Annotated in this window: 25 protein-coding genes and 1 pseudogene; 12 read left to right on the forward strand and 14 right to left on the reverse strand. The window is 41.4% G+C overall.

Going from position 1 to position 51,574, the window contains the following annotated elements; genetic code table 11:
* Nucleotides 1–212: pseudogene (locus F8R90_RS06940) on the forward strand (NF041680 family putative transposase); the annotation flags it as partial.
* A gap of 311 nt (nucleotides 213–523) precedes the next feature.
* Here the strand turns inward: F8R90_RS06940 and F8R90_RS06945 are convergent.
* Complete coding sequence (locus F8R90_RS06945) at nucleotides 524–1,750, reverse strand: macrolide family glycosyltransferase (protein WP_196510144.1); 1,227 nt, start codon at nucleotides 1,748–1,750, stop codon at nucleotides 524–526.
* A 27-nt stretch (nucleotides 1,751–1,777) separates the two neighbouring features.
* A complete protein-coding gene (locus F8R90_RS06950; protein ID WP_196510145.1) occupies nucleotides 1,778–3,430 on the reverse strand; it encodes an ABC transporter ATP-binding protein/permease in 1,653 nt (550 codons plus the stop codon).
* 280 nt (nucleotides 3,431–3,710) lie between these two features.
* Between F8R90_RS06950 and F8R90_RS06955 the strand changes: the two genes are divergently transcribed.
* A complete protein-coding gene (locus tag F8R90_RS06955) occupies nucleotides 3,711–5,030 on the forward strand; it encodes an MFS transporter (protein WP_196510146.1) in 1,320 nt (439 codons plus the stop codon).
* 154 nt (nucleotides 5,031–5,184) lie between these two features.
* Here F8R90_RS06955 and F8R90_RS06960 read toward each other — a convergent pair whose 3' ends face one another.
* The 10 genes from F8R90_RS06960 to F8R90_RS07005 form a co-directional block, all read right to left on the reverse strand.
* On the reverse strand, nucleotides 5,185–7,227 hold the full coding sequence (locus F8R90_RS06960) for an alpha-amylase family glycosyl hydrolase (RefSeq protein ID WP_196510147.1): 2,043 nt from the start codon (nucleotides 7,225–7,227) through the stop codon (nucleotides 5,185–5,187).
* A gap of 47 nt (nucleotides 7,228–7,274) precedes the next feature.
* Nucleotides 7,275–7,703, reverse strand: coding sequence for a GtrA family protein (locus F8R90_RS06965; protein ID WP_331000617.1), 429 nt, complete (start codon nucleotides 7,701–7,703; stop codon nucleotides 7,275–7,277).
* 120 nt (nucleotides 7,704–7,823) lie between these two features.
* Nucleotides 7,824–9,461, reverse strand: a complete 1,638-nt coding sequence (locus tag F8R90_RS06970; protein WP_196510149.1) for a glycosyltransferase family 39 protein — start codon at nucleotides 9,459–9,461, stop codon at nucleotides 7,824–7,826.
* A 137-nt stretch (nucleotides 9,462–9,598) separates the two neighbouring features.
* Nucleotides 9,599–10,648 (reverse strand): class I SAM-dependent methyltransferase, encoded by a 1,050-nt coding sequence (locus F8R90_RS06975; protein WP_196510150.1) that lies wholly within the window; start codon nucleotides 10,646–10,648, stop codon nucleotides 9,599–9,601.
* Nucleotides 10,649–11,056: 408 nt separating this feature from the next.
* Nucleotides 11,057–12,424 (reverse strand): MFS transporter, encoded by a 1,368-nt coding sequence (locus F8R90_RS06980; RefSeq protein ID WP_196510151.1) that lies wholly within the window; start codon nucleotides 12,422–12,424, stop codon nucleotides 11,057–11,059.
* Between the two features lie 108 nt (nucleotides 12,425–12,532).
* On the reverse strand, nucleotides 12,533–13,381 hold the full coding sequence (locus F8R90_RS06985; protein ID WP_196510152.1) for a cupin-like domain-containing protein: 849 nt from the start codon (nucleotides 13,379–13,381) through the stop codon (nucleotides 12,533–12,535).
* A gap of 31 nt (nucleotides 13,382–13,412) precedes the next feature.
* Complete coding sequence (locus F8R90_RS06990; RefSeq protein ID WP_196510153.1) at nucleotides 13,413–13,556, reverse strand: hypothetical protein; 144 nt, start codon at nucleotides 13,554–13,556, stop codon at nucleotides 13,413–13,415.
* Nucleotides 13,557–13,605: 49 nt separating this feature from the next.
* On the reverse strand, nucleotides 13,606–24,723 hold the full coding sequence (locus F8R90_RS06995; RefSeq protein ID WP_230966170.1) for a non-ribosomal peptide synthetase: 11,118 nt from the start codon (nucleotides 24,721–24,723) through the stop codon (nucleotides 13,606–13,608).
* Nucleotides 24,724–24,798: 75 nt separating this feature from the next.
* Nucleotides 24,799–33,909: a non-ribosomal peptide synthetase gene (locus tag F8R90_RS07000; protein ID WP_196510154.1), complete on the reverse strand. Its 9,111-nt coding sequence runs from the start codon at nucleotides 33,907–33,909 to the stop codon at nucleotides 24,799–24,801.
* Nucleotides 33,910–33,943: 34 nt separating this feature from the next.
* The gene (locus F8R90_RS07005) at nucleotides 33,944–34,522 is read right to left on the reverse strand and encodes an aspartyl/asparaginyl beta-hydroxylase domain-containing protein (RefSeq protein WP_196510155.1); all 579 of its coding nucleotides are present in this window, start codon (nucleotides 34,520–34,522) and stop codon (nucleotides 33,944–33,946) included.
* Between the two features lie 248 nt (nucleotides 34,523–34,770).
* Here F8R90_RS07005 and F8R90_RS07010 point away from each other — a divergent pair, with 248 nt between their 5' ends.
* Together F8R90_RS07010 and F8R90_RS07015 are read left to right on the forward strand one after the other, a co-directional pair.
* Nucleotides 34,771–35,535 (forward strand): SDR family oxidoreductase, encoded by a 765-nt coding sequence (locus F8R90_RS07010; RefSeq protein ID WP_196510156.1) that lies wholly within the window; start codon nucleotides 34,771–34,773, stop codon nucleotides 35,533–35,535.
* 136 nt (nucleotides 35,536–35,671) lie between these two features.
* Nucleotides 35,672–37,489 (forward strand): tetratricopeptide repeat protein, encoded by a 1,818-nt coding sequence (locus tag F8R90_RS07015; protein ID WP_196510157.1) that lies wholly within the window; start codon nucleotides 35,672–35,674, stop codon nucleotides 37,487–37,489.
* 134 nt (nucleotides 37,490–37,623) lie between these two features.
* Here the strand turns inward: F8R90_RS07015 and F8R90_RS07020 are convergent, their stop codons facing one another.
* The gene (locus tag F8R90_RS07020; RefSeq protein WP_196510158.1) at nucleotides 37,624–38,826 is read right to left on the reverse strand and encodes an FAD-dependent oxidoreductase; all 1,203 of its coding nucleotides are present in this window, start codon (nucleotides 38,824–38,826) and stop codon (nucleotides 37,624–37,626) included.
* 455 nt (nucleotides 38,827–39,281) lie between these two features.
* Between F8R90_RS07020 and F8R90_RS07025 the strand changes: the two genes are divergently transcribed.
* The 8 genes from F8R90_RS07025 to F8R90_RS07060 all read left to right on the forward strand — a co-directional run bounded on the left by F8R90_RS07025 (nucleotide 39,282) and on the right by F8R90_RS07060 (nucleotide 51,061).
* Entirely contained in the window at nucleotides 39,282–40,025 is a 744-nt protein-coding gene (locus tag F8R90_RS07025; protein ID WP_196510159.1) for a pentapeptide repeat-containing protein, read from the forward strand.
* 204 nt (nucleotides 40,026–40,229) lie between these two features.
* A complete protein-coding gene (locus tag F8R90_RS07030; protein ID WP_196510160.1) occupies nucleotides 40,230–41,705 on the forward strand; it encodes a pentapeptide repeat-containing protein in 1,476 nt (491 codons plus the stop codon).
* Between the two features lie 654 nt (nucleotides 41,706–42,359).
* Nucleotides 42,360–42,599 carry a helix-turn-helix domain-containing protein gene (locus tag F8R90_RS07035; RefSeq protein ID WP_196510161.1) on the forward strand — a complete coding sequence of 80 codons (240 nt, stop codon included), beginning with the start codon at nucleotides 42,360–42,362 and terminating at the stop codon, nucleotides 42,597–42,599.
* Nucleotides 42,600–42,603: 4 nt separating this feature from the next.
* Nucleotides 42,604–45,759 (forward strand): PAS domain S-box protein, encoded by a 3,156-nt coding sequence (locus F8R90_RS07040; RefSeq protein WP_196510162.1) that lies wholly within the window; start codon nucleotides 42,604–42,606, stop codon nucleotides 45,757–45,759.
* The gene (locus F8R90_RS07045) at nucleotides 45,756–46,232 is read left to right on the forward strand and encodes a response regulator (protein WP_196510163.1); all 477 of its coding nucleotides are present in this window, start codon (nucleotides 45,756–45,758) and stop codon (nucleotides 46,230–46,232) included. Before F8R90_RS07040 ends, F8R90_RS07045 begins: the two co-directional genes overlap by 4 nt.
* Entirely contained in the window at nucleotides 46,232–48,196 is a 1,965-nt protein-coding gene (locus F8R90_RS07050; protein WP_196510164.1) for a hybrid sensor histidine kinase/response regulator, read from the forward strand. The genes F8R90_RS07045 and F8R90_RS07050 overlap by 1 nt, the downstream gene beginning before the upstream one ends.
* 309 nt (nucleotides 48,197–48,505) lie before the next feature.
* Complete coding sequence (locus F8R90_RS07055; RefSeq protein ID WP_230966171.1) at nucleotides 48,506–49,750, forward strand: pentapeptide repeat-containing protein; 1,245 nt, start codon at nucleotides 48,506–48,508, stop codon at nucleotides 49,748–49,750.
* Between the two features lie 204 nt (nucleotides 49,751–49,954).
* On the forward strand, nucleotides 49,955–51,061 hold the full coding sequence (locus F8R90_RS07060; protein ID WP_190889916.1) for a TRAP transporter substrate-binding protein: 1,107 nt from the start codon (nucleotides 49,955–49,957) through the stop codon (nucleotides 51,059–51,061).
* A gap of 159 nt (nucleotides 51,062–51,220) precedes the next feature.
* Here the strand turns inward: F8R90_RS07060 and F8R90_RS07065 are convergent.
* A partial coding sequence (locus tag F8R90_RS07065) for a hypothetical protein (RefSeq protein WP_196510165.1) occupies nucleotides 51,221–51,574 on the reverse strand: 354 nt, incomplete at its 5' end.

The following is a 51,574-nucleotide window of genomic DNA, read 5'->3' on the forward strand; positions in this document are numbered from 1 at the left end:
GGCAGAAGCCTCTCGAAAAATTAACCCCTGGAAGAGTTGCTCAAGCTATGGGTGGAGTTTTTGCGGTGATTGGTACTCCAGCCCAACCACCCAAATCTCGCGGAAAGTCTCCAGGCTGGAAGACGGATCAACCACGTAAACGTAGAATTCGCTACCCCATAGTTAAAAAAACTACAACCAAGCCCCGCAAAGAGCAATCAGAATCTGCTTAGTAGTGTAGATTTTCATCTCTGAAGTCTGTTTCTTTTCAACTCAGCGTTGCTGAGTCTTTTCTTGTTGCCTAGTCTAAACTCCAGTAAAATAAGCTTACTTCAAAAAGAGGCAAATACAATTAAACAATTCAAAACAGTGCTTATTATGTAATACCAATTCTCTTTAAACTGGCACTGAATAATTACTTAATATCTCTCTTACTTTGCGTACTTTGCGCCCTTTGCGGTTCGTTTAATAAAACTTACGTGCATCTTCATGGAGAATTAGTATCACTCTATTTACAAACTTTTTTCAACTTCCCTAGCAGCAGTTAAGATATAGATTCTAATGTCTGTGAATCTTTCTGTTCAGAAACGTATCGCAGAATTTCATCTACGGCTCGCTTTACTCCGCCAGCCGCACGACAAGCATCACCCAAACGACCACTATTTACTTGGAAAGAGCTATTATCAAAAATTTGCTGCGCCGTTTGCCGCAAACCTTCTGAAGTTATATCTTCTAACATCATCATAATTCCTGCACCCTGCTCCTGAATGCGGCGGGAAATGATTTCTTGCTCATAAGTTTGTGGTACTGCAATCATTGGCACCGAATACCAGACAGCTTCCCGTGTTCCACCACCTGCACCGTGCATAATGAATAGACTGGCACGCTCTAATATTTCTAATTGGGGAACAGTACCCGTAGGTCGAATGATAAAGTTTTCTGGGATATCTCCTAAAAGTGTGACATCTAAAGCTGGACTCAACACCATTACCACCTGAGCATCTGTGTTAGCAAAAGCCTCAATGCATTTATGGTAAAATCCCAAACCTGGGTCGTGAATATTCCCAAATGAAATCAGGATGAGCTTGGATGAATTCAATTTCTCCATTGGGAAATCATATTCTACTGCCCGCACGGGATTACAAGGGCCAACAAAATGAAAGCGTTCATCAAATTTATCGCTATAAGGTTGGAGTTCTAGGGGTAAATAACAAATGTTGAGAGGTTCAATATTAGTAAAAGTGTCAACAAATTTAATTGGAGGTACACCATAAGTTGTTCGTAATTCACGTTGATGTTGACGATAGTGCTTCATCCCACCAGCCGCCTCTTTTAACAATCGTGGTAGTTTCTTCCTCAGCCAAGGACATTCATAGAAACTTTCGGGAGTAAAAGCGGCTGTAGCAATGGAATTAACGGCAGGAATATTGAGCAACTGTGCCACTAGCCTTCCCCAGAGACAGAGAGAGTCGTGAATAATATAATCTGGCTTTTCTGCACGCACTGATTCTAAGAGTGCTGGTAGCATCTCACGAGTACACCAAGTTAGAGAAGGCACTAGAGACATTTCATTTTCAGATGGTGGTGCTGTCTCAGGATTGAGTTGAGGATAGCAACGAAAAGCAGCTCCAAAAGACTCGATTTCTTGTTGAAAATGGGGAACCTCGTAATAAATTACCTCTTCACCTCTCTTTATCAACTCCGTCATTAATCCAAAGGTTGGAATAACGTGCCCGGCGGCGGAAACGTTCATAAATATTACACGACTCATAGAAAATACCCTGCTAGTTAGACAAATTTAAAGATTAACAATAACCTGATGATATTTTTTGAGAGTAGGGCGATGACCAACACTAATAAAGGTTGTTTCCGTCTCTACTAAAAGACTATAAAGATGTTCTTCGTTGTTAATATCTAAAGCACTGGTCGCTTCATCTAAAATTGCATATTTTGGTTTCGTAACTAAAAGCCGAGCAAAAGCTAATCTTTGTTGTTCCCCCAAAGAAAGAACATCACTCCAATCTTGCTCGACCTCAAAACCACCAAACCGTTCTGCTAAGTCTGACAGATTGACTCTGTGGAGAACTTGATGAAGTTCTTCATCACTCAGATTAACCTTGGCGTTAGGATAGATTAACTGCTCCCGAAGAGTCCCTAAAATCATGTAAGGACGCTGCGGTAAAAATAGCATTTCTTCTAATTCTGGACGAACAATCACACCTGTTCCCGAATTCCATAAACCCGCTAAGGCACGCAACAAAGAACTTTTGCCACAACCGCTATCTCCCATAATTAGTAATCCCTGTCCTGTTGGCAGTGCTACAGAAAGGTTGCTAAATAAAGTTTTTTGATAATTGGGTGTTTCGACAGTCAGATTTTCCAAGGCTAAACGGCTGTCTATGACTATATCAATAGTCCTAGAATTAGCTATTGCTTTACTTGGCTGTTTGAGATATTCATAAAATACGTATAAGCGATTAATTGAAGCAGCAAATTTAGTAAATTTTTCAAACTGATACATAATCAAATTCACAGAAAAAGCAACCTGCCCAAAGGCACCACCAGCTTCTGTGACTTTTCCTACCTCCGTCTCACCTGACAGAATTTGGTTTCCTAAAATCAATGCTGGTATGATCCAGGGGAGATAACCAAACTGATATTTAAATATGTTTAAATACACCTCTGACCATAATATCAATCGCTTAAAGTTATTAAAAACTGCATTAAATATAAGTTTGATTTTATTAGCTTCCTGAAGGATGCCGTTATAGAAAGCAATAGACTCAGCATTCTCTCTGATGCGGACTAAACCAAAGCGAAAATCAGCTTCTTTTTTTAGTTGCTCAAAATTCAGTTGCGTTAATTTTCTGCCATAGAACCCAATAGTTATGGCGTAGGCTAAAATAGAGTAAACTACCAGAGCAATAACTAGATTTTTGGAAATAGACCAGAGAATGACACTAAAAGCAATTACGACAAAAACAGATTCCAGACAATTCACCAGCAACTGAATAGATTGCTGGCAGAAATTGGCAACATCTTCAGAAATACGTTGGTCTGGGTTATCAATCTCTTTATGAGAGTTACTCAGATCATAAAAAGCGCGATTTTGGAAATATTGATTGAGTAAATGATGGGTTAACCATCGTCGCCAATAAATGCCGATTGTCTCTCGCAGAAAACCATAGCCAGAATTTAGGAAACCAAAGACGATTATTCCCCCGAAGGCAACTAGTATACCTTGCCAGAATTTAGTACTATTATGGGCGGAAAGGGCAGAAATTAAATCTCCCTGTATAGTATTTAAGAAAACCTTGACTTGAGTGGTAGCTAACAATAAAACTCCGAGAAGCACAAGTAAACCTATAGCACCTCGTTTTTCATTGCCTAACCAATAGAGTTGAGCGATCGCCCAAAACCGTTTAACCGCTTTCAAGCTGAATCGATTCATTTGTAGACTATATAAATTTTTCTAGTTTTGAGGATTTTCATAACTACGCCCTCTATTCATTGCGGTAGGGATTAATCAGAGACAAGTTCAAAAGAAAGTCTTATTGACGATCGCAATTTACCCCCTACTAGCGATCGCTAACTTTATCTATGTATATCTACTCCGTGATCTAGAGTTTACGCACTTCGTCTTAGTTAAAATAAGTAGTACTTTCATTTCAACTTGACCAAGTATACATATAATACAGAACGACAACTAAATCATAATTTTATACATAAAAATGCGTATTTTCACATTTATTTGGTTAGGACAACTAATTTCTCTGATTGGCGTGTCTATGACCGGGTTTGCTCTGGATATCTCGGTATTTCAGCAAACTGGCTCTGCCACCCAATTTGCTTTCCTTACCCTGACTTGTACGATACCGCTCATCGTCATTTCGCCAATAGCAGGCACATTAGTCGATCGTTGGGATCGTCGCTGGATCATGATTATTAGTCATGTCTGTAAAGGACTGTGTACCCTAATTCTGATACTACTAATCAGTATTGGTCAATTAGAGATTTGGCACATCTATCTCAGAAATATCATAACTTCTATCATCGGTGCTTTCCATACGCCTGCTTATAAAGCTTCCATTACCTCTTTAGTGCCTCAAGAGGATTTAGCACGGGTGAGCGGTATGATTCAATTGGGCATGGGCATTCAGCAAATCATTTCGCCTTTACTAGCAGGGATTTTACTAGCTATTGTTAAGCAAAAAGGCATTCTGATTATCGACTTCGCAACTTTACTGGTTGCCCTTGTTCCGCTTCTGTTGGTGCGATTCCCTGAGATCAGCCCGGTTACTGAAGCGAATGAGTCCACTCCGCCTGCCTCATTTTTGCGAGAAACACTCTACGGCTGGACTTATTTAACAGAGCGTCCTGGACTACTCAGCTTTGTGCTTCTGTTCACCATTTACCAATTCTTGGTTGGCTTCGTGAGTGTACTAAGCTTTCCCCTAATTCTTTCATTAACTACGCCAACTAGCTTAGGACAGATTGCATTTCTTAGCGGTCTTGGTATGTTCGTGGGGGCTATAGTGATGAGCACATGGAAGAATAGTTGGCAGAACTTAATCAGCCCTGTTCTAATCACTATGTCGGTAAGTGGGGTATGCATTGCCCTTGCGGGTTTACGCCCTTCTATTATCCAAATTGCGATCGCTACTTTACTTTTCTTCCTGACTGCGCCTTTCATCAATGGCTCAGTACAAGTTATTTTACAAACAAAAGTTGCCGAGTCGGTACAGGGAAGAGTATTTGCATTAACCGGAGCAATGTGGGGGGCGGCTATACCGCTCGCTGCGATCGTTGCAGGCCCCCTAGCTGACTATGTTTTCGAGCCACTGATGGCTTTTGATGGAGTTTGGTCTCAAGTACTAGTTGGCCAAATAATTGGTTCTGGGCCTGGTCGTGGGATTGGACTATTGTTTGTAATTATCGGGTGTTTTATATTAATGACAGCATTTATTGGCTCCCAATACCCTGCCATCCGAGACTTGGAAGTTAATGTAGCTGATTTTGAATCTTCAGCAGGCAATGTTACCCCCATGTAGGGATTAAAAAGGTAATAAAACTTGCTTCTAAGTAAGTCGGTGCAATAAAACCAAACTATGTAAAAAAGTAAATAAAGCTCAAACTCTTTCTCTCCCTGCTCCCTGCTCCCTGCCCCCTGCCTTATTGCAACAATAATTATTTACGCCGACTTACTTATTCTTGAGCTTTACTTGTCACCTGTAATAGTCGTCCTAAGACAAATGTGAATGGTGGAAGTTTAATTCGCATACCACCTTCCACAAGATGGAATACTCCCCCCGATGTAGCAATCAACATATCGACTCCGCAGAACTTGCCGTACCAATTAGGAATCTTTAAAGCCTCCTCAACTACTGGTGTAGACCCCAGGTTCATCGCCACAAAAAGCGGCTGTTCATCCTCTGCACCATGAATGAGTACACACCAGAGACCATTATTCCTAGAGCATAAGAGAGTACGGTTTCCACTATGAATTAGTCTATTTTGAAACCTAATTTCGGCAAGCTGTCGAATTAGTAAAAAACTTGGGTGGTTTTTATTATATGGTTCAAAAATTTTGCGGTTAATCGGCCCAAATTCCCACACACAAGCAGGGTTATCAAACATATCTTCCCGCACATAGCAATCATGACCAATGCACTCACCTGTATCCTGGTGTTGATGCATCCCTAAAGCGCCAGAAAATTCTTGCTCGGTTCCTTGATAGATAGAAGGTATTTGCGGCCCTAATATCAAGCAAGCAAGTGCAAAATATAACCGGACTCGCGCTTCATCCTGATTTCCTAGACAACTCAAGAAGTGATGGAAAATTCTACTTGTGTCTTGGTTATCGAGGAACATAATATTATTCCGCCAACCAGCATGATATGGGTGCGATGGCTCTAGAAAACCGCAAAAATAATCTGCCAAACCCCCTAGCCAATTACCATCAGCCAAAGAACGCTTGACAGCATAATAAGTCGGATAGTCGATCAGATTTGAAAATTTCGCTCCATTGTAGGCAATTACTTCTTCGTGAGTACTACCAGCGTGTTCAGCTATTTGCAGAAACTGCTTTTTTCCAAGATAGGCAGCATACCTTGATATCTCTTCAACGCAAGGCTCCCAGAAATCAAGACCAACGTGACGTGCTGAATCGTATCGGAAGCCATCAATATCTGTTTCTGCAATCCAGTATTTTAGGTGTTGAATCAGTAATTCTCGGACGTAGCTTGTCTCTGTTCGCCAATCTTCCAAGAAGCCAAAGAGCCTTTGATTTACCATATCAGTGTATTCAGGCCCGTGGAAGAGTAATGTGTTACGGGCTTCTATAGGAAAAGGCATAACCGCAGAGCCATCACCTTGCACATACTTGAACTCTCCCCCTGGTGGCCCCCCATACTCTTCCCAGTTAATACTATCTGCAATATGGTTGTTAACAACGTCTAAAATGACAGCAATATTAGCTTCATGAGCAGTTTTCACCAGTTCACGCAGACACATAAGTGTACCCAAACGTGGATCAACCATCAATAGGTGAATGGGATGATAGCCATGATAGCCATCAGCAGCATTGACATAGACAGGGCTGAGGATAATGGCTCGAATTCCTAATGACTTCAAGTATGTTATCTGCTCAATTACGCCCCGAATCGTCCCACCATGACTTGTATAGGGTGAAGTCGGATCATATTTGACTGCACTCAGACCAGTGTAGTTGCTGTCTGCACTGCGAGCAAATCGATCAATCATGATTGAGTAAAATAGACGTGCTTCCCAATCATCGGGACTAGATGTCATTGCAACCTTTGGTTTTAGTCCATATAAAGGCTGATTATCTACATAGCCCAGAAATACAGATGGGATTTCAGCCATTGAGCGGGGTGCTTCATCACAGACTAACAAGAAATGCGATCGCGTGCTTGTATGTTCATTACCAAATGTATCGACATAACCTAAACTGTAACGATATCCTCCCCCGCTATTCATAGGCGGTAGGATGGCTGAGAACATTTGGAAGCCATTTTCTATAACGATTTCAGCTTGTGCCGTAATTCGATCTGAATCGGAATATCCTTGTCCATCATTCAATTCATAAACTATCTGACCATAATCTGGATTTTTAAATAAGTGAACACCAAATCTGATGGAGATTTTTTCATCGCTCCTAAACACCCAAGTATATGGTGCTGTGCTAGGGTCTAAATGTACTTCACAGTATTCGTCAAAATAACGCATAGAGCATTCCTACGAATTAAAAATGGTGAGTTAGCAAACAAGTTAGCTCAGGTGATGGACTTATCTCTCAAAACATCTACTTCTGTCTCGCTTATTTGCCAATTCACCTTCCAGTTGAGCGAAAAATTCCAAAAAGTTACACCAACGATTGCTACTAATTTTGCAATGTATTCATTCATCTCGAATTTATAAAAGAGCCAATTTACAATTAAACTATTAAAAATCAGTCCAAAAAAACAAATTAGGTTGAACTGGAAAAAACGTCGCAACCGCGTGTCTAATTGTTTCTGAACAGATACATCTCCAAAAGTCCATAGCTCATTCCAGATAAAATTATTAATGATTGCTATCTCTGTTGAAATTATTGCACTTGGAGTTAACATCCAACCCAATAGAGTATGTAAAATATAGAATCCTCCTAAGTCTACAAAGACACCACTTAAACCCACTATGGCGAAACGAATCAGCCTATTCACAACCAGCCAAGGAAGCCTTAAACACAGTCGATTTATTAGAATATTAATCTCAAGACATTGATTCATTCGGCTTATAGGGTTTTAGTTTTCACAACTTATTACAGTTTCAAGTTCTACTGTTTACGATTGCTCAATTTTATCGAATTGCCATAAACCTCCAGGTGGTAGATTAAGCACTTTAATAACTTTCAAAGAATAGGTTTTATCTTGCTCCAGTTGATGAAATAAACTACTATTATTTTGCATAAATAAAATGTGACTATATTTCGGAGGAATCAGTAGCAGACTATCATCTGCTACTGGTAGTAGGCTAACTTTTGGTGAATAACGGCTTAAGGTTAGGATTCCTCCCAAATTAATAGGAGAATCATTAATTACCAGTAAAGGTCTCTCTGATTCCTTAAGAAATTGACCTGTTTCTCTGATAAATTGTCCATCCGATTGCGTCCACCAATTTCCAGCTTGAAAAAATCTGACATCAGAAATCAACCCAGCTATCAGCAATCCGACTAGTAGGGATTGAGAGATGTTTTTCTGCCACGTCTTTTCTTGGAAAATATGAAAAGCTAAAACATAGGCTACAATAATTTCTAGGCTGAGATATAAAGGCAATTGGTAGCGAACTTGGATGGAGCGAATTCCACCAGAGATTAGATCATATATTACTAACAATAGGCTGGTAAATCCTCCCATTAAAAAAATTAATAGGCTGGTTTTATATTTTGATATTTTTATGGTGAAAAAAATCAAATAAACAATCAAACTTAAGCTGAATATTAATGCAGTAATGCTATAAAATAGAGAACCTTCAAGAGTAAAACTATTAAAGGCAAAAATATCTGAGGTTAAATTAAGATCAAAAAATATTCGGGTAACTCGAATCAGAAAAATAGCGATTAGCTCAAAGGGATTATTTATCCATTTTACTGCCGACCCTGAAGTTAGCTCTAGTGCTGTCCTCGTGTGGGGAATGATAAAAATTAACCAGGGCAAAAGCATTAAAAAAGCAACAATACTAACAAGCAGATAATTGAGTAAGGTTTTCGTAAAGCGAAATTGTTGTTGAATAGCTACATAAATACCATGAGTTATCATTACTAAAACTGTGAATAAATGGGTGTATAATCCCAAGGCTAAGGTGAGGGTATACACAACCCAATTTACTTTATTGTCTTGTCTAATAGTTCGCAATAATGCAGCACTAGATAGTAAAATTTCTACCATCCACAAACTGTATTGACGGGCTTCTTGAGCAAAAAATAACTGCAAAGGAGAAACGGCAACCAATGCCATTGCCACCCATCCCACAACGGTCGACTCAAACAACTCTAAACACAGCCAATACACGCTGGGAAATATCAACATACTGATGAGTGCTGAGAAACTCCTCACCCCAGTAGGCGAATCTCCAAATACTTGCGCCCACAATCTCACCATTACGTAATATAAGGGGGGATGCTGTGGGTCTGAGGTGATTAAGTAATTCACTGTATCAGCCACACCATGATCTGGATTAATATACTGATATTTGTCGAAGATGGTAATAGGAATTGTGCCTTGATAATTAGAAACTTCCTGTTTTAACTCGGCTACCGTGTGACCAGAAATTGCTACAGATGTCCAAGATTCATCACAGCAGTATATTTTGTGTCCTAGATGGGCAAAGCGAAAGAAAATACCTAACCCGATGAGGATTATTACTAAGATTTTTAACCAATTTGGGGGATTTACTTTTGCTAGTATTTGTGAATTGTCCATTTATTGCACATGTATCATTACCGAGAAAGTTGTTGTTGTTAGCACCGATTGGAGGGTCTTTTAGTAGACTGTAAGGCATCATTTATGGTTTGGAGTCGTACTCTTTGCGCTAACAGCACCTTACGAAATCCTCAGACTCAAATAGGATTGCTATAATCATCATCCATTTTCTTAGCAACCACGACCATATCAATCAAATGCATTTTTTTTAAAGTTTCATTTTGATTAACTTGGTGTTCAAGGTCTAATATTTCTGCAACACTTTCTATCGGTTTGATTGGTCGATAGAGGCGGGCTTGAATTTGCGGGTATTCAATATATGTGCCCACCTGCATAGTTTTATGAGTATAAAACTCAGAATGGTAAGCTTCCCATTGCTTGATGGTAAATAGCGGTGTAGCAGGAAGTTGATAAAATTCTGATTCAGATTTGAACTCATCCCCAAATGTTTCTTGCAATGTGGGATTAAAAGGGTTGGTAAGGAGGGTTTGGAAAAGGTCAAAAGGCATGTATCGAATCCCTAACCCTGCCGAATGTCCATTTTTACAAATATCAAAAAATTCTTCTCGTGTAATTAGAATATGTTGATGATTAAACTCTTTGTTGTCACGAAAATGATACAGAATTGGAGACTTGCAAGCAAATATAACTAAAGAACCGTTCGGCTTAAGAAATTTATAAAAAGCAGCAATACTTTCTTGAATAACATCCAAAGAAATATGTTCAAAAATGTGTGAGCAAACGATCAAATCGAAATTACCATATTGTGATATTGCTTTACTTTGCATCACATCATTCAGGAGATGGACTTTCTCACTTTTTAGTGGTGATGAATAGATTTCTTTTAGCAATCGCTCATATTCATTAGTTTGTACAAAGTCATCATTCTGTAATTTTTTTAATAGTTCTTGGTCTTGGTTAATTAGACATTTGGCTACTAGTGAAGCGTGTAAGAATCTCCTGAGGTCTGGTTCGACCATAACAATCTTTTTAGCTAACCATAGACGAGGAAGTAATCTTCCTAGTCCACATCCAGCATCAAGAATGACTGCATCAGGCGTGATCAAATCCTGAATGTTATTAGTCCAAACTTCTTTATCTCTAGCTTTCCAAGCTTCATGAGCCACATCTGTAACCCATTGGTATGGGTCAACTGTATCGTAGGTAGTAGCAGTGATTTTTTCCATTAAAGATACCTCAATGATGCTAAAGCAGAATTTGGTTATCATGTATTAGCAACAGATGTTAAGAGACAGATGTTGCGGTTATGAAAACTTTAAAATAATGGATAGCTGGCTTTAATTCAATACAGTTCAGTTAAGCATTTCTTTCTTCCCTTTTTTCTCTTTCTTCTCTTCCTTCGCGCCCTTTGCGTCCTTTGCGGTTCGTTAAAAAACTGACTTTGTTTGACAAAGAGTTAAGCCTTAACTGAACCGTATTGGGATTTAATTATCTTTTTGTATACTTAAATATATATAATTAGTTAATAAATTATCACCTGTTTTCCTTAATACAAAAAACTCTATAGACTAATTTAAAGTGGATGTAAACAAAAGCAATAAACCTATGTTTATCCACCTACCTTAGATATTTTCTCAATGTTCTTGATCAAACGTATTTATTATCATCTTATTGTTTATTATTTCTCCATCACTAATTAATAATTCTTCATCCATTTCTTTCAATACAAAATAATTGTATAAGCTGACTGAGATGATTAAAACAAGTAGCCCTTCAAGAACCATCAAAAAACCGATTCCACGCCCTGAACCAGTTTCAATTACCCGCCCTACAGTACTAGCAAGTAGCCCATCATTAGATAGCATAGGTTCCAGAAATCCATCGGTTAGGGGACTGGCACTAAGATTACCAAAAGCCCCACCCAAGCCTGCCAAAGTGTAGAACAATGAAAGAACACGTCCCTGGACATTTTGGGGGATGCTAGTTTGCAAAATTGTACTATTAGTACTTAGAATAATGGGCAAGGTAAAAAATGAAATAAAAATGCCCAAGGCGATGGTAGGAATAAAGGGTTTAATGCCAGTGATTAGTAGACCTATCCCATTTAATGCCGAAAATATAAATAGAGCAGAGATAGATTTTTTGCCTCCTCCCCAGATACTCATAAGGATGCTGCCAGCAACCATTCCACAGCCGGCAATTGACATTACACTTCCAAATGTTGTAGCTGAAGAGAAAGATAATATTAAGGGATTAATCAAGACAGAAGTCATGCCGTTCACAAAAAAATAAATTGTCATGAATGACAGTAGAATCAGCAAGAAAAAGCGAGAAGAAATATTTTCCCAGCCATAAACAATATCATTCATGATGGTAGATATTCCCATTGTTGACAGAATACTAGATTCCGGCTGAGGAATATGAATAAATAGTAGGGTTAACAATGCAATTAAATAGGTAGACAAATCAATCAGCAGCAAGCCCTGAAGTTGTACATTAGCAATGAGTAGACCTGCCAAGATTGGTGCAACCAGTTGTCCTAATGCTGTGCTGAACTGAATCAAGCCATTAGCTCTCCCCATCTGATTGCTAGGAACCATCAAAGGTAAAGCAGCACCTTTGGCAGTCATTTGAAAAGAACCGCAGACTGAGGTAAAAAACGCAGAAACATAAGTATGCCAAAGTTGCAGATTGCCAGTCAGTAACAGTACAGCAAGTGTGAGTGTGATTAAAGCCGCAGCTATTTCACTAAAAATAATTGTCCATTTTCGATTCCATCTATCTATTAATGCACCGGCAAAGGGAGTGATTAATACACCGGGTAATGTTGTAAAAAAGATAACTAGACTAAGTTGTGTAACAGCATGAGTATTCTGATAAACCCAGATACCTAAACCAAATCCTGTTAGGCGATTTCCAATTTCAGACAGAGACTGCCCCAGCCAAAAGAGGGTAAAATTACGCAGTTCCCGAATTAGTTCAATTAGTTTAGTTACATACATATTTTATAAATTAGATGTATATTTTTTGGCTTGTAAGGTTTCAGGAGGTAAATTAACAAATGTTCTGAGGTTGAAAAAAATTACTTATTATACCATTCTAATATAGAATCATCGACTAAAAGCTCTCTTTAAAATAGTAGGTATTTGTGCTGCCAATCTCCGCCCAGGAGGAGTTAAAAATTGACTAATAGGTGGCTTAGACCAGAAATTTACAGAGATATTTAGCTCGTGATTTAAATTTTCTAGTGAGTATACTTGATGCCACCAAAAAGCAGGGATAAATAAAATTTCACCGAGTTCAACAATACACTCAAAATATTTGGCTTTTTGGAAATTGGGAAATTTATCCAAATCTGGCTTTTCAATATTTATTTGGCTCATGTGGGGGATTTTTGAACCAGCCGGAAAAGGATATAATGAAGATGTTTGTTGGGGGTCAAACAACAGAAAATGCTTGCGATCGCTAACTTGAATAAATAAGTTATCCATTGCGTCATAATGCAATGGAGATGTGTTACCGCCAGAACCAATCCAAATAGTTGGATCGACAAATAACTTTTTATCAAAATATTCTGGAAATTTAATATCTTGCAGGAGTTCGGGAAATTCTGTAGGGATTGACTGTTGTTGGAGATAGTAGAATTTATCAAATTTATTTTTTGAAATCAGGATGTTGATAAAGTCACTAAATTGCATTCTCTGTCTCAAATTAGCAAATCCATTTTCCAGATTGCCTGTAAAAATACTATTTTGAGAAACACTTATCTCAACCTCTTTATCACTGAATAAGCTAGTTAGATAATTCGCAGTCCATAAAGAGAGAGCATTCCAATCATTAATAGCACCAGTAATGATGACGGGTCTTCTAGGAGAGAGAAAATTACTTTGGAATTCCTCTCTTGTCGGTTGTTTAACCCGTTCAATGTGCCTCACTGTGGTTAAATCATGTTTACTCATCAAAAAATTCCTATTTGTAGATTTTTTCAGATCATCCCACACCTAAAAGGGGATGGGATAACACGAAAGACAGTTGACGGTTAACAGTCATCAGCCAACAGTTAACGGCGGCGGGGCGGCTATCCCGAACACCCCAAAAAGCAAGTGGGCTTCCCGCCGCCTTGGTGAATAACATGAAATTTACTGTTGTCCTTGATTTAAAAACATGACAATTCAGCCTTTTTTCAATCCTTTTTACGTTTTTCTTGGAGAAGTTTAGCCTTTTCTTCTGGTGTCATTTGCTTGAGGCGTAAAAACGCTTTCGCTATTTTTTCAGTGCGTCCTACTTGAGGTTCTCGCGCTAATAAAAGTTGTGCCATTTTTTCAATTCTTCGCGTATCAAAAAGTTCTCGTAATTCTAAATCAATCAAAAATACTTTTCTAATACGAGCATGAACTTGGGCGGCTAATAAAGAATGTCCGCCCAGTCGGAAAAAGTCATCCATAATTCCCACCCTATCGACTTGCAGAATTTCTTGCCAAATATAGGTTAATGCTTCTTCGATCGCATTTGTCGGCGCTGTATAATCAACTTGATGATCAAACTGATTTGGTAACGGTAGAGCAAGGCGATCAACTTTATTATTAGGTGTTAGAGGCATCGCATCTAGAAACACCCAAGAGTCAGGCAGCATATAATCGGGTAGTTTTGCCAACATATATGATTGCAAAGTTTCGAGAGGTGGTTTTTCAGCTTCAGATTTGACAACTAGATATGCAACAAGCTTTTTACCTGCTACAGTATCGTCAATAGCTTGGACAATAGCTTGTGCGATCGCAGGATGAGTTTCTAAAACGGTTTCAATTTCCCCTAGTTCGATGCGGAAACCACGGATTTTAACCTGGTAATCGATGCGTCCCAAAAATTCAATTTCACCATTGGGTAGCCAACGCGCCAAATCACCAGTCCGATATAATCGCTCACCGGGATTTGTGGCTAAGGGATTGGGAACAAATCTTTCCGCCGTCAAATCTGGTCTTTGGCGATAACCTCGTGCTAATCCTGCTCCCCCAATCAACAACTCACCTACAATCCCTTCTGGAACGGGATTACCAGCATTATCCCAAATATAAATTGATGTGTTGGCAATTCCTCTACCTATGGAATGTGCATCCTGTTGCAGCTTAATTTCTTTGATGGTAGACCAAATTGTGGTTTCTGTCGGGCCGTAAACATTCCACAGATTCACCTGAGAGTTGAGAAGAGACGTGGCTAAATCAACTGGCAAAGCTTCTCCACCGCAGAGGATGCGAAAACTATCATTTGGTTGCCAACCAGCAGCCAAGAGCAATCTCCAGGTAGTTGGAGTGGCTTGCATCACCGTGGCTTGGGATGTTTGCATTAGTTGAGCTAACTTAAATCCATCTCTGGTAGTTTCCTTGTCAGCTAGGACTAATTTTGCACCGCTAATTAATGGTAAGAAAAGTTCTAGTCCAGCAATATCAAAAGAAATTGTAGTTACTGCAACCAGGGTATCAGCAGCAGTCAGTCGCAGTTTTTCTTGGAAACTGAGGAGGAAATTCACTAAAGATTCATGCTGAATTTGTACTCCCTTGGGTCGTCCAGTGGAACCGGATGTATAGATAACGTAAGCTAAGTGATTGTTACCAGCAACCGCAGGTGGTGCGGTATCTGGTTGGGTCGAAACCGAATCTAGTAACAGAACTTTTGCTGATGATGCTGGAAGTGCTGACACAAGTTCATCTTCGGTGATGATTACAGCCGCCGCGCTGTCTGCAAGCATCCACTCCAGGCGATCGCGCGGGAAGGTAGGATCTAGTGGTACATAGGCCGCGCCTGCTTTCATAATTCCTAACAGTGCTATTAGCAAACCTGCATGACGCTCTAAACAAACCGCCACTAAGGTTTCTCGCGTCACACCAAGTTGCAGTAGTGCGTGACCAACTTGGTTAGATTTGCGTTCTAAAGCTGCGTAGGTTAGGGAGGGGAAAATAGCGATCGCATCGGGAGTTTGAGCGGCTTGCTGACTGAATAATTCATGTATTGGAGTATTGGAGTAATGGGTAATGGGTAATGGGTAATTTACCTTACCTAATTCCGCTTTCGATAACAAACCAATTTCACCAATGAATTGCGGTTTTTCTGTAACAAAACTGGTCAATATCTGGGTTAAATGATGTAATATATCTCCTCGTGTTTTTGCACTCCCAATCTGCTGCCCAAAAGCGATTTTCAGCGTCAAATGATCTCCTGGCAAGGCATATAGACTGATGGGGTAATGGTTTTTCTCCAAAGATTCAACAGAATGGATCGCCAGTTCTCCGGGATTTTGACGCAGGCTTTCTTCCACTGGGTAATTTTCGTAAACCACAATGGATTCAAACAACGGTTCTCCTCTGGGAATGTCACTCCATCCTTGAATATCTACTAAACGAGTGAAGGAATATTGATTAATTGCCGAGATGCGATCGCGCAATTCTATTAACCACGGTTTCAAGGGTGTGGCTGCATCTAATTTCAGACGCAAGGGTAAGGTGTTAATAAATAGACCCACCATCTCTGCAAAACCTGATAATTCGGTAGTACGTCCCGACACGGTGACACCAAAAATCACATCTTCAGAACCACTATATCGGCTCAAAAGAATGCCCCAAGCCGCTTGCACTAAAGTATTTAATGTTATTTGATTCTTTTGAGCAAAGGCTTTGAGTTGGGTGTAAATTTCTTTGGAGATAGTAGTTTGTAAGGTTTGGTAATCATCAGAAGGGTGTTTTTTAATACCAAAAGTAGTTGCTTCCCGGAAACCGCTTAATTCTTTGCGCCAGAAAGATTCTGCCAAACCAGATTCTTGTTTGTGCAACCAAGCAATAAAGTCTCGGTAGATGGGTGGTTGTGGTAAATTTGGGCGTTCTGTTTTAGCTTGGTAAAATGCGATCGCATCCCGGAAAACTAGCGGTAATGACCAACCATCCAAAAGGAGATGATGGTGAGTCCAGAGAAATTGCCATTTCTGTTCTTGGGTTCTCACTAACGTCATCCGCATCAGTGGGGCCCTTTCTGTTGAAAAGCTTTGGTGGCGGTCTGTTGTTAACAGAATTGACCATTTCATTGCTACTTCATTAATATCGCATCCGCGCCAGTCTTCGTAGACAAAGGGCAAATTGACTCGGCGGTGAATGCGTTGCAACGGTCGGGGTAAATCGCGCCAGACAAAGGAAGCGCGTAAACTAGGATGGCGGTTAATACAAGATTCCCAAGCTTTTTTAAAAGTTTCTACGTCTAGAAAACCCTCAATTTCACCACTCACCTGTTGTAGATAAATATCTTTTTCTGATTCATAATTTGCATGAAAAAGTATTCCTTCCTGAACCGGGGATAGAGGATAAATATCTTCCACATCGGTAGTTCGCGCCAAAGCAATAACCAGTTGTTCTGAATTAAGGTTAGCGAGGGGAAAATCAGCAGATGTTAAACTGTATTCTTGATGGCGGCTAGTTGCTAACAAAGTTTGTAAATGTTTAGAGAAACTATCTGCTAAACGGCGAATCGTTTCTTCTCGATGTAAAGCTTTGCTAAAACCAAACCGCATTTGGAGTTTGCCATTAGCAATTAAACTAGTAATTTCTAGTTGAAAAGCCCGCCTATTTTGTGGGTGTCGAGATAGCCCGACATCTTCGTTAGCTGGAGTAAAGGATGCTGCTTGGGAAAGGTTTTCATCAAATTGCCCCAAATAGTTAAACAGGATGCCTTGGGGGATTGGCGGTAAGATAGATGCGAATTCTGATTTTTGAGAGAGGATACCGTAAGCAAAGCCATTATTTGGCAAGTTCCGCAACTGTTCTTTGACGCTTTCTAAATTGCTGAATTGGCTCTTTTGAGATTTCTCTAATTTGCAAGGAAAAAGAGATGTAAACCATCCCACAGCATCAGAGACATCAATGGCAGTAAAATCGCTTTGTCGTCCGTGACTTTCTAGGGCAATTAATATTTTTGATTTACCCGTCCATTCTGTCACCACTTCTAAAAGAACTGCCAGCAAAACTTCCTGAATCCTAACTTTGTGAGTGCGTGGTAGCTCATAAAGGAGACTATCAGTTTCATCTTCGCTGAAATTGCATTCTATTTGAGTGGCAGAAATTTCTGTGTTCTCTGCTATGCCATCAGGAAAATCAAGGGGTAATTCAGAATTAGCTACTTGTTGGGTTTTCCAGAAAGCTACTTCTTCTTGCCAATCAGAATTTTCAGTTAGGGTGTGTAAATGTTGAGTCCACTGTGGAAAACCAACACTATGAGCAGATAAGGAAATTTCCTGTTCCTTTTGTAAAGCATCACAAGCGATCGCTAAATCTTGCAAAATGACGCGCCACGAAATACCATCAACGATGAGGTGATGGATAATTAGCAGTAATTTATCGGATTTATTCTCATCAGTATGGAAGTAGACGGCGCGAAAGAGAGGCCCAGTGGCTAAATTAAGTTGTGCTTGAAATTGACTGGCAATTTTTTGTAATTCTGTTTGAGAAATAGCAGCCAGGTTAACAATATCAAAATTTAAAACATTACTATCATCATCTAACCATTGTATCCATCCAGCTTCGGTTTGGCGGAATCGCAGGCGAAAAGCTGGGTGACTTGCGGCAATATAACTTAATGCAGTTTGAAAATGCGACGCATTAAATCCCGGTTTGACATCCAATAAAACCGTCTGATTCCAGTATTCAGGATGTTCTAAGGATTGCTGAAAAAACCATTGCTGAATAGGAGTTAGCGCTATTTCACTTCCTACAGAAATTGATAAAGCATTGGGTAATTTTGTTGTTGTTTTAATATGAGGTACAAGTGCTGCAACTTGGGGATTTTTAAACAACTCTTGTGGCGTGAAATAAAGTCCAACATCCCGTGCTTTAGCAATAATTTGCAAGGCAAGAATCGAATCTCCTCCCAGTTCAAAGAAGTCATCTTTAATTCCCACACGAGATACTTGTAGTACTTGCTGCCAAAGTTTAGTTAAAATCTCTTCAGTTTTGGTTTGTGGGGCAATGTATTCCTCACGAGCTATGATATTCTCTTCATCAGGAGCGGGTAAAGCGTTAAGGTTAATTTTCCCATTAGGCAGTAACGGCCAAGCATCGAGACTGACAAACACCGAAGGAATCATATAATCAGGGAGCAGGGCAGATAATTGCGATCGCAAAACTGTTTGCCAGGATGTCGGTGGTGTTTTCAGTTCCAGATAAGCAACTAGTCGATTGGGTTTACCAGGAGTAGCAATAGCTTTGGTGACAGCCCGAACTACCCAAGCTTGTTTTTCTAAAGCTGCCACAATCTCGCCAGTTTCGATGCGGAAACCTCGAATTTTGACTTGTTGATCTGCACGTCCTAGAAACTCAATCCTACCATCAGGTAAATACCGGGCGCGATCGCCTGTGCGGTACATCCGACTGCCTGCATTTTCAACAAAAGGATCAGGTAAAAAGCTTGCGGCGGTCATGCTTGGGGCATTCCAGTAACCACGGGCTAATTGGGAGCCAGCCACAAATAATTCACCCGGTGTACCAATAGGCACAGGTTGCAGATGAGAATTTAGGATATATAAACGAGTGTTGCTGACTGGTTTGCCGATGGGAATAACCTCGGTAATTTCCTTTTCTCCACAACAATGAAAAGCAACATCAATAGTTGTTTCCGCCGGGCCATAAAGATTCACCAATTTAGATGCAACTTCTCTAAACTCATCCCACACCCGTCTTTTCAGCGCTTCACCACCGCTAAAAACTAAACGCAGACATGAACATTCAGAAAATCCCGGTTCACCAAGGAGTATTTCTAAAAGACTCGGTACTAATTGCAGCAAAGTCACATTTTCTTGCTGAATAGTTTTGACTAGATACGCCGGATCTTTATGACCTCCCGGCTTCGCCATCACGAGTTTAGCTCCCACCATCAAAGGTGTCCAGAATTCCCACACCGAAGCATCAAAGCTAAATGGTGTCTTTTGCAACACTACATCCTCACAATTCACCCCAAAAGTCTCTAAAAACCAAGCTTGATGCTGGGCCAAAGCCCCATGGGAAATCGCAATACCTTTCGGTCGTCCAGTAGAACCAGATGTAAATATGATATAGGCGATATTGTCAGCCAAAACCTGAATTTGTAAATCTTCAACAGATTGAACTGCAATTTCTTCCCTATAAATATCAACACAGATAACTTGACAAAAATCATCCAAAAAATTTGTTTTACTCTCGTTACTCTGCGGTTCGTTTTTCCCATTCCACATTTCTAAATCAGAACGAGACAGCAGCAAACTAACATTAGCATCCTCCAACATCGACTGAATACGCACAGCCGGATAATCAGGGTCAATTGGCACATAGCAACCACCTGCCTTCAGAACCGCCAACATAGTGCAAACCATGTCTAAAGAACGTTCCAAACAAATACCCACAGGCTGTTCTACACTAATACCAAACTCACCCAAAAATCGCGCCAACTGATTAGCTTTTTGATTCAATTGGGCATAAGTCCAACTTTCTCCCTCACAAATAACAGCGATAGAATCAGGATTTTCTGCTGCTTGTTGGGCGAAAATTTCATGTATTGCTGATTGGGAATTGGGGATTGGGAATTGCGAATTTTGAATTGAGCTATCTATACTTAATTCACGATGAGCCTGTGGATTTGCAATTAGCAACTCTAAACTGTTTTGGCAATAGTTAGCAACATTCTTGATTTGCTCATCATCAAATTGTTGACGATCATAGGTGATATTAAACGAAAGAAGTCCCGCTCCTACTTCCTCACTCCAACTGACAGCAAAAGGAATATTTGTTTCATCTAAAGATTCCGCCTGGATTAATTCTACTTCCCGCCAATTGAGCAGTCCTTGATAAACGTGAAAATGAACGAAATTAAAAGAACTTTCATATAAAGGTTGATTCCCATTTAACCTTTGCAATTCTGCCAAAGGAAACCGACGATTTGGCATTAACTCTTGTTCAGCCCGCCAAGTTTCTGCAATTAAATCAACCCAAGAACCTCTTGGTAAAGACAAACGTAATGGCAATGTATTTAAGAATAGTCCTAAAACGCGATCGCTGTCAGTTTCTGTCGGTCTACCACTGCTCACCAATCCAGTAACCACTTCTGTATCGCCAGAGCAAAAACCAATAACTTGGAGATGAACTGCTAGTAATAACGTTTTTAGAGGAACACCCAATTGCTTAGATAAAGCTTTTAAATTGCGGGAAATTGTTTCTGATAAAGTGAGATCAAATTTCCCCATTTTTGTTTCTAGGGGAACGACACCCGGCCACCTTGGTAGTTTAGTGAAGGGAATTTCCACCAGTTTATTTTGCCAAAACTCTCGCTGATTTCTATCAACCAAAGCTTGTTTTTCTAAGGTAATAAACCTAGAGTATTTCAAAGCTGGTGGAGTTGGTGGCGCAGGTACACCCCGATCAAGTAGATACAGGTATAAGCCTGTTAATTCTGATAAAAAGTTAGCTAAACTCCATCCATCCATGATGGCATGATGCAAAGTAAAAGATGCTTGCATCACATTATCATCGAGTAGATGAATATGAAAACGCATTAATGGCGCACTCTTGTAATCGAAGCGATTTTCCCGTTCGTTGGCAATAAATGTTTTTACATAATCATCTTGTGCAGAGGGCGATAAATTAGTTAAATCCTCAAAAACAACTTTAGGAGTTACTTCTTTAACAACTGCCTGAATCGGTTGACTAAATTCAGCTAAATAAAATGCCGTCCGTAATATTTGATGTCTGGCAAACATTTGGGTATAAGCTGCTTCCCAAACTTTGAGATCAAAAGGTATACGAATTCGGAAGCTGAAAACATCATGGTAAGTTGTAGAAGTTTGTGAATATTCACCATGAAAGAGCATTCCTGCTTGCAGTTGTGCCAAAGGATAAGCATCCTCAGCCCAATTTTGGAGCTTTTCTTTATCTGCAAGTGAAATTAAAGCGAAGGGTTCTTCATCAATCTTATCGCTGTCTACTACTTCTGATTTTGCCAACAAGTTGGCTAAATCCAACAGCACAGGATGGGCAAAAATTTGCTCTAATTTTAAGTTCAATCCTTGAGTTTGTGCGAGCGAAACAACGCGAATACTGCGGATAGAATCGCCACCCAAAACAAAATAATTATCAAATCGTCCGATGCGATTTATACCTAAAACTTGTTGCCAAATGTCAGCTAAAATTTCCTCGATGGGTGTAGCGGGAGGAACAAAGGCAACTTCAAGATTTTCCCGTTTAATTTCTGGTGCGGGTAGCGCTTTGCGATCAATTTTACCATTAGCTGTCAGTGGTAATCGCTCCAGATAAACAATCTGCGACGGTATCATATAATCTGGCAAATGCTGCTGCAAATAATTTCGCAGTGTTTCGATGGTTGGTTGCTTTCCACGAGTACAAACTACATAAGCAATTAAGCGTTGTTGATTGCTTTCCAGACTTTTCACGGATTCTGGAAAACCTCTCTCCAAACCTGTCTCCTGCAAGGAGAGAGGCTTTGAATTCTCCCCCTTCCCTACAAGGGAAGGGGGCTGGGGGGTTAGGTTTCGCGTTAGCTTTTCCACATGACCTGAATTGTCAAGATTGCTTTGGGCTTCAGAATGAACTAAAACAATAGTTTCCTGCACCTCAGGGAACTGGGAAATAACGGCTTCGATTTCGCCAATTTCAATGCGGAAACCGCGAATTTTCACTTGATAATCTATGCGTCCCAGATATTCCAAATCGCCGTTAGGGAGAAAACGCCCTAAATCACCAGTGCGATACAAGCGCGATAGTGAATCTACTGAAAAAGCATCTTCTACAAAGCGTTCTGCGGTTAATTCTGGTCGATTAAGATAACCACGCGCCACTCCAGCCCCCCCAACATAAATTTCACCAATCACTCCAGTTGGTAGGGGATTACCATCAGAATCCAGGATATGGAGACGTAAATCGGGGATTGGTTGACCAATTAAGCTACCAGATGAGTCATCTATATCTTTTTTGCTAATAACTCTATAGGTAACGTGGACTGTTGTTTCTGTAATTCCGTACATATTCACCAAGCGCGTCTGATTTTCTCCATGACGTTCAAACCAGGGACGCAAACTTGGTAGATTCAAGGCTTCGCCGCCAAAAATGATGTACCGTAGGGGCGAGACAATCTCTCTCACACTCGATTCTGCTGCTAGTAATTGAACAAAAGCAGAGGGAGTTTGATTCAGGACAGTAACTTGCTCATTGTGAAGCAGCTGAAGGAAGCTTTGGGGGTTACGGCTGACACAATAAGGAACGATTACCAGTCGCCCGCCATAAAGCAAAGCTCCCCAAATCTCCCAAACGGAAAAATCGAAGGCGAAGGAATGGAAGAATGTCCAAACATCCTGCTCGTTGAATTCAAACCATTGCTGGGTGCTGCGGAATAGTCGGGTAACGTTGTGCTGGGTGACTAACACGCCTTTGGGTTTCCCTGTCGAACCAGATGTGTAGATAATATAAGCTCCTGAGTTAGGGTCAAGAGTATCTTCTATCAAAGGTTCATTGCTTTCAGTTAAATAGGGCGCATCTTCCTCATCCAGACAAATTTTAAGTGTGGATTCTGGAAGTTGGGGACTGATGGTAGTTGTGGTGAGAATTAATTCCGCTTCACAGTCAGAAATGGTAAACTCGATGCGATCGCGAGGATAAGTCGGATCAAGAGGAACATAAACACCCCCTGCCTTAACTACACTCAACATAGCTATAATCAGTTCTGGAGAGCGCTCCAGACAAATCACCACGCGTTTATCTGCACCAATACCTTGCTTTTGGAGATATCGAGCAAGATGGTGAGAACGGCGGTCTAGTTCTTCATAGGTAAAGCTTTCATTCTCAAATGTCAAAGCAATGCGGTCTGGATATTTGCTTAGAGTTTCTGCAAACATTTCCCTGATGGTAATTGGTGATTCGTAATTGGTAATTAGCCTGTTATTAATTACCGATTCCTTATGACCAATTAACGATAAAGACTGCAAAGGTGCTTGAGCATTATTTGCCATGTTAAACAGTAGATGGCAGAATTGCTCTAGCAATAATTCCATAGCCACCGCATCAAAGCGACTCCCATTGTAACTCAATTTGAGTGAGAGTCCATCCCCCGGAACAACCACTAAAGTCAAGGGATAATGGGTAGTTTCAAAGAAAGACGACTCAGGAACATTCAACCCAAAATCTGCTGTTTTTAACGATTTATCAACCGGAAAATTTTCAAAAGCCAGCAAAGTTTCAAACAGTGGTTGTCCTCGTGGAACATCACTCCATCCTTGAATATCTGATAGGCTGGAATGTTCAAACTGACGCATTAAAGCTGTGCGTGCTTGCAGGTTTTGCAACCAAGAATCAAGGGTTTTTTCGCCAGATATTAAGACGCGAAACGGCAAAGTGTTAATAAAAGGGCCAATCATCCCTTCTACTTCTGGTAGTTCTGGGGGTCGTCCCGCTACTGTAATTCCATAAACTATGTCTGTATTGCGGCTATAACGGTTAAGTAATATCGCCCAAGCCCCCTGAATCACAGTGTTGAGGGTGACGCTACAATTACGGGCTAATTTCTGCAATAAATCAGCATTTTCGGGCGATAATTGATGTTTTATTTCTCCACTTTCAAAAGCACTACTTAGCTTTGCTTTGGACAACATTAATAAGGGAGTAGCACTTTCAAAGCCACTCATATATTCACGCCAAAATGATTCGCCATCTTGGGGATTTTTCTGTTTTAACCAAGCAATAAAATCACCGTAAGGGCGCACATTTGGCAGGGAAATTTCTACATGTTCTTTAGCTGCTTTGTGCAACATCAAGAATTCACGTAGTAGTATCGGCCAAGACCAACCATCCAAAATTAGATGGTGGTGACTCCACACTAAATCCCAGCAGTCTTCGCCTAGGCGAATTAAGGTTACTCGCATCAAAGGTGGACGATTAAGAATAAATCCCTGCCGTCTATCTGATTCCAGAAATTCTCTCAGGCGGCTTTTTTGGGCGGAGTTACTTAAACCACGCCAATCTTCTTCTGCTATCTTAAATACGAGATTGCGGAATACAACTTGTACAGGTTCAGTTTGCCCTTTGGTGATAATTGCAGTCCGTAAAATTGGATGGCGGTCAACTAAAGTTTGCCATGCTTGGCGGACTGCAATTACAGAAACATTTCCTTCTAAACGGCAATGGAATTGCTCAAAGTAAATGCCAGATTCTGGTTCATATAGGGAATGAAATAATAATCCTTTTTGTAAGGGTGTGAGGGGAAAAATATCTTCGATTTTATCTTTTAGGCTCATATTATAATAATCCTGTTTTAAAAAGAAAATAATACTTTACTGAACTGGATTGTTTTTTATGTAGATGCAGAGCGGTTATTCTAAATCTTCTAAAATTGAATCTAGTTCATTTTCCGATAAATCAACTAAGTGAAAGTCGGTAGCACTATAAAATGAGGAATTGGTGGATATTGAATCTGTTAGGTATAAGCGGAGGTTATTCAGATAAGTTTCTGCAAGGTTATCGATAGTCTGTCGATGATGAATATGCTGGCTGTAAGACCAGTCTACTTGCAAGCATTCACTTTGGATGCGAGCATTAATTGCTAATAGGTGGGGACGTTCTTGTTCAGCAAATAATCCTGTTCCTGTGGGAGCATTGCTGATATTGAATAGGTTATTGCTTTTTGACAGGTTGTCAGTTGGCCCTAAATAATTGAAACTAATGCCAGTTGGTTGTACAGTGTCTAGCATTTCCTGTAAAGCTTGATTTTGGCTGATGTAACGCAGCAACCCGAAGCTGATACCATGATGGGGAATTCCTCGTAATTGGGTTTTAATTTCTTTAAGCAACACATCCTGATCTGCATTTTTGATCGGTTGTTTCAGAATAATTGGATAGAGGGATGTAAACCAGCCAACTGTTCTCGAAAGATCCAATTCACTAGCTAGCTCTTCTCGTCCATGTCCTTCTAAATCGATCCGCCAACTATCCGATTTGTAAGTGTCAGTTAGGGTTTTTAGTAATGCAGCTAGCATAATTTCTTGCACGCCAGCATGATAGGTAGCAGTTGCTTGTTTGAGAAGAGTATTTGTTTCTTTTGGGGAAAGTTGGCAAGATATTATGGCTGTACTGTCTACTGTGTTGCTTCCAGGGATGACTGGATAATCAATAGGTAATGGGGTGACAGGAGTAGAGATAATATTTTGCCAAAATGGAATGTCTTTAATAAATTCATTTGAGTCAGCCAGAATTTGCAAAGATGTAGTCCACTCTCGATAAGAGGATGTTTTCGGAAGTAAGGAAATAGGCTGGTTATCTATAGCTTGTTGGTAAGCTTGGTTTAAATCTTCCAGCAGAATCCGCCAGGATACGCCGTCTACAACTAAATGATGTCCGAAGAGAAACAGAACGTTTCCATATTCGGTGATATTTGTGGCATATAGCACTCGTAACAACGGCGGGCGGTCTAATTGGAAACTCCCGTGTTCTGCTTCCACGATCGCAGTTAAAGTATTTTGCTGTATTTGGGGCGGATAGTTGCTAAAGTCTTCGAGCCGCAACGGGGGGCTTTCAGCCAGCCCAGAGTAAGATTGCTCCCATCGTCCTTGATGTTCAGAGAATTTTAATCGCAAAACATCATGGTGAGCAACCAAAGCATTTAATGCGATCGCTAATGCATCGATTTTCAATGGTTCTTTAATATTTAAAGCGATCGCTTGGTTCCAGTGATGCGGATGAGTCCAATTTTTAGCAAAAAACCAATGCTGGATGGGTGATAGGGGAACAGTACCAGTTAATGGCTCATCAGGGCGGCGCGACTCACCTAGCGTTAATGGCTTGGCTCTCGCTGCTAGTCGGGACAGGGTTTGAGCTTCAAATATGTCTTTGGGGCTAATCTCCCAGCCAGCAGCACGGGTGCGAGAAACGATTTGCAAGCTAATGATCGAGTCTCCCCCCAACCCGAAGAAATTATCATCGGGATTGACGGTTTCTAACCCCAACACTTCTGTCCAGATTTGGGCTAATATCTCCTCTGTTTGAGTTTTGGGTATGGTTGGGGTTGTTGGTATTTCGGGTGCGGGAAGGGCTTGACGATCAATTTTGCCGTTGGGGGTGAGGGGCCATTGTGTGACTAACACCACAGCACTGGGAATCATATAAGCTGGTAAAACCTCTGCTAAATAATCCCGTAATTCGTTGGTAGTCGGTGGGTTTTCCTTGGGTGTGAGAGCATAAGCTACTATCCGCTTGCGTCCTGGAAGGTCTTGGCGCAGGATTACTACTGCACTGTCTACCGTGGCGTATCTGGTTAAAGCAGCTTCAATTTCCCCTAATTCAATCCGATAACCGTTAAATTTTACCTGAGCATCTTGCCGACCCATAAAGCGGATGTTTCCTTGCAAGTCGTAAACGCCGCGATCGCCTGTTTTGTAAAGTCTAGCTCCCGGTATTTTGGCTAAGGGATGGGGTATAAATGCCTCTGCTGTTAAGCTGGGGCGATGTAAGTAGCCTCGTGCTAAACTGATTCCCCCAATATAGATTTCTCCAGTTACACCCAAAGCCACTGGTTCTAAAAAGGAGTCCAGGAGGTAAATTTCGACATTAGCGATCGCTTTCCCAATGCTGGGTTCACCGAGTAAATGGGAACAATTCATCAAGCTGGCGCAGACTGTTGCTTCTGTGGGGCCATAGGCGTTAAAACAGGCGCGTTTCTCTCCACCCCAGCGCCGGAGTAAATCTCCAGAAGCCGCTTCCCCAGCCACAATCAAGGTTTGCAATTGTGGTAAATTTGCAGGTTCAATGGCGGCTAGCAGCGACGGGGGAAGGGTGACATGAGTAATTTGCCAATTGGTTAACGCTTCCCAAAGAGCAGAACTAGGAGAACGATTTGCCTTTTCTTGCAGATATAGAGTTGCGCCGCTACCCAAAGCCATAAAAATCTCAGAAATTGCAGCATCAAAATTCAGAGAAGCAAATTGATAAACGCGGCTCTCGGCTGTGACACCGAAACTCGCAGTTTGATTGCATACCAGATTTTGAATACCTGCATGAGACACTAAAACGCCTTTCGGTTTACCTGTGGAACCAGAGGTGTAAATAATGTAGGCGAGATTCTCTGGTTTAACTTTTAAATTAGGACGATTAGAAACATGAGGTATTGATAATTTCCCCTCATCTCCAATAATTATCAATTTAATATCACTTGGAAATAATCCTGGTGGCGGGGCTTCTTTTGTGAGAATCAGACGAGTTTGGCTATCTTCTACAATGAATTGCAAGCGCGTTTCGGGATAACTGCGATCCAGGGGGAGAAAAGCCGCCCCCGCTTTCAACACGGCCAGCAGGGCAATAATAAAGTCTAGGTCAGGGTGAAAATATAAACCGACAATTGATTCATAGCCAATGCCGGTTGAGATTAAGGTAGCGGCTAATTGATTGGCACGTTTTTCTAATTCACCATAGGTAATTGCATCATCGCCACAAACTAACGCCACAGCATTAGGATGTAAATCTACCGAGTCTTCAAACAACTGATGAGCCGTGCGGAAATCTCCCCAAGCAATAGCATTAGTATTTCCTTGATTGATCATCCACTCTTGTGGTGATAAAGCCTGGATTTTGCCTAACACAAAATCCGGGTTTTCAGCCAGATTGATCATAATATTTCGCAGGCGCGACAGCAGAATTTTCGCGGCTGTTGCGGACAGGAATTTTGTTTGGTAATTCAGCTTTAACAGCAATCCATTATCTGGAATTATACCTACTGTCAAGGGGTAATTAGTTCGTTCATAAAACTGGATATCATCAACTCGGAAATTTTGTCCCTGTTCTTTTAAACTTTGGTCAACGGGGTAATTTTCAAAGACTAAAATACTTTCAAATAATGATTCTCCCGCCGCCAGCGCAATTCCTTTTTGGATATCCGTCAGTTTGCTATATTCATATTCTCGCATCTGCACATGATGCTGTTGAATGTTTTCTAACCAAGCGGCGACGGTTACTGTTGGATTGAGACGAACTCGCATTGGTAAGGTGTTGATAAATAACCCCACCATATTTTCGACTTCTGCAAGTTCTGGCGGTCTTCCAGAAACGGTTACACCGAATAGTACATCCTCTCCCGCACCATGTTTTTGTAAACAAAGTCCCCAAGCACCTTGAGCTAGAGTATTCAATGTTAATCGATGCTTTTGTGCCATCTTTTGTAATTTGGCAAATTCTGCTTGACTTAGACGTAATTCTACTTCCGCATAGGCAGTTAAATTAGTTACTAATTCCTCTTCTGGCAGTTGCCAAGATAGGCGAGTGGATGTATTAATACCATCCAGAGTTTCCTGCCAAAATTGCTTGGCTTCTTCACGATTTCGAGTTGCTAACCACTGAATATAATTGCGATAAGGTGGAACGGGAGGTAGGGAATGGGGAACTCGTTGAGAGGTTGATTGATAAATATCGAGAACTTCTTTAAATATTAATGGTAATGACCAGCCATCAAGGATGATATGGTGATGACTCCAAACCCATTGCCAGGTAAAATTATCTAACTGAATGACGCTAAACCACATCAATGGGCATCTATCCAATAAAAATCCATTTTGACGATCTTCTATGAGATATTGTTGAAGTTTATCCTCTTGCTGTGCAGGTGATAAATCGCGCCAGTCTTGTTGTAAAATGGAGAATTGGATAGATTTACTAACAATTTGCAGTGGCGAATCTTGATTGTCCCAAACAAAGGCGCTACGTAAAATTGGATGTCTATCAACAACGGCTTGCCAAGCAAAATTAAAATTTTCAACATTGAATTTACCAATGATTTTGCCTGTTACTTGTTCAAAGTAAATTCCCTCTTCTGGGTTATATATAGTATGAAATAGCATCCCTTCTTGCAAAGGAGATAGGGGATAAATATCTTCTAACTTGGAATATTTTTCTTGCAGAATGTCTATATAAGATTGGGGAATCCTAACTAAAGGGAAATCTGATGGTGTATATCCACCTATACCTATTTTTGTACAATGGTTAAGGATATCTAGCAGGTTTTGTTGAAACTCACCAGCCCATTTAACAATTGTTTCTTGGTTATGCAAGCTGGAACTATACAACCAATCAACGCGCAATTCCCCTTCAACGACAATACTGTTAATATCAATGATGTGGGGGCGTAAACCTTCTGGATTTCGTGTTACTTCCGTGTTTTCATTCAGTAAGCGGAACAACGTATTTTTGCCACTTTCGCTTCGCACTTGACCAAGATAATTAAAACTAATGGGTGCTGGTAAAGCTTCAGCAAAACTATTAGCAGTTTCGTTATTGAGATACCTTAAAAGACCATAACCAAACCCTCGTTGGGGAATGGAACGCAGTTGTTCTTTGACAGTTTTAATTATATCTGGTTCTAGATTACTGGCTGACAATTCTAAACGCAGAGGATAAAGAGTAGTAAACCAGCCAAGGGTGCGAGTAATATCTAAATCTGAGGATAATTCTTCTCTACCATGCCCTTCCATGAGAATTTGCAATGTTTGCCCTTGGGTAATATTCCTCAAAGTTTTACCTAAAGCGGCGATTAATAATTCTTGGGGTTGGGTGCGGTAAGCTTTATTGGCTTTAGTAAGAAATATCTGAGTTTGTTCTTTAGTTAATTTCAAGGAAACTGTTTTAACAGATGACTCTAAGTTGTCTGTCAAAGAGTTGGCGAAATCTAGAGGTAATTTTGCAGTTTCTCCTTTGATAGTATCTAGCCAAAACTGTGTTTCTGCTTGGATATCTGTTGAGTTGGCAAAGGTGTGGAGAAATTGACTCCATTGTTGGAAAGATGTTGGAGGTGATGAAATTTGGCTACCACTAATTGCTTCTACTAAATCCTGAAGTAAAATCCGCCAAGAAACGCCATCAACAATCAAGTGATGAATAACGATTAAGAGTCGAGATGGGCGATTTTCTCCCAAATTAAACCAAACAGCACGAGCCAGGGGGCCGTTAGTCAAATCAAGCGATCGCTGTACTCGTTCCCCAACTTCCCGCATGGTAATATTTTGTTCAGACTCTGTTTCGAGAGCTAAATCAACTATTTCCCAAGAAAAGGCGGCTTCGTTTTCTGTATAAAACTGTCGCCAAACTCCTTTTTCTTCTTGAAACCGTAATCGCAAACTATCGTGATGTGAAGAAATAACTTGAATCGCGGCTGCAACTGTTGGCGCTTCTAGGGATTGATGGACTTCCAAAAGTATGGCTTGATTCCAATGGTGAGGATTGGGAAGATTGAGGTTAAAAAACCATTTTTGGATGGGACTGAGGGGAACTTCACCTGCAACGATCACAGTAGGTAGTGCTGGCGATCGCATCATTTGCGCTACAATAGCCAATCGTTGGACTGTTTGTTCCTGAAATATTTCTTTTGGGGTTAATATCCACCCTTGGCGACGCATTTCGGTGACGACTCGCAACGCCAAGATGGAATCACCACCTAAATCGAAGAAATTATCCTCAATCCCTATAGAATCTAAACCTAAAACTTGCTCCCAAACGTGACAAATTACCTTTTGAGCATCAGTTTGTGGTGGTATTAAACCGCGTCTAGCAGTAGCTTGATTCCAATTTGGTGCAGGTAAAGCTTTGCGGTTAATTTTACCTTGGGCGGTCAAGGGCATAGCATCCAATAACATAAAGGCCGCCGGAATCATATAATCGGGTAAACGCTCTTTTAGGGCTGTCCGCAACTGATTTTGATCGGTTTGACCATTCGGTACAATATAGGCCACCAAACGCTGATCTTTTTCAGCTTCTGAGTGGACAATAACTACCGCTTCTGTTACTTGTGGGAGTGCAGCTAAAGCGGCTTCAACTTCCCCTAATTCAATGCGAAAACCGCGTACTTTCACTTGCAAATCGCAGCGTCCCAAATATTCAATATCGCCATTGGGCAAACGTCGGGCCAAATCCCCTGTACGATAGAGTCTAGCTCCTGGTTGTTGGCTATATGGATCGGGAATAAACCTTTCTGCTGTCAATGTTGTGCGGTTGAGATATCCTCTAGAGACACCCATACCACCCACATAGATTTCTCCTGAGACACCAAACGGTGAGGGTTCTAGGGCATCATCTAGTATATAGAGAGATAAGTCTGGGATGGGTACACCAATGACGCTACCGCGATTTTGTAAAATATCCTCTTCTAGAATGGGACGATAAGTAACGTGAACGGTGGTTTCTGTAATCCCATACATATTGATTAAACGCGGATTGCGAACGCCATAGCGTTCTATCCACGGCTTGAGGCTTTGTAATTCTAATGCTTCCCCACCGAAAATAATTGCTCGTAAAGCGAGTGTGTCTGCAAATTCTCTATCAGCTCGAATAAGTTGGCGAAAGGCGGAAGGAGTTTGATTGAGGATGGTAACGCCTTCGTGTTGTAAAAGGGTGCGAAAGGCTTCGGGAGAACGACTTTCTAAATAAGGAACTACAACTAGTTTGCCACCATATACCAAGGCTCCCCAAATTTCCCAAACTGAAAAATCAAAAGCAAAGGAGTGAAACAGTGTCCATACGTCATTTTCATTAAAGTCAAACCACGCTGCTGTATTTTCCATGAGTCTGACAACGTTGTTGTGAGTTACTACACAACCTTTTGGCTCTCCTGTAGAACCACTGGTATAAATAATGTAGGCTGCTTGATTAGGGAAAATTTGGGAAGCAAAGTTTAAATTTGGTGGAAATTCTATCTTGTCAATCACCAATAATTCGGTTCCCACCACCGGAATTGCAGATACCAAAGCTTCTGTTGTTAACAACAAAATAATACCACTATCTACCGCAATAAAACGTAGGCGATCGCTCGGATATTGAGGGTCTAGCGGTACATAAGTACCACCTACTTTGAGGACTGCAAGTAAGGAAATTACTAACTCTGCACTCCGTTCTAGAAAAATGCCTACTCGTGTTTCAGTAGTTACTCCTTTTTGTTGTAAAACAGCAGCTAGTTGGTTGGAGCGTTGGTCTAATTCTTGATAAGTTAATTTTTTGTCTGATGCAATCAGAGCAATTCTATCGCCATGAGTGTGGGCGCTTTTAATAAAAAGTTCAACTAAATTTGTTGGCTCGAATTTTGTATATTCTGATGTATAACCTAAGGCTAAAAGTTCCTGTCGTTCGCTGGTTGTTAACAGCGGTAAAGCGTTAATGCTAAGATCAGGGGTATTAACGGCAGCGATTAATATTTGTTGATAATGAGTTAGTAACCGCTGGGCTGTTTCCGGCGTGAACAAGTCTGTATTATATTCCAGTGCTACTAGCCATCCCTCAGCAGAAGGTTCTAACATCAAACTGAGGTCGAATTTAGCACCACCATTATCTATATAGATAGGTGTAACAGTGATTCCTGGTAATTGAATTTCGCCGATGGGTGCATTTTGCAGGGCGAAAAGGGTTTGAAAAATGGGTGAACGACTAGGGTCACGCTTAATTTTCAGCTTCTCTACCAGGAGTTCTAAAGGGACATCTTGATGAGTGTAAGCTTCAACGCAGGTTTGGGATATTCGGCGCAGAAATTGGCAAAATGAAGGTTGACCAGAAAGATCGCCGCGTAGGGGTAAAGTATTAACAAAACAACCAATGAGGTGATCAATTTCACTACGTTTGCGATTAGCGATCGCACTACCGACTATAATATCGGTTTGACCAGAATAACGAAATAGTAAAATTTGATAAGCTGCCAATGCTACCATAAAAAAGGTAGCACCTTCTGATTTCGCTAATGCCTCTAAAGAAGCAGTGAGAGATGCTGACAGAGGTTCGCGCAACACTGCGCCATTAAAAGTTTGTGATGCTGGACGTAATTTGTCTAAAGATAAGTCAAGCATCGTTAGAGGTGATTTTAGTGCTTGTTCCCAGTAAGCTAATTGTTGTTGGATTGACTCTGCTTGCAGCCAATTTTGTTGCCATTCAGCATAATCACCGTATTGAATTGGTAATGCTGGCAAAGAAACTTGTGAACCTTGAACAGCAGCACTATAAAATTCGGTCAGTTCCTTAACAAATATTCCTAAAGACCAGCCATCACTGATAATATGATGCAGATTCACCAAGAGAATATACTCTTGTGCTGATATCTGATACAAAATCGCTCTCATCAATGGCCCTTTGACGAGGTTGAAAGGGCGGCGCGATTCTGTTTCTAAGATTATTTTGAGATTTTCTGCTTGTTTATCTAAAAGTGATTCTATTATTTTATATTCGAGATGAAATTCCTGTTCTGGATGAATTAATTGAACAGGTTCCCCATTTTCTAGAGCAAACGTTGTTCGGAGAATTTCATGACGGTTGATAATTTTACGGAAAGAATCTTCCAGCGATACTCGTTCAAGATTACCCAATAAACGCAAGGCGATCGGAATATTATATGCAATGTTACCAGAAGAAACTATTTCCTGATACCAAAGTTGCCTTTGAGAGAGAGATAGAGGCAATACATAAACTTCCATAAATCAAATTCGTTTGTGAAGAACAGAATTGATATTAATAATTAGCGGAGGTTTCAGTTTGGGATAAAATCTTTAACCAATACTCTTCATCAACAGTTTGCTTGAGTTCCAACGGCTCGGTTAAAGTTGACTCTGGTCGATTAAAGTCGATAAGTAAGACGATTCTAGTTTTATCAGATTTATTCCAGGCTTCATGCTCAAATGTATCGTCGAAAATTAAACACTTACCTTCTTGCCAACTTCTAGTTTCACTGTCTACCCGAATCGCACATTCATCGGGTACAACTAAGCCCAAATGACAGCGCAAAACAGCTTTAGTTGCGCCAAAATGAGGGCCGATATAGGTTCCTGGAGCTAAAGAAGAAAACCCCGCCGTTGTCATCCCTGGTATCATCTCAATTAACTTAGTTGTCTCAGGGCACAATTGGCAGTTTTCCTCAATTTTATTGCTAAAAGCATATAGTCCAAAAACTTCCCAACCTTGGTTATAAATATTTTTTTCTGGCCAATCAATAAAATTTTTCGGCTGGAGCTGCTCTAATTCTTTTCGGATTAGTAGCCAGTTGGCTTCTAAATCTGCGATAAATGCAAACTGATTTGATTCAAAAAACATTTTGCAGTATCTTGTTCCTTGATTTTATTTGTTTATATTTTTATAGACTTCTTGGAAAAATACTCAAAAAGCTGGAATGTTTATGTAGAGCGTGAAGTTAAACCCAGATTGGTGCAAAATGTTAAATTATCTTGCGATTTTCTTTGTTAACTTATATCTGGCTCCGAATACCATTTCTGATTTTTGGACTTTTGCAAGACGTCTAATGACATCTCAGTTGCTCATCATACCATGTTCTGTAAAATACTATGCAGTTAAAAAATGTTAAAGCAATAGTGACCGGGGCTGCCAGTGGAATCGGACGTTGCATCACTCTAGAGTTGGCTCGTGCTGGTGCCCAAGTGGTTGGGGGTGATTTGGATGTGGATGGGCTGAAAGCCTTGGAAGCAGAAGGTATTGGTTTACCAGGAAATATCTACGGGTTACAGCTTGATGTAGCAAATGAATCAATTGTTAAAGAATTTATTCTTCTCGCTTTTGAAAAGATTGGAGATGCTAATACCTTAGTTAATAATGCGGGTATCCTCCGTGATGGGTTACTAGTTACACGCGACGAAGAGGGGTGGTTACGTAAACTGCCGACGGCACAATGGAAGCGGGTAATTGATGTGAATTTGACCGGTGCTTTTTTCATGTCGCGGGAATTTGCGGCTGTAGCTATTGAGAAAAATATTTCCCCAGCTTTAATAGTAAATATCTCTTCTGTAACTAGGTCAGGCAATCCCGGACAGTCAAATTATAGTGCCTCCAAGGCGGGATTAGATGCAGACACACGGACATGGGCTTTAGAATTGGCATCCTTCGGATTTAGGGTAGCCGGCATAGCACCTGGATTGACGAATACCCCAATCCTCAGTCGGGTATCTCCAGAAGCCTTAGCAGAGATGACTGCCAAAATACCTATTGGCCGCATAGCTGAACCTTATGAAATCTGGCAGGCGATGCGTTTTATTATTGAATGTGATTACTTTACTGGTAGCGTCATAGAAGTGGATGGCGGTGCCCGATTTTAACCTTTGTGTTATCCCATCCGCTTTTAAGGGTGGGATGAGCTTAAATGCTTCAATTTAGGTCACGGATAAAATAAAAGCATTAAACAAGAATCTCTTTGCCTGAAAGCTAGGGAATATCGAAATCCAAAAAAATTACATGAATGCTGAAGACTTCTTAAACCAAGGATTAAACTGCAATTTGCAAGGGGATTATCAAGGAGCTATTGCAGCTTACACCCAAGCAATCAAGCTCAATCCTAACTATGGCGAAGCATACCATAATCGAGGGATTATTCTAAGTGGTCAACTCAAAGATTATCGCAGTGCGATCGCAGATTTTAATCGCGCCATAGAAATCAATCCCAATTTTGCCACAGCCTACTGTCATCGAGGTAATGCACGTTACTTTTTAGCCGATTATCAAGGAGCGATCGCTGATCATAACCAAGCATTACAAATCGATCCCAATCTGGCCGAATCTTACCACAGTCGGGGTAATGCTTACTTTGCCTTAGAAGATTACGACAAAGCGATTGCTGATTATATCCACACGATAGAAACTACTACCCAATTAGCTAATAATATCAATATTGATATTGCTAATGCTTATCATAATCGGGGTGTAACTCGTTTTGAACAAGGTGATCGTCAAGGAGCAATTGCAGATTTCCAGCAAGCTTTACAGTGGCATCCCCATTTTGCCGCAGCTTACAGCAATCGGGGTAATATTCACCATATCTTAGAAAATTATCCCGAAGCGATCGCTGACCACGACCGGGCATTAGAATTAGATCCTAACTTGACGGAGGCTTATCATAATCGAGGTAATGCCCACTACGCTTTAGCAGACTATCAAAATGCGATCGCAGATTACAACCGCGCCCTAGAAATAAACCCCAGTTTTGCCCAGGCATATTACAATCGGGGTCTGGTTCTTGCTCATCTCAAAGAATATCACCGAGCAATTGAGGACTTTAACCAAGCACTAAAGTTGAATCCTGATGATGTGCAAGCCTATTGTGAACGGGGTCTTGTCCGTAGTACTCTTGAGGATTATGAAGGTGCGATCGCAGATTATGACCAAGCACTACAAGAAAATCCGACTTTAGCTTTAGTATATGGCTTTCGGGCCAATGCTCGTTGCCGACTAGGAGACTATCAAGGTGCAATTGAAGATAGCAATCGCCTATTACAACTCAATCCTAGTTTAGCTGAAGGATATTGCGATCGCGCGGCGGCTCGTCGTTCTTTAGGAGATCATAAAGGAGCAATTAAAGATTATGATCGGGCATTAGAGATTAATGATAACTTAGCCGCAGCTTATTATGGTCGGGGTATTGCCCGTGAAGCCCTGCAAGATTTACAGGGAGCAATTGATGATAATAGCCAAGCAATAGAGCTTGTTCCTGAATTTTCTCAAGCGTACTGCAATCGGGGTAATGCTCGTCGTCTTTTAGGAGATGAACACGGAGCTATCGCAGATTATAATCAAGCATTAAAAATTAATCCTGATTTAATTGAAGCATATTACAACCGAGGTTCTACCCACTATGCTTTAGAAGAATATGAAAGTGCGATCGCAGATTACACCCAAGCTTTGCAAATAAATCCCCAATCTGCTGCATTTTACAGCGATCGCGCCAATGCTCGCTATGCCCTAGAAGATTATCAAGGGGCAATAGAAGATTACAGTAGAGCGATCGCGATCGACCCCAGCTTTGCTGAAGACTGGTACAATCGGGGCCGTAGCCGTTCTCTGTTGGGAGACTTACAAGGAGCGCTTGCAGACTTAAACCAAGCCTTACAGCATCAGCCAAATTGGGCTTCAGCTTACATCCTTCGGGCAGATGTCTATCAAAATCTGGGAAACTTTCAAGCAGCAATTGCCGATTTCCAAAAATCCGCAGACTTGTATTACCAAGAAGGAAATATCCAGTATTATCAACAAATTATTGAGCTAATTGAACAGCTTTGATGAGGGGATTGGGCATGGGGCATGGGCAAGAGGACTTGGGGACAAGGAGAATTGGGGACAAGGGGAAAGACTTGTTTCAAGTTCTCACCTCTTGTCCCCTTGTCCCCTTGTCTCCCCTGCTTCCCCTGCTTCCCCTACTCCCTTATTTCTTCAAAATGAAAGCGTTCCATGAAACGGCGGTCAATCCAATCTTTGTAACGCCACAAGAGTTTGTGAGGTGGTAAAGTGATCATACCTCGTGTTGCGATCGCTCGTCCGTCTCCCGTACCAATTAAACTCAAATATTGTTGCTGTGGTCTATAGGGTTTGAGCGGCTTACCTAATAAAATTCGCTGCAAATTCTCAAATAAAGGCTTACCTTGCCTAACAGCAAACACCCCAGCTTTTGGACGCGGATAATTTATCATTGTGGCAATGTCACCAGTAGCAAATACCTGCGGGTGTGTTTGAGATTGTAATGTGTCCTCTACCAAAATAAAGCCTTGCTCATCAGTTCCTAGTCCAGTGAGTTTTAACCACTCAGGTGCTGAAGCTTGTGTTACCCAAAAAATTTTATTACACTCTACAGTCAAACCAGATTCACATTTAATCTCAAATATTTCTTTAGTTTCCTTGTGGTTTATAGGTGCGATATTACACACAGTTTCTCCAAGATGGAGCTTAATACCTCGCTCAGTGAGAATTTGCTGAATTTGATGCCGCACTGATTGATGGTAATTGGGCATCAGTTCTTGTCCACGCTGGAATAAATGAACTTCCAGATTTTGAATTGGTTGTTGAGTTTGACGTAAAATCTGATCTAAATGAGATTGCATCGACAGCGCCAATTCTACACCGCCAGCGCCACCTCCCACGATCGCAATGCTAATTGGTTCTTGAGGATTTTTACCTACAGCCTCAATTAGTTCATCCCAATGTTCCAATAGCTGCGATACTGGTTTAGCTGCGATCGCATATTCTGCTGCACCTGATACAGATACTGTGGCCGGAGTGCTGCCAATATCAATAGACAGCACATCAAAATCTACCACCAGTCCGTTAGCACAGAGAACTTTGTGATTTTCTAGGTCTAGGGCAACTACTTTGTCAATATACAACTGGGCTTGAGCAAAGTTTGCTAAAGGTCGCAAGTCAATATGACATTCATCGTGGCTGTAAAATCCAGCAATGTGTCCTGGTAACATTCCAGAGTAGGCTGTCTTTTCGGCTGCGGTAATCAACGTCAAACGCACACCGGATAAAGGCTTTCTCCCAAACATTTTCAGGACAATCGCATGGCTGTGACCGCCACCAATCAGCACTAGGTCTTTAACTATCGGCTGTAAGTTTTGCTGCATTGAAGTACTTAATAACAATCCTATTTGAGTTAACTCAACTGTATTGCTTTATCATTAATGGTTTTTCATAAATGATTTATGACTGCTCTAAGTAGGTAGACATAATTCAATATAAAATAAACTCCTAGTTTGTAGTGAGCGATTTATCGCTCAGAGCAAGGATTATCAGGACTAAAGTCCTTACTACAAACTTTAAATTTATTTATGCCTAGATACTTATCACTAATTAGGTATCAATCAAAATCATCATGATTAGGGTTAATTGATTGTGAATAATGAAGAGTGGTGAGTACAACTAATGATTGAGGAAGGTAGGCAGCATATATGTTGATATCTACTTACTCAACATATATGTTTTATATTTTGTTTGTTGCATTAGCATATTCAAATACTGACCATGCATGAAACAATAGCATACAAGACTTAGTTTTTAACCTTACCTCGATCACTTAAAAATGTTGACAGTAATTATTAATGCTTTTCATAGCATAAAAAATATTTTACCGACAAATAACGGTCAGGTATCAAAAATATATCTGAAGATACATGCTTTTCAGAAAAAAGTTAATACAATTTCGAATTATTCGCCAAAACAACGTTTAAGAATAGCAATTGAACAACTAGGAGATAACACAAGAGAAACCAACTTAGCTGTAATTAATGATTTAGAGCGAATTGCCCATGACTTTCCACAGTATCACTGGATAATCATAGAAATTCTTACTAATTTTGTCCGAGAGAATGCTCCTTATATACCCCAAGCGGAAATAACGGGCAACCTGCCAACAAAAGTTCGTGTAGATATCCAAGCAGCCCTTACTGTTATCGCCAGAAGAGATATAAACAAAGACCCAGAAAATGAGCAACTTGATTTGAGTCACACGGATATGAGAGGAGCAAACCTAAATAGGGCGAACCTAGAACAGACAAATCTTTATCAAACTAATCTGTCTGGGGCTAACCTAACAGAAGCTAATCTCGCGGGAGCAATTCTCAGTGCAGCTAATCTAGAAGGCGCTAACTTATATTTAGCTAACTTAGAAGGGACAATTCTTAGTGCAGCTAATCTAAAAGGAGCTAACCTCAAAGGAGCTAACCTGCATTGTGCAAGCTTATATCTAGCTGGGCTGCATGGGGCAGTTCTCAATAATGCCATACTCGATGGGGCAAACCTCAGAGAAGCTAAATTCTCTGAGTAAAATATTAGTCCCGCAAGGTGAAAAAGTAAGCTTTTGAGCGATTTCAAATGATTGTTCAATTTTCGCCCTACTTTAATAGTATATTCGATGTCATTACCTAGTTAAATGGGTTGCATGTCACCTATTATAATTTTCTGCTAAGTGCTATACTATTTTTCCGCAACATCTAAGTAATAATTCTAGGTTGTAAGGAAAATTTTTACCATGTCTTCTAAAAAGACAGACGATCTGTTGAATTGGTTGATAACTATAACAGCTATATTTGGCTTCTCATTGACTGTAATTTTCTTCGTATTGTCCAGTATTAAAGAATTGTCAATTCAAGAAAAAATTCAGTATAGAAACCAAGCATTAACAACTACTGCAATAGTTTTTCTCGCATCGGCAGCAATATTTAATACTTATTATGCAGCAAAGCGTGCCCAAGCGATGCAGAAAAATGCGATCGCAGCTGAGAAAAACCTCGAAATTGGCATTTTGAATGCCAAACTAAATCAAGACAGATTGATTTCAGAACGCTTTATGGGGGCAATTGCCCAGCTTGGGCATGATAAAATTGAAACCCGAACAGGGGCAATTTATGCATTAGAAAGAGTTGCTCAGGATTTTCCTAAAGAACACTGGACAATCATGGAAATCCTCACTGCCTTTGTGCGAGAAAATGCACCTATCCAGCAGGTGAGGGTAGAGCAACAACAGTCGGAATATTCACCAGCACCTTACTCAGGTAGGCGTAGAGGTGGGTCGCGTCCGACACAGCAGTTGGAGCAAAACCTCCATGAAGAATTGCCAATAATCCGCACCGATATTCAAGCAGCCCTAACTGTCATCGGTAGGCGTAATTTACTCGAAGACCCAAAAAATCAGAAACTTGATTTACGTCATATCGACATCAGACGAGCAGACCTGCTAGGAGTTAATCTGCAACAAGCCGACTTACGTGGTTCTGACCTGAGTGGAGCAGACCTGCGTGGAGCCGATTTGAGTGAAGCTGACCTGAATGGCGCTAAACTCATTAAGTCTATTCTCTATGAAACCAAATTACCAAAAGCCAGTTTATGTGGAGCGAACCTCTGTTGGGCTAATCTCAACCGCGCTAATCTCTGTGGGGCAAACCTGCGTTCAGCCAACCTCTCTGGAGCAAGTCTGCGTGTAGCTAATCTGCAAGGAGCAAATCTCTATAAAGCTAACTTGCAACAAGCGACCCTGAAATTAGCCAACCTCTCTGGGGCAAAGCTGTTTTTAGCTAACTTGCAAGGAGCAAAACTCGGTAAAGCCAACCTGCACCTAACGGGTTTGATTGGTGCTAACCTTTCTGGGGCTAACTTGAATGGTGCTAACCTTTCTGGGGCTAACTTGAATGCAGCCAAACTCCACCAAACAGAAGTCTATTTTGCTAATCTCTCAGAAGCCAGCTTAACGGAAGCTGACCTGCATCAAGCAAACCTCATCGGAGCCAATCTGTATAAGGCGACCTTTTATCAAGCTAACCTGACTCAGGCAAACCTTATGGGAGCTAACTTCTCAGAAGCTGACCTCAGTGATGTCAAATTGGAAGGGACAATTTTAACAGGGGCTAAAAACTTAGAGTTGCAGCAGATTACAAAAGCACTTGGCGATCGCACCACTCGTCTACCGGATTATATAGAAGCGCCGACAGATTGGCGACAATCAGGTTGAGTTATCACAGCATCATTACTTATTTGGGCGCATTCTACCAGTTTCACTTAATGCTATAGTTTTTACCAAAAATCTTCGTAATAATTATTCTATGTACTCCTAATTAATTCATTAAACCCTCTCTCTTGTTCTTTCCTTTGCGGTAGCCTGCTACAAGCCGCTGCGTATCTATAGCAAGGGAATGGGGACTGGGGACTGGGGACTGGGTGAAAAGTCTTTTTGTGTCTAAGTTTTATCATCTGTTGATGTCCTAATCACCTTGGCTGTTGCTATAAATAAAAAAATAAATCGTCCCTTTTTGAAGCCGAAAATCTAGGACAAGAGCAGATTGAAAAGTTAATTGGCGATCACACAACAATCTTACCGGAAACTCTTCAACCACCTAAACATTGGAAAGCTTAAGTTTCACCCTTTGAACACCTCAAAGTTGAGCCTTTGAACCTGAACGTTGAGCTTCTGAACCTGAACGTTGAGCCTTTGAACCTGAACGTTGAGCCTTTGAACCTGAACGTTGATATTTTTAACGATACAAGGTTAGCTAGATTAACAGCAAAACCCAGCTTACTGCTATACCTTAGAAATATTCCCTAAGCAAGAGATAAAAGATAGGACAGGTGTCCTATTCTAGTCATTCTATGAGAATAGGAAAAGGAGATGCCTGTAACAAAGCGGCTGGAAAGTTTAGATTTAATTCGGGATCTTCGGCAGCAACTCAATCTTTCTCAAAAACAGTTTGCTGCTAAATTAGGGGTTTCATTTAAAACAGTCAATCGTTGGGAAAATAGGCATACAGTGCCTTCACGGATAGCCCTAAAACTAATAGAAGAAATGTTACACCAGATGGGTGAACCCGGCAAAAGCCTGCTGAACCAGTATTTTCCAGAAGCAGAGTAGAATTATGGCTTATAAAATGAGGGCACCTGAATCTAAAAACACCTTTGCTGGCGGTAGAGAAAAGGGCGCAATCATTCGGGAGCAACTGCTGTACTATGTTATTTCTTTGCTATCCGTTGCCTTAGCACTGGGGGGAACCCTGCTGCTTAATCCCTATCTTGCTCCAACGCCTGCTGCGCTGTTTTATGTTGCGGTGATGGTGAGTGCCTGGTACGGTGGCTTGGGCCCGGGGTTACTTGCTACCGTTTTGTCTACTTTGGCAATCAACTACTTCTTTTTTAAGCCACTCTATCCGCAGAATATTACAAATCTAAGTAGATTAGTACCATTAATTGTGTTCATGCTGGCAGCAGGGTTAATCAGTTCGCTCAACGAATCACACCGCACAGCCCAACGGAAAGTTGAAGCAAGTCTGAAGTCACTACGCGAAAGCGAGGCAAGGTTTGGTCGCTTAACAGAATCCAATATTATTGGGGTAATTGTGGCTGATCTCAACGGCTTAATCATTGAAGCCAATGATGCCTTTTTGCAAATGCTCAATTATACCCGCGAGGATTTGCGCTCTGGTCGAATCCGCTGGGGCGAGATCACTCCACTCGAATACATTGAGGTGAGTGAGCGATCAATTCAAGAACTTATGATTACTGGGAGTTGTAAGCCCTTTGAGCAGGAATACATCCGCAAAGACGGCTCTCTAGTTCCCGCCCTACTTGGCTTTGCTAAACAGGGAGATAGGACAATCATTGGTTTTGTGCTTGACTTGAGCGAACAGCAAGCTGCGCTACGCGAACGCAAACAAGCCGAAGCAGAAGCCCGGCATCGCACCCGCCAAGCAGAAGAAGCCCAAAGCATCCTGCAAATGCTCTTAGAACATGTCCCAGAGGGAATTACAATTACCGCCGGTCCCCCAGATTTCCCAATTATCGCCAACAGCAAACTCGCCCAAGAGCTTTTGGGCAAACCTAGTGAATCCCTTGTTGGCATGACTTCCAGCTACTACGCCCAGTCCTACGGTCTGTTTCTAGCTGATGGTGTAACGCGCCCTACCCCAGAACAATTACCTTTGTACCGTGCTACACGCTATGGTGAAACAATCCGCGATGAGGAGTGCATCATTGAACGTCCTGATGGAACCCGGATTACAGCCAGCGCTAATGTAGTACCCATTCTGGATTTCCAAGGTCAAATTATCGGTGCAATCAATTGCTGGCGGGATATCACCAACCGCAAGCGCATCGAGGAGGCGCTGCGGCAACGAGAAACAGAACTTCGCTTGATTACAGATACGTTGCCAGTTCTAATTTCCTTTGTAGATTCAGAACAACGCTACCGCTTCAACAACCGAGCTTATGAAGAGTGGTTTGGGCATTCGACGGCAGAAGTTTATGGAAAGCATCTTTGGGATGTTTTGGGTGAATCCGCTTATGAAGTAGTTCGTCCCTATGTGGAACGAGTACTTGCAGGAGAGCAGGTCACTTATGAAACTGAAGTTCCTTATAAAGATGCTGGCACACGCTACATTCATGCTATTTGTGTTCCTCAGTTTAATCAACAGGGAACCGTTGAAGGGTATGCGGCATTAATCACTGACATCAGCGAACAGCAAGCTGCGCTGCGCGATCGCAAACTTGCCGAAGCAGCGTTGCGTGAAAGTGAAGCCCGCTTTCGCCAGATGGCAGATACCGCTCCCGTGCTAATCTGGATGTCCGGCACTGACAAACTTTGTAACTACTTTAATAAACCCTGGCTAGATTTTACCGGACGGACTTTGGAGCAAGAGATGGGTAACGGCTGGGCTGAAGGTGTTCATCCTGATGATTTTCAGCGTTGCTTAGATACATACACCAATGCCTTTGATGCCCGACAAAAATTTCAAATGGAATATCGCCTCAGACGCAATGATGGCGAATACCGTTGGCTTTTCGATACTGGTGTGCCTCGGTTTGCACCAACAGGAGAGTTTCTCGGCTATATCGGCTCTTGTGTTGATATCCACGATCGCAATTTGGCAGAAGAAACGCTACGTGACAGCGAGGAGCGATACCGAATTTTAACAGAGGTGTCACCGCAGGCTATTTGGATGGGCGATAGCAATAGTGGTATTACTTATTGTAATCAATACTGGTTTGACTACAGTGGACTGACAATGGAGCAGACTGCTGGGTATGGCTGGATTGATATCATTCACCCTGATGACCGCGATCGCGTCTTTAAAACTTCGATGCAGGCTCTTGCTAACGCGACAAACTACGAAGTAGAAATTCGCTTCCGTCGAGTTTCTGATGGTAGCTATCGTTGGCATATTGTCCGGGGTTTGCCATTTCGAGATGCAGCCGGAGAGATTATCAAGTGGGTGGGCGTCGCCAGCGACATTCACGATCGCAAAGTTGCTGAAGCCGCCCTGCAACAACTAAACGAAATGCTGGAGCAACGGATTCAAGAGCGCACCATCCAACTCGAAGCCGCCAATAAGGAACTCGAATCTTTCTCCTATTCAGTCTCTCACGACTTGCGATCGCCCTTTCGCCACATCGCCGGATTTATAGAATTGCTTCAGAAGCGACATAGCTCAACAAGCTTAGATGAAACGAGTCAGCGCTATTTGAAAATAATTGCAGAAACTGCCAAACAAGCAGGAACATTAATCGATGAGTTGCTCACATTTTCTCGCATGGGGCGCACCGAAATGCGATACATCGACCTCAATATGGAGCAACTAGTGGAAGAAATAAAACGCGATTTGCAAACCCAAATCCCAGGGCGCAGAATCAATTGGCACATGGAGTCACTGCCAGAAGTGCAAGGTGACCCCTCCATGCTGCGGCTCGTTCTTCGCAACCTCATAGACAATGCCGTAAAATATACGCAGACTCGAAACCCAGCAGAAATTACTGTTGGCAGCACTGACAATGAAAACGAAGTTGTCTTTTTTGTACAAGATAACGGCGTAGGCTTTAATATGCAATATGTTCACAAGCTATTCGGAGTATTTCAACGCCTGCATAGCGACCCACAATTTGAAGGCACAGGTGTTGGATTGGCAAACGTGCAACGGATTATTCATCGGCATAATGGTCGAGTCTGGGCAGAAGCCATAATTGACAGTGGAGCCACCTTCTATTTCTCACTACCTAAGTTGACGAAGAAGGAGGGCGAATGAAAGAACTCAAGCGAATTCTGCTGATTGAAGACAGTGCCAACGATGCAGAATTAATATTGGCTGCCTTGTCGGAAAATAATCTTGCCAACGAAGTGGTGGTGGTACGTGATGGAGAGGAAGCACTAGATTATCTCTATCGCCGGGGGCTATTCCGGTTGCGAATGGAGGGGCATCCTGTAGTGGTGCTTCTCGATTTGAAACTTCCTAAAATCGATGGACTAGAAGTGTTGGCAGAAATAAAATCTGACCCAATCATGCGAGTGATTCCAGTCGTGGTATTAACTTCTTCCCGTGAGGAGCCAGACTTAGTTCGGTGCTACGAGTTAGGCGTTAATGCCTATGTCGTCAAGCCTCTTGATTACCATGAGTTTGCTGATGCTATCAAAGGTGTGGGACTGTTTTGGGCAGTGATTAATCAGCCACCCCTTGGCGCTCTACCTCCAGCACCTCATCGTCAACAGGAGAGGAACTGATGAATTTCCTCCGTTTCCTGCTTTTGGAAGACAGTCTGTTAGATGCAGAGCTTGTCCAAGTGATATTAACCGAAGGGGGAATTAATTGCGAACTAATCCGAGTTGAAACTGGTGCTGATTTCTTGGCTGCTCTGGAAAGAGAGACTTTTGATTTAATTCTTGCCGATTATGCCCTGCCTTCTTTTGATGGCATTTCTGCTCTGGAAATTGCCCGAAATCGCTCTCCAGAAATTCCTTTTATCTTTGTCTCTGCGGCGTTGGGTGAAGAATTAGCGATCGAAGCCCTGAAGAACGGTGCAACTGATTATGTGTTAAAGCAACGACTAGGGCGGTTAGTTCCCTCAGTGCAACGGGCATTACGGGAAGCCAAAGAACGCCGGGAGCGCCAGCAAGCAGAGGAGTCGCTACAGAAGAGTGAAGCCAAGTATCGCAGAATTGTTGATACCTCTTATGAGGGAATCTGGATGATTGACTCTCAATCACAAACAGAGTTCGTGAATCAACGGCTTTGTGAGATGTTGGGCTATCCGGCAGAAGAAATGCTCGGTCGTTCTATGTTTGATTTTATCGAACAGATTGATGGAGTAGCAGCCCAAGAGAAAGTAGAGTGGCACAAGGGAGAAGGGAGTGAGCTTAAAGAAGGTCGATTGCGCTGCAAAAATGGTTCGTACATCTGGGTACTGATTTCTGCTAGAGCTATTTTTAGTGAACAAAATGAGTTTTTGGGCGCGATCGCTATGCTAACTGATATCAGCGATCGCAAACGCACCGAATCAGAACGCGATCGCCTTTTGCAACTTGAGCAAAGAGCCAGGGAGGAAGCAGAGGCTGCTAACCGGATAAAAGATGAGTTTTTGGCGGTACTTTCCCATGAATTGCGATCGCCGCTGAATCCGATTCTTGGTTGGGCAAAACTATTGCAGAGCCGTAAATTTGATGATACATCGCTCAAAAAAGCCCTTGAAACCATTGAACGCAATGCCAAATTACAAGCTCAACTAATTGAAGACTTGTTGGATGTTTCTCGCATCCTTCAAGGCAAACTTAATCTCAACATGATACCAGTCAATCTGGCATCCACCATTGAAGCCGCAATGGAAACAGTGCGTTTAGCAGCAGAGGCTAAAACCATTCAGATTGAGACGATGCTTGATTTGAAGGGGAAAGTTTTGGGTGATTCAGCCCGCTTACAGCAAGTCTTCTGGAACCTTTTATCGAATGCTGTCAAGTTTACATCGGCTGGGGGAAAAGTAAATGTGCAATTGGAGTGTATCGACGCTCATGTGCAGATTACCGTCAGCGATACAGGTAAAGGCATTCACCCTGATTTTCTACCTCATGTGTTTGACTATTTCCGTCAGGGTGACGGTACAACAACTAGAAAGTTTGGTGGGCTAGGGTTAGGTTTAGCGATCGCTCGTCACTTGGTCGAGATGCACGGCGGAACGGTTTGGGCCCAAAGTCTTGGCGAGGATCAGGGAGCTATCTTCACAGTTAGGTTACCCCTGCTCAAGGAAAGTGCAACCATCGACGATGACCCGAATGATGATTCCTCAACTGCCGTTTTTGCCTCTTCTCCCCTGATGGGTATACAAATTCTGATTGTAGATGACAATGCTGATACCCGCGACTTTTTCAGCTTTGTCTTGGAACAGTTTGGAGCGATCGTCACCGCAGTAGCATCAGGAGATGAAGCATTACAAGCACTAACACAGTCAAAGCCAGATATCTTACTCAGCGATATTGGGATGCCAGAGATGAACGGCTATATGCTGATAAAACAGGTGCGTGCTCTGGAAGCAGAAGCAGGGGGAAAAAAGATTCCAGCGATCGCTCTGACTGCTTATGCAGGCGAAATCAATCAGCAGCAAGCACTTAAAGCAGGCTTTCAACAGCACATCGTTAAACCTGTAGCACCAGAAGAATTGCTTATGGCGATTTCCAATTTAGTCAAATGTGTTTAGGTGTTTATTATAAATCTGAGTAGTTATATAAACCTGATTAATGTTACAGTTTTTCAACTATTATTTACAGGTAATACAGGCGTTTTGAATTGCGTGAAATAGCTTCGTTTCATACAATTCAATGTTGTATCCCTACCGCTAAACCCCACAGTTCAGGGGATATTTGATAAATAAGTTGTCATAGATTTTATAAATGATCGCTATGAAGTAGATTCAGGGATCTGTAAAGTAGTTCCGTGTTTGTACGCTATCAGATATTTACAGATGCTCTTAAAATCGACCTAAATTTATTTACGTAAGGAGTCAGATATGAAGACTTATGACATGTCTTTCATAAAGGCAAATGGACTCACGACTTTGTTGGTATTGATCTCAATTATATTTATTTTTTCATTAACTCTAATTTTCTCATTTTTTGAAAATATTGCAGGATTTTCAAATCAAGAAAAACTAGAATATATTAATCAAGCATTAACAACTCTCGCCATAATCATTGGGGGATTGGCATTAATTATTAATGCTTACTATACTTCCAGACTCTCTTTTGGTGAAAATCAGAATGTGTTAACCAAATTCCTAGGTGCGACACTAGCTTGGGACAACAACCTCGTAACTGGCATTAATAACACCCAAAAAACTCTAGAAGAAATTGTTCCAGAACGTTTTTCTAAAGCAATTGAACAGTTGGGAAATGAAAAAATTGAAACGCGGTTTGCCGCAATTTATGCTTTAGAACGAATTGCCAAGGATTCTCACAAAGACCATTGGACAATTATGGAAATTCTCGCTGCTTTTATCCGCGAAAATGCCCCGGTGAATCCAAAATATGAGGACGAGTCACAGAACTTATCAAAACTTCCTACAGATATTCAAACAGCTTTGACTGTCATTGGACGACGTGATTCACATAAAGATCCGGTAAACCAGAAACTAGATTTACGCAATACAGACCTCAGTAATGCAGATTTAACAGACGCTAACCTCTCTAGGGCAATCTTCGTAGGCGCTAACTTGCAATGGGTCAACTTTACACGAGCAAATCTGTCTGAGGCAGACTTATCAATCACCTATCTTTGTGGGTCAATTTTCTATGAAGCCAACCTGCAAAAAGCAATCCTCCCAGAAGCCAATCTCCAAGGCGTAGTCCTCAGAAAGGCGAACCTTTCCAAGGCAATCCTTTATGATGCCAACTTGGAAGGGGCAATCCTTTGTGATGCCAAATTAGAAGAAGCAATCCTTTGCGGTGCCAACTTAGAAGGAGCAATTCTTTGTGATGCCAACTTGGAAAAAGTAAACTTTGAAGATAGCAACCTCCAAGATGCAAACCTGATTGGCAGTAACTTGCAAAACGCCAAACTTGCTGGAGCCAACTTAGAAGGTGTATTACTCAGTACAGCCAATCTCCAAGATGCTAACCTCCAAGAAGCTAACCTCTCTAGAGCAAACTTGAACGGCTGTGAAAACCTAGAATTACAGCAGATTGAACAGGCAATTGGCGATCACACCACAATCTTACCGGAAAATTTTAAGATACCCCAACACTGGAAGTATTGAAGGAAGCAGGAGGAAAACTGCCCTCTGTTCTTGATAAAAATCTCAGTTTCAGCATCTAAAAGTCAATTACACAGTAGGGGCACATAGCTATAGCTATGTGCCCCTACTGCGTTGAATTTAATACCTAAAACTAAAAAATTGCCAAAAACCTGATAAATATTCTCTATCAGCCTAAATTTTCTGCAATTTAAATCATTAACAATTATGAAACGCCGAGAGGTTCTCAACACAGCTGCGATCGCCACCGCAACTGCTGCTACCCTAGTTTCTTGTAGCCAAACTGGTAAATCCCCTAGTGTGCAAGCAGGGCTACCAAATATCCGTTGGCGCATGGCCACTAGCTGGCCCAAATCTTTGGGTACTTTTATCGGTGCAGAAACAGTTTCTCGGCGAGTTGAGGAAATGACCAATGGACGTTTCCAGATTACGCCCTTTGCCGCCGGAGAGTTAGTACCAGGATTGCAAGTCTTGGATGCTGTACAAGCCGGGACTGTTGAATGCGGTCACACATCTAGTTACTATTACATTGGTAAAAGTCCAGCATTAGCCTTCGCCACCTCCGTACCCTTCGGTTTAAACGCCCAACAGCAAAATGCTTGGCTTTATAACGGTGGTGGATTGGAAGCCATACACAAAATTTATACCAACTTCAACGTGATTAGTTTTCCTGCTGGTAGTACTGGCGCACAAATGGGGGGATGGTTCAAAAAAGAAATTAAGTCTATTTCTGATCTCAAAGGGTTGAAAATGCGAATTCCGGGATTAGGCGGAGAAGTTATGTCCCGCTTAGGGGTAAATGTGCAAGTATTACCTGGAGGCGAAGTTTATCTAGCATTGGATAGGGGAGCAATTGATGCTGCTGAGTGGGTAGGCCCTTACGATGATGAGAAACTCGGCTTAAATAAAGCCGCCCAATTTTACTATTACCCCGGATGGTGGGAACCAGGACCAACCTTGGATGTGTTAGTTAACCTAACTGCTTGGAATCGCCTACCCAAAGAATATCAGGAGGTTTTGAAGACAGCGACTATTGAAGCAAACTTGAATATGCTTAGTCAGTACGATTCTTTGAATGGGCAAGCAATGACACGGTTACTAGCTAGTGGTACAAAGCTAGTTCCTTACAGTCAAGATATTATGCAAGCAGCCCAAAAAATATCTTTTGAGTTGTTTGAAGAAAATGCCAGCAAGGATGTGGCTTTTAAACAAGTTTACGAACAGTGGAAAGCATTTCGACAGCAGATTTTTAATTGGAATCGCGTTAACGAATTAAGTTATGCCAATTTTGTCACTTCTAATAACATCAGGTAATTTATAAAATCTTTGCTTTTTTCTCTGCGTCTGTACGGTGCAAAAGTAATTTATTTAACCGTAGAGGCGCAGAGACCACACAGTAAAGAGAAATCTTTGCCAACAATTTTACCCGGACAGCACTAAGATAGACAGAATTAGGGTTACTTGACACCCGCATTATTCAGTATAAATTAATTTATTTATTACAAAAATATTGAATAGGTTTATGTAAATTATTGGAGGTTGCCCGAATTCAATAAACGACCGCCCGAATTCAATAAACGACTGCCCGAATTCAATAAACGACTGCCCGAATTCAATAAACGACTGCCCGAATTCAATAAACGACTGCCCGAATTCAATAAACGACTGCCCGAATTCAATAAACGACTGCCCGAATTCAATAAACGACTGCCCGAATTCAATAAACGACTGCCCGAATTCAATAAACGACTGCCCGAATTCAATAAACGACTGCCCGAATTCAATAAACGACTGCCCGAATTCAATAAACGACTGCCCGAATTCAAT

Source organism: Nostoc sp. NZL, from assembly GCF_015714705.1.
In the GTDB taxonomy this organism is placed as follows: Bacteria; Cyanobacteriota; Cyanobacteriia; order Cyanobacteriales; family Nostocaceae; genus Nostoc; species Nostoc foliaceum_A.

Excerpts from the sequence above, each read along its gene's own strand:
- F8R90_RS07000 (WP_196510154.1), bottom strand. The coding sequence starts at position 33,909 with ATGGAAGTTTATGTATTGCCTCTATCTCTCTCTCAAAGGCAACTTTGG.
- F8R90_RS07020 (WP_196510158.1), bottom strand. The coding sequence starts at position 38,826 with ATGCAGCAAAACTTACAGCCGATAGTTAAAGACCTAGTGCTGATTGGT.
- F8R90_RS06950 (WP_196510145.1), bottom strand. The coding sequence starts at position 3,430 with ATGAATCGATTCAGCTTGAAAGCGGTTAAACGGTTTTGGGCGATCGCT.
- F8R90_RS07045 (WP_196510163.1), top strand. The coding sequence starts at position 45,756 with ATGAAAGAACTCAAGCGAATTCTGCTGATTGAAGACAGTGCCAACGAT.
- F8R90_RS07010 (WP_196510156.1), top strand. The coding sequence starts at position 34,771 with ATGCAGTTAAAAAATGTTAAAGCAATAGTGACCGGGGCTGCCAGTGGA.
- F8R90_RS07035 (WP_196510161.1), top strand. The coding sequence starts at position 42,360 with ATGCCTGTAACAAAGCGGCTGGAAAGTTTAGATTTAATTCGGGATCTT.
- F8R90_RS07005 (WP_196510155.1), bottom strand. The coding sequence starts at position 34,522 with ATGTTTTTTGAATCAAATCAGTTTGCATTTATCGCAGATTTAGAAGCC.
- F8R90_RS06945 (WP_196510144.1), bottom strand. The coding sequence starts at position 1,750 with ATGAGTCGTGTAATATTTATGAACGTTTCCGCCGCCGGGCACGTTATT.
- F8R90_RS07040 (WP_196510162.1), top strand. The coding sequence starts at position 42,604 with ATGGCTTATAAAATGAGGGCACCTGAATCTAAAAACACCTTTGCTGGC.
- F8R90_RS06975 (WP_196510150.1), bottom strand. The coding sequence starts at position 10,648 with ATGGAAAAAATCACTGCTACTACCTACGATACAGTTGACCCATACCAA.
- F8R90_RS07050 (WP_196510164.1), top strand. The coding sequence starts at position 46,232 with ATGAATTTCCTCCGTTTCCTGCTTTTGGAAGACAGTCTGTTAGATGCA.
- F8R90_RS06970 (WP_196510149.1), bottom strand. The coding sequence starts at position 9,461 with ATGGACAATTCACAAATACTAGCAAAAGTAAATCCCCCAAATTGGTTA.
- F8R90_RS06990 (WP_196510153.1), bottom strand. The coding sequence starts at position 13,556 with ATGTTATTCACCAAGGCGGCGGGAAGCCCACTTGCTTTTTGGGGTGTT.
- F8R90_RS07055 (WP_230966171.1), top strand. The coding sequence starts at position 48,506 with ATGAAGACTTATGACATGTCTTTCATAAAGGCAAATGGACTCACGACT.
- F8R90_RS06985 (WP_196510152.1), bottom strand. The coding sequence starts at position 13,381 with ATGAGTAAACATGATTTAACCACAGTGAGGCACATTGAACGGGTTAAA.
- F8R90_RS06960 (WP_196510147.1), bottom strand. The coding sequence starts at position 7,227 with ATGCGTTATTTTGACGAATACTGTGAAGTACATTTAGACCCTAGCACA.
- F8R90_RS07030 (WP_196510160.1), top strand. The coding sequence starts at position 40,230 with ATGTCTTCTAAAAAGACAGACGATCTGTTGAATTGGTTGATAACTATA.
- F8R90_RS07025 (WP_196510159.1), top strand. The coding sequence starts at position 39,282 with ATGTTGACAGTAATTATTAATGCTTTTCATAGCATAAAAAATATTTTA.
- F8R90_RS07015 (WP_196510157.1), top strand. The coding sequence starts at position 35,672 with ATGAATGCTGAAGACTTCTTAAACCAAGGATTAAACTGCAATTTGCAA.
- F8R90_RS07060 (WP_190889916.1), top strand. The coding sequence starts at position 49,955 with ATGAAACGCCGAGAGGTTCTCAACACAGCTGCGATCGCCACCGCAACT.
- F8R90_RS06955 (WP_196510146.1), top strand. The coding sequence starts at position 3,711 with ATGCGTATTTTCACATTTATTTGGTTAGGACAACTAATTTCTCTGATT.
- F8R90_RS06980 (WP_196510151.1), bottom strand. The coding sequence starts at position 12,424 with ATGTATGTAACTAAACTAATTGAACTAATTCGGGAACTGCGTAATTTT.
- F8R90_RS06995 (WP_230966170.1), bottom strand. The coding sequence starts at position 24,723 with ATGAGCCTAAAAGATAAAATCGAAGATATTTTTCCCCTCACACCCTTA.